Here is a 54,255-nt window from a genome sequence, read left to right on the forward strand (position 1 = left end):
CCTCGACGAGCGGACGGTTCAGCCGTCGCTCGACAAGTACCTGAACGTCGTCCGCAACGACGGCGGCACCGTCGACAACGTCGACGTGTGGGGCAAGCGCCGCCTGGCGTACGAGATCAAGAAGAACGCCGAGGGCATCTACGCGATCATCAAGGTGACCGCTGCGCCGGCGACGATCGACGAGCTCGACCGCCAGCTGACCCTCAACGAGTCCGTGCTGCGGACGAAGGTCCTGCGCCCCACCGTCTGAGACGGGCATGTGCCTGTGGAACACGACTGTTCATTGTCGGAGCCACGGGACACGATGGGGGCCGTTGCCCGGGACTGACCCGGGCGGGCCACTCGAATCCACTCACAGGAGACCACCATGGCTGGCGACACCGTCATCACCGTTATCGGCAACCTGACCGACGACCCGGAGCTTCGCTTCACCCCGTCGGGCGCTGCGGTTGCCAACTTCACGGTGGCGTCGACCCCGCGCACCTTCGACCGGCAGACCAACGAGTGGAAGGACGGGGAGACCCTGTTCCTCCGCTGCTCGATCTGGCGGCAGGCCGCGGAGAACGTCGCGGAGTCCCTCCAGAAGGGCATGCGCGTCATCGCGCAGGGCCGTCTGGTGTCGCGGTCCTACGAGGACCGTGAGGGCCAGAAGCGCACGGTCAACGAGCTGCAGGTCGACGAGGTCGGCCCGTCGCTGACCTGGGCCACGGCCAAGGTCACCCGCGCCAACCGCTCCGGCGGTGGCGGCGGCGGTGGCTACGGCGGCGGCAACCAGGGCGGTGGCCAGGGCGGCTACGGCGGCGGTGGCAACCAGGGTGGCGGACGTCCCGCGGGCGGAGACCCGTGGGGCAGCCAGCCGTCCGGTGGATCCAACAACGGTGGCGGTGCGCCGGCCGGTGACCCCTGGGCCGCGCCCGGTGTCTCCGGTGGCGACGAGCCCCCGTTCTGAGCAACGGGCCCGGTGGTCGAGGAGGTCGCGCAGCGAGCGTCACGAACCCGGGCCATCAACACATCAACCATTCCGGCCGACGTTGACTGACGCGGCCGGGCTCTGAGGAGGAGCACCACAATGGCGAAGGCAGTCGTCCGCAAGCCGAAGAAGAAGGTTTGCCAGTTCTGCAAGGAGAAGGCCACCGGTGTCGACTACAAGGACACCGCCCTTCTGAAGAAGTTCATCTCCGACCGCGGCAAGATCCGCGCCCGTCGGGTGACCGGCAACTGCGTCCAGCACCAGCGTGACATCGCCATCGCGGTGAAGAACGCCCGCGAGGTCGCGCTGCTGCCCTACACCTCCAGCGGCCGCTGAGCTCGGTAGAGAAGGAGAGCTGAACTCATGAAGATCATCCTGACCCAGGAGGTCGAGAACCTCGGCGCTGCTGGCGACGTGGTCGAGGTCAAGGACGGCTACGGCCGCAACTACCTCATCCCGCGCGGCTTCGCGATCCGCTGGACCCGCGGTGCGCAGGCCCAGGCCGACTCGATCAAGGCCGCCCGCTCCGCGCGTGCGGTCCGCGACGAGGCGCACGCCGCCGAGATCAAGGCCAAGCTCGAGGGCGGTTCCGTCGACGTCAAGGTCAAGGCCGGCCAGGGCGGTCGCCTGTTCGGTGCGGTCACCACGGCCGACATCGCCGCCGCGCTCGGCGAGGCCGCCGGCGAGGCGATCGACAAGCGGACCATCGTCCTCGGCAACCCGATCAAGTCGCTGGGCAACCACGCGGTCTCGGTCAAGCTGCACGACGAGGTCTCCGTCGCGGTGACGCTCAACGTCATCCCGGCCTGACATCACGTCAGACGTACGTCGGCGTGGCCGGTCCCCCCGGGGGCCGGCCACGTGGCATTTTTGGGGCACTTCCCCCAACCCCAGGAGTTCCCTGATGCGCCTGCGTCGCCTCTGGCCCGCTGCCCTGCTCGCCCTCGCCCCGGTCCTCGCGGCCTGCGGTGACGACGAGCCCGACGCCGCCGACGAGCAGACCACGTCGGCCGCGCCGACGACGGATGCCCCCTCGCAGACGCCCACCGAGGAGTCGTCGGCCACCGAGGCACCGACGGAGACCACCAGCGCGCCGCCTGTCGCCGACCGCCCGCAGGCGTGCGCCCTGCTGACGTCCGGCGACGTGGCCAAGGCGATCGGGGTCGAGTTCAGCGAGGGCGTGCCCGGCCACGGCTCGGTGACGGAGAATGGCACGTCGTGGACGACCGACGAGTGCACCTTCACCGCCAAGGACCTCGTCAGCATCCGGATCGAGGTCAGCGGCCCGGCCGACGTGACCGCCGGGAAGTTCGGCTGCATCCAGCCCAGCGACGCCGACGGCAACGTCGAGCCGTCCGACGCCGCCGGCGCCTCGAAGGCGTGGTGGAAGACCAGCGCCACCCCGCCGCTGGTGGCGACGCTGCGGGCCTGCTCGGCCGAGGCCAACGTCGACGTGACGATGACCTACGAGGACGGCACCGACTACCCCGGTGACCCGTCGCAGCAGGCCCCCCAGCTGGCCGGCCTGGTGCTCAGCGGCCTCCAGGGCTGAGCCTCACGCCTCGGCGGGGGCCTCGGGCTCCGGGGCACCCGCCCACCGGCGGCCGGCGAAGACGAAGCAGAGCACCACGAGCGCGATCTGGACGGCCTGCGCGGCGACCTCGCCCGCCGTACCCACGCCGTCCCAGCCGGCGCCGAACGCCAGCGGCGGGGCCGCGAGCACGAACAGCAGGGTCATCCCGGCGATGCTGAAGCTGCTCGCGCCGCCGGTCGAGCGGGCCTTGAGCGCGGCCTGGCTGAGCTGGTGGCAGAGCACGGCGAAGAACGCGAAGCGGGGTACGTCGGCCGACCAGCCCAGCGACGGGTCCGTCTCCAGCCAGCGGGCGACCGCCGGGACGACCAGCGCGATCGAGAACCCGAGCGCAAGCACGCCGAGGAAGCGCAGCACCGGCAGCCGGCGCTCGTCGAGCACGGGCGCGAGGCCGTGGAGCCCGACCAGGACGAGCAGCCAGCCGAGCGGGTCGGGCAGCGGGTCGAAGGTGCCGGGCTCGGCGTCGGCAGGGCCCAGGGCGAGCAGCACCAGGCCCAGCCCGACGGCCTGCAGCGGCTTCACGCGCGCGCCCCGGTGACCAGCCAGGCGTCACCGCGCTCGCGGCGGACGAGGGTCACCAGCCGGCCGCCCATGAAGAGCAGGCCGAACACGACCCACACTCCGGTCAGCCCGGCACCCAGCGCACTCGTCAGCAGCACGAGCGGAGCGTAGCCGCCCAGCACCACCAGTCCGGCCCAGGCCAGGTAGCGGCCGTCGCCGGCGCCGATCAGGACGCCGTCGAGGACGAACACGACCCCGGCGACGGGCTGGACGAGCGCGGCGACCAGGAGCACCGGGACGAGTGCGTCGCGGACGGCGTGGTCCGGCGTGAACAGCGCGCCCAGCCACGGGCTCGTCGCCGCCAGGAGCAGCCCGGTGACGACCCCGCTCCACACGCCCCAGCGCACCATCCGCGTGGTGACCGCCCGGGTCGCCGCGACGTCGCCGGCGCCCAGGTGCCGGCCGGTGATGGCCTGCGCGGCGATGGCGATCGCGTCGAGGACGTAGGCGAGGAAGCCCCAGATCGTCAGCGCGAGCTGGTGGGTGGCGATGGGGACGGCGTCGGACCCGCTGCCGCCGGCGACCTCGCCGGCGGCGAGGACCACGGCCCATGTGGTGACCAGCAGCGAGGCACGCAGGGTGAGGGTGCGCACGAGGAGCGGTACGCCGGCCCGTCCGGCCGCGCGGATCCCGGCCGGATGCGGGCGCAGGCTGGCCCCCTCGCGGCGGGCGGCGCGCACGACCACGGCCACGAGCGCCACCGCCATACCGGTCTGCGCGAGCACCGAGCCCACCGCCGACCCGGCCAGCTCGAGTCGCGGGGCCGGCCCGGCGCCGTACACGAGGAGGACGTTGAGGCCGAGGTTGGCGACATTGCCGGCGACGGCGACGACGAGCGGGGTCCGGGTGTCCTGCAGCCCACGCAGCACGCCGGTGGTGGCGAGCACGAGGAGCAGGGGAGTGGTGCCGGCGGCGGCGATGCGGAGGTACGTCGTCGCGGCGGCCTCGACGTCCGAGGACGCGCCGAACAGGGTGACCAGCGGGTGGGCGAGCAGGCTGGTGACGAGGGTGACGGGGATGCCGATCGCGACCGCGAGCCAGAGGCCGTCGACGCCCTGGGCGAGGGCTTCGCGGCGGTGGCCGGCACCGAGCTGGCGGGCGACGCCGGCGGTGGTGCCGTAGGCGAGGAAGATGCACAGGCCGACCACGGTCGACAGCACCGTCCCGGCGAGGCCGAGCCCGGCGAGCTCGCGGGTGCCGAGGTGCCCGACGACGGCCGCGTCGCCGAGCAGGAACAGCGGCTCGGCGACGAGGGCGAGGAAGGCGGGGACCGCGAGCCGGGCGATCTCGCGGTCGAGCGAGCGCCCGCCGGCGGGAGTGGGGGACGCTGTCACCGGATCGGATAACACATCAGTGGCGCCTTGGGGGCAACTTGTGGAAATGCGCCCGCAAAAACGTGGGTGCGGCCCGTTGTGCGGCGGCCACCACGTGGCCCCCGGTTGGCCGCCAGGTGAACGAGACTGGCGGGTAGGAATTTTGAGTCCACAGGTGGGGACGAGTGTTTCCGCAGGTCAGAGCCGGTTTCCACAGCCCTCCCCCTCCCTGTTCCACAGTGTTGTCCCCAGACCGTGCACACCGTTTCCGCGTGTCGTCCACCTACCCCCGCCGGTTATCCCCAAGGCCTGTGGATAACTACGCCGCGTCGGCTTCACGCACGGCTCCTCGGCGTCTAGGTTCGACTCGCGCAGGGGATTGTGTCGGACCCTCTCGGCAGCCTCCGCCACCGTACGACGTCCTCCAGGCGGCGCGGTGCCGCCACCCGCGATCGAGCCAGGAGCCGGAGACCCGTGAGCCTCACCGACGACCAGCCGTCGTGGACCGCCGAGCCCCCGGAGCAGTGGGGTGACGGTCCGGCCGCCTACGCACCCGGCGAGGCGCCGGCCGGCGGGCGGATGCCACCGCAGGACCTGGCGGCCGAGCAGTCCGTGCTCGGCGCGATGCTCATCTCGAAGGACGCGATCGCCGACGTCGTCGAGGTCATCCGCGGCGTCGACTACTACCGGCCCGCCCACGAGGAGATCCACGAGGCGATCCTCGACCTCTTCGGGCGCGGCGAGCCCGCCGACATGGTCACCGTCGCCGGTGAGCTGCAGCGGCGTGGCCAGCTGCAGAAGATCGGCGGGGCGGCGTACCTCCACACCCTGGCCGCCAACGTGCCGATCGCGGCCAACGCCGGCTTCTACGCCGAGATCGTCTACGAGAAGGCCATCCTGCGCCGCCTGGTCGACGCCGGCACCAAGATCGTCCAGATCAGCTACGCGGGCGAGGGCGAGGTCGAGGGCATCGTCAACGAGGCCCAGTCCGAGATCTACAAGGTCACCGACCGCAACAAGTCGGAGGACTACGCCCCGCTGAGCGACATCATGGACTCGGTCCTCGACGAGATCGAGGCCATCGAGAACCGTGAGGCCGGCATCTACGGCGTGCCGACCGGGTTCGCCGACTTCGACGACCTCACCAACGGCTTCCACTCCGGCCAGATGATCGTCGTCGCCGCCCGTCCCGCGATGGGCAAGTCGACGCTGGCCCTCGACTTCTGCCGGGCCGCGGCGATCCACAACAACCTGACCGCCGCCTTCTTCAGCCTCGAGATGACGCGCGCCGAGATCGTCATGCGACTGCTCTCGGCCGAGGCGCGGATCCCGCTCAACCACATCCGCAACGGCAAGATGAGCACGGAGGAGTGGGACCGGCTCGCGCGCCACGTCGCGAAGGTCTCGGCGTCGCCGATGTTCATCGACGACTCGCCCAACATGACGATGACCGAGATCCGGGCCAAGGCCCGCCGCCTCAAGCAGAAGCACGACCTGCGCCTGATGGTCATCGACTACCTCCAGCTGATGAGCTCCGGCAAGAAGGTCGAGTCCCGCCAGCTCGAGGTCTCGGAGTTCTCCCGCCAGATCAAGCTCCTCGCCAAGGAGCTCGAGATCCCGGTCATCGCGCTGTCGCAGCTCAACCGTGGTCCCGAGCAGCGCGCCGACAAACGCCCCGCGGTCAGCGACCTGCGTGAGTCCGGCTCGATCGAGCAGGACGCCGACATGGTCGTCCTGCTCCACCGCGACGACGTCTACGAGAAGGAGTCGACCCGCCCCGGCGAGGCCGACCTGATCGTCGCCAAGCACCGCAACGGCGCGACCCGCGACATCGTCGTGGCCTTCCAGGGTCACTACAGCCGGTTCGTCGACATGGCGCACTGACCGCCCGCGCGGATCCGAGCCCGTCGTCGTTTCGCGCCCCCACCCGGGGGAACGAACGCTCCCATGCCTATGTCGACAGTGACCAGGGTCGCCGCCGGTGCGGCACTGGTGAGCCTGCTCGCGGCGTGCAGCTCCGCCGGCTCCGAGGAGCCTGACCCGGCGCCGAGCCCGACCCCGGAGACCGCCGGCTGGGAGGTGTACGACGGTCCGGCGGCGCCCGACCTCGTGGTGCGGGAGGTGCCACTCGCCGCCGGAGTCGGTCGGGACATCGACGACGTGGACCGGGTGGAGCGGATCGGCGGCGTCGCCGTGATCTGGGGCCGTGACGACCTCGACGACCTGATGAAGGCCGTGGACCTCGCCTCGGGGCGGGTGCTGTGGCAGCGCCGGCTGACGGACGTGGTCGGCTCACCCCTCGGCGACGTGCGCCTCGATGGTCCGTGGGACGTCGTACCCGGCTCCGGCGTGCTGGTGACCACCTCCTACCTGGACGGTTGCGCGCGCAACCTCCGGGCCTGCGGCATCGACGAGCGCCTCGAGGAGAAGGGGGAGGCGCTCCACGCGGTCGACGTGCGCACGGGTGAGGTGCGGTGGAGCGTGCCGCTGCTGCCCTCCGCGCCCGGGTCCAACCTGGGGCGCCTGCCCTTCGGCATCGACCGGATCGAGACCGCCGGTTCGGTGGTGGTGGTGAGCCTCGTCGACGACCGGGGCCAGGCGGCGCTGGTCCAGGGCCACGACGCCGCCACGGGCCGGCGGCTGTGGGAGAGGTCCGGCGCCTGGCTCGTCGCGGCGGCCGACGACGTGGTCCTGACCGGGGTGGTCGACGACCCCGACGACACCGAGACCGTCGGTGCGTTGCAGGGCCGGGACGCGCTGACCGGCAAGGTGCGCTGGACGAACCCCGGGCTGCCGGGTGACCTGCCCGACGCGGCGGGGACCGCCAACGGCGGCATGGGCTACGTCGGGACCACGGTGTTCAGCCTCGCGGACGGCCACGAGATCACGCGGTCGAACAGGTTCGCCCGGCTGGGGAGCGGTTCCGACGGGACGTACGCCGCGACGGACGGGCCGGCACTCGACGAGGACCAGTGCTGCGTCGACACCGTGGCGACCGTCGGCTCCGACGGGGTGTGGCGACGCAGCGAGCAGGCCGTCGGCCAGTCCGTCGAGTGGGCCGACGGCGACTACATCTGGCGCTCGCTGGACACCAGCGGGGAAGGGCTCGTCGCCGTCGACCGCACGGGCGCAGCCCGGTCGCGCGAGCTGCCCGTCGCGTACGGCGCGCAGTTCTCCGGCGGTCTGATCCTCAGCGAGTCAGGCGGTGCGATCCGGATGTGGACCTACCGCCCCCGCTGAGGCGACAAGCGGCTCACGCCGGACGAACGGCCTTCTCTACCAGCGCCGTCAGCTTCTTCTCCACCGCGGCGTTCATCGTCGCCACGGCGAAGACCGTGGGCCACAGGTCGCCGTCGTCGAGGTTGGCCCACTCCTGGAAGCCGACCTCGGCGTAGCGCATCTTGAACTTCCCCGCGCACTTGAGGAACACCACGACCTTCCCGTCGCCATTGGCGTACGCCGGCATCCCGTACCAGGTCTTCGGGGCCAGGTCGGGCGCGTGGGTGGTGACGATGGCGTGGAGCGCCTCGCCGATCGCCCGGTCGGCGTCGTCCATCGCGGCGATCTTGTCGAGGCAGTCCTGCAGGTCGGCCTGGACCTTCTTGCTGCCGGTCCCGCGGCTCGCGGCGGCCCGCCGCTCGGCCGCGGCCTCCTTCATCGCCGCCTTCTCCTCGTCGCTGAACGTGCTGTTCGCCATGGCTCTTTCCCTTCTGGATCGGTTCGTCCCGACGAGCGTAGGAGCGCTGGTGGTCAGGTTGCTTCTTCGTTCCTGACCGGTTGGAGGAGGTCCCGGACTCCGGTCCGGTTTCGGTCCGGAGCCGGCGGAGAGGATCGGAGCCATGGAGACCGATCTTCCGCGCTGGGTGGCGCTGTTGATCAGCGCGATGCTGGTGACGCCCTTCCTGGTCGCGCTCTTCGTCGTCGTACGCCATCACTGGCGCGCCCGCACATGGGCCCGCGCCGAGGCCACCGTGACCAAGCGTCGGTCCGAGATCTCGCGGCAGGGCGACGGGTCGACCTCCACCACGACGACGGTCACCTTCACCTTCGCGGACAAGACCGAGCGCGACCGGACCGGCACCGCGGTCAACCCCGCCGGCGAACCACGGCTCGGCGACGTGCTCGAGGTGATGTACGACCCCCAGGACCCCGACCGCAGCCGGGTCGTCGAGCTCGGCCGGCGGTACGTCGTCATGCTGGCCGTCTTCGCCCTGCTGTTCGTGCTCGGGGTGTGGTCCGTCTTCGTCCCGCTCGGCTGAGCCTGACGGGCCGAACCGGCACGTCGACGGTCCGGACCGGCAAGTCGGCGGTGCGAAGTGGCAAGTCGGCGGTGCAAAGTGGCAAGTCAGCGGGCGGCGGGGGCTCCGACGAGCTCGGCCAGCCGCGGACCCTGCACCGGCGGCAGCCAGCCCTCGCGCAGCAGCTGTGCCACCGGCTCCCGCAGCTGGTCGATGACCGCCGGGCCGGCGTGCATGCCGGCGCAGGGGCCGATGATCGGCATCCACTCGGGGTGGACCTCGCCGGCGGCGAAGATGACGTCGCTGGGCAGCGGCTCGTCGGCGGAGAGGGGCTCGCCGTGGAAGCGGCGCAGCAGGGAGCCGTCGGTCAGCACGTGGTCGGCCCACCACGGCCGGATGTGCTCCTCGGCCCACTGGTCGAGCAGCAACGACAGGTCCGTCGCGTCGTCGTCGACGTGGTCGAGGAAGACCTTCGCGTGGGGGATGTGGAGCGCCAGGCTGCGACCGTTGGCCGGGTTCAGGGTGCACACGCTGTCGCCGAGGAAGGCCAGGCCGCGCGCAGGCGGGAGCCCGAGCGCCGGGCCCTGCAGGCGGTAGGTGTTGGTCAGGTTGCCCCCGACGTGGACCGGCGTGATCGGCTCGTGGGCCTCGGCGTCGGCCCAGGGTGCCGTGTGCGGGATCGCCCGTACGGCGCGCAGGAACGCCTCGTCGTCGCGGAGCGCCGCGATCTCCCCGGCCTCGGATGGGCAGACGAGCAGCACGTGGTGGGTGCGGTTGTCGGCCGGCATCACCAGCGAGCCGTGGTCGGGCCCGTTCACGAAGGACGGGAACGGGGCGTCGTACGACGCGGCGCCGGGACGGGTCCGGAAGGTCCGGAAGACGTACGACGTCCCGGTGGTCCCGCCCTCGACGGGCCCGCGCAGCTCCTCGCCGAGGTGGCTCGCGCGCCCGGTCGCGACCACGACGACGTCCGCCCACACCGGGTCGTCGTCCACGACGGCTCCCCGCACGACGCCGTCCTCGACGAGCAGCGACTCGGCGTGACCGGTGCGCCACCGCAGCCTCGGCTCGGCCTGTGCGGTCTCGCGCAGCACCCGCTCGACGAGCGGCCGGCGGGCGAAGAGCGCCGTGACCATCCCCGGCATGCCGGGCACCTCGCCGATCCGGGCGCCCTCGGTCGTGAGGCGCTCGACGACGTCGGGCATCTCCTCGAGCATCGCGCGCACCATCTGCCCGCGCCAGGCGTGCGGGGAGTCCCCCTGCATGACGCCGCTACGACGCCAGGTGCCGTCGGCCGCGGGACCGGGGTCCCGGTCGACGACCGTGACGTCGTGGCCGCGGCGGGCCAGCCCGATCGCGGTGAACGTGCCGACGGGGCCTGCCCCGATGACGAGAGCCTTCATGGTGTCCTCCTGGGTCCGTTTCCCGGACCGTAGGAGCGCAGCGGGGGTCGTCGCGTCGGCAGAATTGTGCAGGTCGGTGTGCAGATCGAGCAGGGGCGTCAGGCGAGCCCGTGCTGGTGGGCCCAGGCCGTGGCGGCGGCCCGGTTGGTGACGTCGATCTTGGCGAAGATGTTGGCCAGGTGGCGGGCGACGGTCTTCTCCGACAGCACCAGCTGGTCGGCGATGCCCCGGTTGGTGGCGCCGGACGCGACCAGGCGCAGCACCTCGGCCTCACGGCCGGTGAGCCCGTGGCGCTCGGTCCGGGTGACCTTGTCGAGCCGGTCGAGCTCGGGCTGCGCCCCGAGCGAGGTGAAGGTGGCGCGTGCGGCATCCCGCTCCAGGCGGGCGGTCTCGTGGTCGCCCAGGGCGTCGCAGGCGTCGGCGATCGCGACCCGGCAGCGCGCAGCGTCCCAGGGCGACCCGGTCGCCCGGAAGCCCTCGAGGGCGGCGCGCAGGGCGCCGAGCGCCTCCTGCGGAGCACCGCGGTGCAGCGCGAGCCGGCCCCGGGCCGCGGAAGCGGCCGCGCGGAGGAAGGCGGCGTCGGGGGCCGATGCGGCCGCCTCGTCGAGCCGCGCCGAAGCCTCGCTCGCGCACGTCAGGTCGCCGGCAGCCAGGGCGACCTCCAGCAGGGCCGGCCACAGCCGGGTGCGCAGCTGGGGGGCACCGGGCTCCTCGAGCGCGCGCCGGAGGGACAGCAGGGCCGAGTCGGTCCGGCCCTGCGCGAGCCGCATCAGCGCGAGGCCCGGCTGGGGGTCCTTCCCGTGCGCGAGCGCCGCGCGGTAGGCGGACTCGGCGGCGTCGTACTCACCCCGGAGGCGGTGCAGCTCAGCCCGGACGTAGTGGGCCTCGCCGATGGTGTTCTGGTTGGGTCCGGGGTGCGCGATCAGGCCGTCAACCTCGGCGATCGCGCGGGCCCAGTCGCCCCGCAGCTGGTGGACCTCGGAGCGGTGGACGATGCACGCCCCCTGGAAGGGCACCAGGCCGGGCTGCGCCGCGCACCACTCGTCGAGCACCCGGGTCCACTCGACGCTGCGCTCGACGTCGAGGCAGGCCTTGCAGTTGGCCACGATCGCGCAGTAGACGATGCCGACGGCCTGCGGGGTGACCCCGGTGGCGGTCGCGCGCACCATCGTCGCGTCCAGCTCCGCCAGGCCGCGGGCGAGCTCGCCGCTCGCGAGCAGGGCCTGGCCGTGGGCGAGCCCGCTGAAGACCCGCAGGTCCGTGTCGTCGTGCTCCTCGGCGATCCCGGCCAGCCCGGTTGCGAGCTCGAGCGCCTCCGCGGCGTGGCCGGAGTGGAGGTGGGCCATGGTGGCGGTCAGCTGCTCGTAGCCGCGCCAGACCGATGCCTCGAAGCGGTCGCCCTGCACGCTGCGCATCAGCCCCCACCAGCCGCGCGCCTGGCCCTGGTCGCCCCGGAAGTTCGCGGTGAGGCCGAGCCAGAAGGCCACCCGGGACGCGCCGTGCAGGTCGCCCTCGGCGAGGTGCGCGCGGTGGGCGCGCTCGCGGACCGCGGCCGCCTCGGCCAGCTCGCCGGTGAGGAAGGCGGCCAGGCCCCACTGCTCGAGGTCGCGGGCCCCGGCCGGGTCGGCGGCGGCGTACGCGCGCCGGGCGTCCGGCCACGCCCGGGCGTCGTACGCCTGCCTTGCTGCCTCGAGGCTCACCTCGTCATGATGGCCCGATCGGCCGCCGATGAGTAGCGGTGTCAGTCCTTCTCGATGAGGGAGGCCAGTCCGTCCAGCGTGCGGGCCAGGCCGAATCGCCAGGCCCGGTCGGCCTCCCACGCGCTGCCTTGCGCCTCGCCGGCGGCGGCGCCGACCCGCACGGCCCGCGGGTAGGCCTGCGGGTCGAGGGCGCGCGCGAGCACCGGTTCGTTGGCGGCCCACCAGTCCGCGTCGCTCATCGCGCTGTCGGTGGTGGCCCGGGCCGCGTCGTGGGCCGCCCGGCAGTGCGCCTGCACGAAGCCGAGGAGGTAGGTCAGGGCGGCGTCGGTGGTGACGTCGTCGAGCCCGGTGCCGTCGTACGCGGCGAGCTCGTGCTCGTACTTCGCCATCAGTCCGGGCCCGAGCGGCGGCCGGCTGAGCGCGGCAACCTCGGTCAGCCAGGGGTGGGCGAGCAGCAGGTCGCGGTTGGCCTCGGCGACCTTCGTGAGCCGGGTGCGCCACGAGCGGCTGCGCCACGCGGGCCGCGGCATGGCGAGGTAGAGGGCGTCGACCATCAGGTCGAGCAGCTCCGCCTTGCCGGGGACGTAGGTGTAGACCGACATCGCGGACACCCCCACCCGTTCGGCGATCGCACGCATCGTCACGGCCGAGAGGCCCTGCTCGTCGGCAAGGGCGAGGGCGCTGGTGACGAGCTGGTCGACGGTGACCGACCGTCCGGGCCCCTTGCGCCGTGGTCCTGCCGACGCATCGCCCCACAGCAGCGCGAGGGTGCGGCTCGGCTCGCCTGCGCCGGTGCTGGTGCCGCTCATGGCGACCATCCTTGCACGCCAGCGTCTTACGATGTACGGTGTACAGCGTACGATGTACACCGTATAGGGAAAAGATCCCGCTTGACCATCACCTCCACCGCCCTCTCGCTCAATGTCGCCGACGTGGACGCGTCCGCCGCCTGGGCGCAGCGCCACCTCGGCTTCACCGTGGCGATGGCCGCCGACGGCTTCTGCTCGCTCGAGCACCCCGAGGCGGGCGTCAACCTGATCTACCTGCGCACCGGCCTGGCGAGCTTCAAGCCCGCATCGGTCGCCGGACCAGCCGACGGGGTCCTCGTCGTCTTCACGGTCGACGACATCGACCGCGACTACGCCCGCCTGCAGGACGACGGCGTCGAGGTCGTGACCCCGATCGAGACCGAGCCGTGGGGCGAGCGGTACTTCCAGATGGCCGACCCCAACGGGGTGGTCTACCAGCTCGTGCAGTGGGTCGCGCCGACCGATCCCCAGTACGCCGGCTGAGCCGTCCGGTCCCGGCCGGCGGCGAGGAGCGCCGCCCCGATGGCACCCGCGTCGTTGCCCAAGGCGGCGGCGGTGATCGGCGTACGGATGTCCACGTGGGGGAGGAACTTCCCAGCGCTGGCGCTCACGGCGCCCCCGACGACGATCAGGTCGGGCGAGAGGAGCGCCTCCAGGCGGCGGTAGTACGTCGTGAGCCGCTCCGCCCAGGCCCGGTAGCCCAGCTCCTCGCGGTGCAGGGCCGACGTCGCCGCCCGGTGCTCGGCGGGTCGCCCGTCGATCTCGAGGTGCCCGAGCTCGGTGTTCGGAAGGAGGGTGCCGCCGAGGAGGAGGGCGCTCCCGATGCCCGTCCCGAGGGTGGTGACCAGGACGACGCCGGCCTGGTCGCGCGCCGCGCCGAAGGCCGTCTCCGCGACCCCCGCGGCGTCGGCGTCGTTGACGACGTGCACGGAGCCGGGCACCAGGTCGGCCAGGGCTGACCGGGCGTCGAAGCCGACCCACACCGGGTCGATGTTGGCCGCCGTGCGCACCACCCCGTTGCGAACGACGCCGGGAAGGGTGACGCCGATCGGGGTGCCGGGGACCGGGGCGAGGGCGCGGGCGAGGCCGACCACCTCGGCGAGCACGCGCGACGGGTCCGCCGGCCGGGGCGTGCTCGTCATGGCCCGGGGGGCGAGGAGCGCACCGGTCGCGGGCGCGACGAGGGCGGCCTTGATCGTCGTACCACCGACGTCAACGCCCACGGCGCAGTCGGGAAGCTCAGCCATGACGCCGAGGGTATGAAGCGCCACCGAAGACCGCAAGAGGCTTGCTGAAAGTTGCAGATTTCTTGCGGCGCTGCTTGCGCAAGAGCTATCGTCGTTGGCATGTCCCTCCCCGTGACCCCGGCAGCGCCGGAGGACGAGCCCGCTGCCGCGTCCGACTGGTGGCGCCACGCCGTCATCTACCAGGTGTACCCGCGCAGCTTCGCCGACAGCGACGGCGACGGCATCGGCGACCTCGCCGGTGTCCGCTCCCGCCTGCCGTACCTGCGCGACCTCGGCGTCGACGCCGTCTGGCTCTCGCCGTTCTACGCCTCCCCGCAGGCGGACGCCGGCTACGACGTGTCGGACTACCGGCGCGTCGACCCGATGTTCGGCGAGCTTGCGGATGCGGCGGGGCTGATCGAGGACGCCCACGCGCTGGGACTCCGGGTGATCGTCGACCTGGTCCCGAACCACTGCTCCGACCAGCACGAGTGGTTCCAGCGCGCCCTGCTGGCTGGGCCCGGGTCGACCGCACGCAAGAGGTTCCACTTCCAGACCGGGAGGGGCGTCGCGGGCGAGCTGCCGCCCAACGACTGGGAGTCGGTGTTCGGCGGACCTGCGTGGACCCGGGTGCCGGACGGCGAGTGGTACCTCCACCTGTTCGCCCCGGAGCAGCCGGACCTCAACTGGGACCACCCCGCCGTGCACGACGAGTTCCGCTCCATCCTGCGCTTCTGGCTCGACCTCGGGGTCGACGGGTTCCGCATCGACGTCGCCCACGGCCTGGTCAAGGCACCCGGACTCCCCGACGTGGGCGGGGCGGACCAGCTCAAGCTGCTCGGCAACCTGGCGACGCCGTACTTCGACCAGGACGGGGTCCATGAGATCTACCGCGACTGGCGCCGGGTCCTTGATGAGTACGACGGCGAGCGGATCTTCGTCGCCGAGGCATGGACCCCGACCCTGCAGCGTGCGGCGCAGTACGTCCGGAGCGACGAGCTGCACCAGGCGTTCAACTTCTCCTACCTGTGCACGGACTGGCAGGTCGACGCCCTCCGCGAGATCGTCGACCTGACCCTGGCGGCCATGGGCGAGGTCGGCGCGCCGGCGACGTGGGTGCTGTCCAACCACGACGTGACCCGCCACGCCACCCGGTTCGCCAACCCGCCCGGCCTCGGCATCCAGATGGTGACGCCCGGCGACCGCGAGCTGGGCCTGCGGCGGGCACGGGCGGCCACCCTGCTGATGCTGGGCCTGCCCGGTTCGGCCTACGTCTACCAGGGCGAGGAGCTCGGCCTCCCCGACGTCACCGACCTGCCGGACGAGGTGCGGGCCGATCCCTCCTTCCACCGCGCCGACGGCCAGGACGGCTTCCGGGACGGCTGTCGGGTGCCGATCCCGTGGTCGGGCTCGGCCGCGCCGTACGGCTTCGGGCCCCGGGACGGCGGCCCGAGCTGGCTGCCCCAGCCGGACGCGTGGGCCGAGCTCAGCGTGGAGGCCCAGACCGGGGTCGAGGGCTCGACCCTCGAGCTGTACCGCGCGGCCCTCGCCGCCCGACGGGCCCACACGTCGCTGCAGGGCGGTGACCTGGCGTGGCTGGACGCCCCGGCCGGCGTCCTCGCCTTCCGCCGGACCGCCGGTGCGGCCACCCCTGTGGTGGTCACGGCCAACACGACAGGGGAGCATGTGCGCATGGCCGTCCCCGGTGCGCTCCTCCTCTCGTCCTCCCCGCTCGAGGTCGCCGACGGCGAGGCCGTGCTGGCGCCGGACACCACGGCTTGGTGGGCTGTCTGAGGGACGACGGGGGACCGAGGGGAATGGACCAGCCGCGACTGCTCGACATCGCCCACCACGCCGGGGTCAGCGAGGCCACGGTGTCGAGGGTGCTGAACGGCAAGGCGGGGGTGTCCGCGGCGACGCGGGAGACCGTGCTCGCCGCGCTCGACGAGCTCGGCTACGAGCGCTCCGGCCGGCCCCAGCGCTCCCGCGCCGGGCTGGTCGGTCTGATCATCCCGGAGCTGAGCAACCCGATCTTCCCCGCGATGGCGCAGGTCATCGAGCAGGTCCTGGCCCGGCACGCCTACATCCCCGTTCTCTGCACCCAGACACCCGGTGGCGCGACCGAGGACGAGCTCGTCGACGTCCTCGTCGAGCGCGACGTCACCGGGATCGTCTTCGTCTCCGGTGTGCACGCCGACATGTCGGCCGACCACACGCGCTACGCGCGCCTGACGGCGAGCGGCGTGCCGTTCGTGCTGATCGACGGCTACAGCGAGCGGATCTCCGCCCCGTTCGTGTCGGTGGACGACGGCGCGGCGATGCGGATGTCGGTCGAGCACCTCGTCGAGCTCGGCCACGAGCGGATCGGGCTCGCCCTCGGGCCACACCGTTTCGTCCCCGTCGTCCGCAAGGTCGCCGGTTTCACCGAGGTGATGGAGGCTCGCGGCCTGGGCGGGGCCGACCGCGTGCAGCACTCCCTCTTCACGCTCGAGGGCGGGCGGGCAGCAGCGGACGCCCTCCTCGACGATGGTTGTACGGCGATCGTCTGTGGCAGCGACATCATGGCCCTCGGCGCCATCCGCGCCGTGCGGGCGCGTGGCCTCGATGTGCCGCGCGACGTCTCCGTCGTCGGGTTCGACGACAGCCCGATGACCGCCTTCACCGACCCGCCGCTGACGACGATCCGCAAGCCGGTCGAGGCGATGAGCACGGCCGCGGTCGACGCGCTCGTCGACGAGATCCGGGGCAACACGGCGCACCGCACCGAGTTCTTGGTCCAGCCCGAGCTGGTGCTCCGGGGCTCGACCGGTCGTCCTAGCCCGCGCTGAGCAGGCCGTCCAGTGCCGGGTGCAGGTGCCGGCTGCCGAGCACCTGGGCAGCCGATCGGGCGCCAGCGGCCAGCGCCTCGGGCAGCTCCGCCCCCGCGAGGTGGGCGTCGAGGGTTCCCGCGAAGAAGGCGTCACCGGCCCCGTTCGTGTCCACGACTGGGGCGGGGACCGCGTCGACCCGATGGACGCGTCCCGACCGGTCGAGCGCGACCGCGCCCTCGGCGCCGAGGGTGCATACCGCGAAGGCGGCGCCGTGCCTCAGGCAGCGAGCCAGGAGGTCGAGAGGGTCTGGCGTCGCGTCGTCGTTCATGAAGACCGCGTCGGCCGCCTCCAGGAAGGGCTGGTGGAAGGCCGCCCGGCCGTCGTAGTCGTGGAGATCGGTCCAGATCGGGCGTCGGGCGGCGAGCGCGGTCGGCACCAGGCGTCGCGGCTCCGCCCCCAGGTCGAGTACGACGACCGCGGACCCGGCCATCAGCTCCTGGACCTCACGGTCCCGCTCCGCGTCGTCCGGCCCGGCCGGCGGGCGGGCCAGGTAGATGGACAGCCGCTCGCCCGCCGGCGTCATCAGGTTGAGGTGCTGCTCGGTGACGGCCGCCCGGTCCGCGCGCACCTGTACGCCAGCGAGGGTCAGGACCGACCGCACCAACTCGCCCTCGGCGCCGGCCGCGAGCTGCGTGGACAGCAGCACCTCGCGACCGGCGCCGGCGAGCGAGAGGGACTTGCCCGCCGACGTACCTCCGACGGTGTGCCACGCATCGGTCGCGACGACCGTGTGCGCCACCGGCTCGGGGAGCCGGTCGAGCAGCACGATCCGGTTCCACGAGGCGGGCCCCACGACGAGGACGCGATCGGTCACCTCAGGCCCGGGCGAGCGCCTCGCCCGTCTCCGGCGAGAAGGCGTGCAGCCGGTCGGGGAGGATCCGGAAGTGCACCCGGCTGCCCTTCTCGGGGACGCTGCGTGGGGCGACCTTCGCGACCAGCTGGGGGTCGCGCAGGGTGGCGCCCTCCAGCGTCCCGTAGAGAAAGGCCTCGGAGCCGAGCTCCTCGGCGACCAGGACCTCGACCGCGAAGGCGTCGGCAGCGTCGGACGAGGTGAGCTCGAGCGCCTCCGGCCGGAAGCCGAGGACGACCTCGTCGGAGGTGAGCGCGGACCGCGTCTCGCGGGACAGCGGCACCCGTGCCTCACCGACCACGGCGCTCTCGCCCTCCACCCGGAAGGTCCCCAGGTTCATGGCCGGCGAGCCGATGAAGCCGGCGACGAAGGCGTTGGCCGGCCGGTCGTACAGGTCCAGCGGCGCGGCAACCTGCTGCAGGACGCCGTCCTTCAGCACCGCGACCCGGTCGCCCATCGTCATCGCCTCGACCTGGTCGTGCGTGACGTAGACGGTCGTGATGCCGAGGCGGCGCTGGAGTGCCGCGATCTGGGTCCGCGTGGAGACGCGCAGTTTCGCGTCGAGGTTGGACAGCGGCTCGTCCATGAGGAAGACCTGCGGCTCCCGGACGATCGCGCGTCCCATCGCGACCCGCTGGCGCTGGCCGCCGGAGAGGGCCTTGGGCTTGCGGTCGAGATAGGGCTCGAGGTCGAGGACCCTTGCGGCGTCGGCGACACGGCTGGCGATCTCGGACTTCGCGACGCCGGCGATCTTGAGGGCGAAGCCCATGTTCTCGCCGACGGTGAGGTGGGGGTAGAGGGCGTAGCTCTGGAAGACCATGGCGATGTCGCGGTCCTTGGGCCGCAGGTGGGTGACATCGCGGTCGCCGATCCGGATCGATCCGGAGGTCACGTCCTCCAGACCGGCGAGCATGCGCAGGCTCGTGGACTTGCCGCAGCCCGAGGGGCCGACCAGCACGAGGAACTCGCCGGGCCGGACCTCGAGGTCCAGGCTGTCGACGGCGGGCGTTTCCGCGCCGGGGTAGACCCGGGTGGCGGAGTCGAAGACGACGGGGGTGGACATCAGGGGCTCCTAACCCTTGGTGCCACCGGCGGTGAGACCGGCGACGAGGTGTTTCTGAGCGAAGTAGAAGACGAGGGACGCCGGCAGCATGATCAGCACCGCGCCCGCGGTGAGCAGGTCCCACTGCGGGTTGAACTGCGGCACGAACTGCTGGAGCCCGGCGCCCAGGGTCAGCTTCTTGTCACTGAGGATGAACGCGATCGCGTAGGCGACCTCGCCCCACGCCGTCAGGAACGTGTAGAAGGCCGTCACCGCCAGACCGGGCCTGGCCAGTGGCAGGATCACGAACCAGAACGTCTTGAAAGGGCCGAGCCCGTCGATCGCGGCCGCCTCGTCCAGGTCGCGCGGGATCGTGTCGAAGTAGCCCCGCAGCATCCATGTGCAGAAGGGGACCGCGACGGTGCAGTAGGCGATGACCAGCGAGGCCTTGGTGTCGATCAGGTTCAGCGACGCCATGATCGTGTAGATCGGCACGATCAGGATGGCGACCGGGAACATCTGGGTGATCAGGAAGACCCACATCAGGCTCCGCTTGCCGGGGAAGTTGAACCGGCTCAGCGCATAGCCGGCGGTCGCCGACATCGCCATCCCGACGAGCATCGTGAACGCCGCGACGATGACCGAGTTGAGGAACCAGGTGGGGAAGTTCGTGTCGAAGAGCACCCGGTGGTAGTTGTCGAGCGTCGGGTGGTCGAACAGCGCCACCTCGCTCGACTGGATGGCGCTCTTCGGCTTGAGCGAGGCCAGGAGGACCCATACCACCGGGAAGAGGGCGATCGTGACGGCCATGAGCAGGGTGCCGTGCAGCGCGATCGACGCGCCGACGCTGCGCTCCTCGCGGCCACGGGGACGACGGGTCACCAGACTTCTCCTCTGCTCCGGAGGACTCGGCGGTACATGGCGGCGTACACGACGAGCAAGGACAGGATGAGCACGCCGTACGTCGCCGCGAGCGAGTAGTTGCGCAGGCCTTCGAAGGCCGCGCGGAAGGCGCCGGTCACGAGGATCTCGGTTTCCCCTGCGGGTTCGCCGCCGGTGACGAAGTAGATGATCGGGAACATGTTGAAGGTCCAGATGGTGCCGAGCAGGATCACCGTCGAACTCACCGGCCGCAGGCCCGGAAGGGTGACATTGCGGAACCGCTGCCACGGCGAGGCGCCGTCCATCTCAGCGGCCTCGTAGAGGTCGGAGGGGATCGCCTGCAGGCCGCCGAGGATGGCGACCATCATGAACGGGACGCCGAGCCACACGTTGGTGACGATCGCGGCGAACATCGCGGTCCACCGGTGGTTGAACCAGTCCACCGGGTCCATGCCGAGGTCGACCAGCACGGAGTTGATCAGGCCGAACCGCGGGTTGAACAGGAACTTCCATGCGAACGCGCTCACGAACGCCGGGACGGCCCAGGGCACGATGAGGAGCACGCGGTAGAGACTTCGCCCCCGGAATCTTCGGTTGAGCAGCACGGCCAGCCCCAGGCCGATCGTGTAGTGGAAGAACACGCAGGCCGTCGTCCAGACGATCGTGTTGGTGAAGAGCAGCCAGAACTTGCCGCGCTCGCCGGTGATCAGGTCGACGTAGTTGTCGAGGCCGACGAACTGGGCGCGGTCAGGGTTGTCGACGCAGTCCTCGCCGCCGCCGAGGGTCTTGGTGCAGATGACGTCGCGGTTGTTCGTCTCGTTGAGGTCGGTGAACGACTGGAAGATGCCTTGGAACAGGGGATAGAGGACGAGCACCCCGAGCACGAGGACGGTCGGCAGCACCATGGCCCACGCGTACCAGTGCCGGTCGAGGAGCCGCCGGACCCGGCCCCGGGCGGCGGGGGCGGGGCCCGGCTCGTGGCCGGGCCCCGCGGAGATCGCCGTGGTCACGGCAGGTCGTAGTCCGGGACGACGTCGGACTTGAACTTGTCGGCCGTCTGGTCCAGCACCTTCGAGACGTCCTCGTCCTTCACCAGGACCCGCGTGGCCATCTCGTCGAGCGGCGCGAAGAACAGGCCACCCTCCGGGATCCACGGCCGCGCGACGGAGACGTCGAGGGCGGCCTTCCAGGCGCTGACGCGCTCGTTGTCCTTCACGAGGTCGTAGGCGCCCTCGTTGGTCGGCAGGAGACCGAGCTCGTCGGCCAGGTAGGCCTCCGACTCCGCCGAGGTCATGAACTGGATGAACGCGGTGGCCGCGTCGGCCTTCGCCTCGTCCATGCCGGAGTAGACGACGTAGTTGTGGCCGCCGACCGGGGCGCCCGCACCCGCGGAGCCGCCGGGGACCGGGGCGATGCCCAGGTTGTCGAAGCCGCCGAACTTCGGGTCGTTGGAGATGTTGGCGACCTCCCACGGCCCGTTGATGATCATGCCGACCTTGCCCTCCTTGAAGAGGGTCATCATCGTCCCGTAGGAGTCGTTGGCGTCCGGCTTCGGCGCGGCGCCCGACGTCACCAGGTCCTGGGCTACCTTGATGCCGGCCTTGTTCTCGTCCGAGGCGACCTCGATGGTCTTCGACTCGGTGTCGACGAGGTCACCGCCCTCGCCGTACATGAACGGCAGCAGGAAGTAACCGGCGCTGTTGACGTAGATGCCGTCGACGCCTGCCTTGTCCTTCAACAGCGCGGCGTCCTCCTTCACCTCCTCCCAGGTGGTGGGGGCCTTCTCGATGCCGGCCTTGGCGAAGAGCTCCTTGTTGTACATCAGGCCGAGGGTGTCGGTGACCTGCGGGACGCCGTAGGTCTTGCCGTCGTACACGTTGGACGAGAGCGGGGTCTCGAGGAAGTCGCCATCCTCCAGCAGCGGCGTGCCGTCGAGCGCGTAGAGGTGACCGGCGGCCGCGAACTCCGGCACCCAGGCGACCTCCGCGCGCAGGATGTCGGGTGCGCCCTGGCCGGCCTCGGCGGCGGTCTTGAACTTGTTCTGCGCCTCGCCGAAGGGCACCGACTGGTAGTTGATCTTGACCTTCGGGTACTCCGCGTTGAACTTCTTGATCAGCTCCTTGAACGCAGGCGCCTCGTTCGTGGGGTCCGAGGTGTCCCACCAGGTGAGCTCGGCCGACAGCGAGGCCGGGTCGACCTCGTTCGGGGACTTCTTGTCGTCACTCTCGCTGTCTCCGCCGCCGCAGGCGGACAGGACGAGGGCGAGGGCAGCGATGCCGGCAACGGGCAGCGTGCGACGCATGGTGGCTCCTTGGGTGAGCACGGATCGGAAGTGAGCGCCGTCGTGTGACGGCAGTCACGGACGGTAGCAACGATTTGCAGGATCTGGAAGACCTTGCGGAGTTGTTGCAAGGGGTGTTGGATGACGCCATGGGGACACTGACGGACATCGCTGGCGAGGCCGGCGTCAGCGAGGCGACGGTCAGTAGGGTCCTCAACGACAAGCCCGGGGTCAGCGAGGGCGCCCGCCAGGCGGTCCTGGTCGCCCTCGACGTCCTCGGCTTCGAGCGGCCCGCGAAGCTGCGTCGGCGCAGCGGCGGGCTCGTCGGCCTCGTCGTGCCGGAGTTGGACAACCCGATCTTCCCGGCCTTCGCGCAGGTCATCGAGGACGCGCTCGCCCGGCGCCGCTACACGCCGGTGCTGTGCACCCAGTCGCCTGGCGGCATCTCCGAGGACGAGTACGTCGAGTCGCTGCTGGACCACGGCGTCGCCGGGATCATCTTCGTGTCGGGCAGGCATGCCGACACCTCGGCCGACCACGAGCGCTACCGGTCCCTCGTCGAGCGCGGCATGCCCGTGGCGTTCATCAACGGCTACGCCGAGGACGTCGACGCACCCTTCCTGTCGACCGACGACGCCGCCGCGATGGAGCTGGCCGTCGCCCATCTCGTGCAGCTGGGGCACCGCCGGATCGGCCTGGCCACCGGGCCCGCGCGCTTCGTGCCCTCCCGCCGAAAGCGCGCCGGCTTCGCTCGCGCGCTGCAGCGCCTGCTGGATCTCTCCGACGACGAGGCCGTGTCCTGGGTCGAGGAGGGGCTGTTCACGGTCGAGGGCGGAGCGGCCGCGGCACGCAGTCTCGTCGAACGTGGAGCCACCGGCATCGTGTGTGCCTCGGACCTGATGGCCATGGGCGCGGTCCGCGGCGTCCGCGACCTCGGCCTGGCGGTGCCCGACGACGTGTCCGTGGTGGGCTTCGACGACTCGATCCTGATCGGCTTCCTGGACCCGCCGCTCACGACGGTGCGCCAGCCGGTGCAGCCGATGTGCGCGGCCGCGGTGGCCGCCGTCGCCGACGCCATTGCCGGCGAGCCCATCCCGCCGAAGGAGTACATGTTCAAGCCCGAGCTGGTGGTCCGGCGGTCGACCGGGCCCGGCCCCGGCTCCGCAACATGAGCAGGTAGCGCGGACTACTGCGCCAGCCGCGGGTCCTGGGTCGGGTCGTCGTACGGCGCGGGGCACCGGCCGCCGACCGCCTCGCGGCGCAGCTCGAAGTGCCACGGCTCGTTGGCGTAGGTCCGGCACAGCCCGTACGACGCCCCGTGCTCCGCGAGCCAGTCGGTGGCCGCGTGCGGTCCGACGTCGACCGCGTTGCCGGAGACGTGGGGGGAGGTCTGCGGCGTGGCGACCCACCGGGCCGCGGCCTCCTCCGAGCCGTACTCCGCGACGGCGTCGTCCAGCAGGTCCTGCTGGTACGACGCAGAGCGCCACCCGCTGTTGACGACGATCGTGATGCCGTCCTCCGCGGCGTCGCGGGCCGCGTCCCGCAGCGCGGCCAGCAGCTCGTGCTCGAGGCGGACGACGCCGGGCTGGTCGTCGTCGAAGACGGTGGTCCCCTCGGGCAGCCGGCCGTCGGCGCTGCCGGAGGCGCCGAGCCCGCCGGGGAGCAGGGCCAGGGCCGAGGAGCCGGCGCTCGAGGTGGCCAGCGCCGGGCCCCACACCACGGCGGCGAAGCCCAGGACGGCGAGGACGAGGAAGCGGAGTCGGATCATGCACCGCAGTCAATGCACGCGCGCGTTGCCGGCCCGTATGGGAATTTCGATATGCCGGCGATATGCCCGGTTCGCCTAGGGTCGGGCTGTGCGCGTGCTGATCGTCGAGGACGAGGTGCTCATGGCCGAGGCCATCCGCGACGGCCTGCGCCTGGAGGCGATCGCCGCCGACATCGCCGGCGACGGGGACACCGCGCTGGAGCTGATCGACGTCAACGAGTACGACATCGCGGTCCTCGACCGGGACATCCCCGGGCCGTCCGGCGACGAGGTGGCGCAGCGGATCGTCGCGTCCTGCAGCGGCATGCCGATCCTGATGCTGACCGCCGCGGACCGGCTTGACGACAAGGCGTCCGGCTTCGAGCTCGGCGCCGACGACTACCTGACCAAGCCCTTCGAGCTGCGCGAGCTGGTGCTCCGGCTCCGGGCCCTCGACCGCCGCCGGGCCCACCACCGGCCGCCGGTGTGGGAGGTGGCGGGGTTGCGACTGGACCCGTTCCGGCGCGAGGTCTACCGCGACGGGCGCTATGTCGCGCTCACCCGCAAGCAGTTCGCCGTGCTCGAGGTGCTGGTCGCCGCCCAGGGCGGGGTCGTGAGCGCCGAGGAGCTTCTCGAGCGGGCGTGGGACGAGAACGCCGACCCGTTCACCAACGCCGTACGGATCACCGTGTCGGCGCTGCGCAAGCGGCTCGGGGAGCCGTGGCTGATCGCGACGGTGCCGGGTGTCGGCTACCGGATCGGGTCCGGTGCCGCCGCTGAGGAGGGGTCCCCGTGAGGGACGAGCGGATCGCCCGCGGCCGGGGCCTCAGCGTCCGGCTGCGGCTGACCCTGAGCTACGCCGGCTTCCTGATGGTGGCCGGCGTCCTGCTGCTCGCCGTGGTCTGGGTCTTCCTGCTGCGCTACGTCCCGGACGGGCCGTTCATCGAGCCGACCTTCTCGCCGAGCCGTACCGACCTGCAGCGGGCGTTCCTGCCCAAGGCCGCGATGGCGATGGGCGCGCTGCTGGTCGTCGGGCTCGTCGGCGGGTGGATGCTCGCCGGCTGGATGCTCGCCCCGCTGACCCGGATCACCGACGCCGCCCGGCTCGCCGCCGACGGCTCGCTGTCCCACCGGATCCGGTTGCGCGGGCGCCGCGACGAGCTCAGCGAGCTCGCCGACACCTTCGACGCGATGCTCGCCCGGATCGAGGCCCAGGTCGAGGAGCAGAAGCGCTTCGCCGCCAACGCCTCCCACGAGCTGCGCACCCCGCTGGCGATCACGCAGACCCTGCTGGAGGTCGCCCGCAACGACCGGTCGGGGGACCACGAGGTGCTCGTCGACAGGCTGCACAGCGTCAATGCGCGCGCCATCGACCTGACCGAGGCGCTGCTGCTGCTCAGCCGCGCCGACCAGCGCTCCTTCGTGCGGCGCGAGGTCGACCTGTCCCTGGCCGCCGAGGAGGTCGCCGAGACCCTGCTCCCCCTCGCCGAGAAGTACGACGTCACGCTCGAGACCACCGGGGATCTCGCCCCCGCCCTCGGCTCACCGGCGCTGCTCGTGCAGCTCGTGACCAACCTCGTGCACAACGCGATCGTCCACAACCTCCCCGCGCAGGGGACCGTCCGGGTCACGACCGGCCACCGGCAGGGGCGCGCCGTCCTCGTCGTCGAGAACACCGGGCCCGCCCTCAACCCGCAGTTGGTCGCGACCCTGGCCGAGCCCTTCCAGCGCGGCACCGAGCGGATCCGCAACGACCACGACGGTGTGGGTCTCGGCCTCGCGATCGTGAAGAGCATCGCCCGCGCGCACGACGGCCGGCTGCTGCTGGAGCCGCGCGAGGGCGGCGGCCTGCGGGTGACGGTGGTGCTGCCCGCGGGCCCATGACGGGAGACCGGGAGGGTCAGGGTCAGGCAGCAGCGACCTCGTGGGGCTCCGTGTTGCGGAAGCCGAGGGCGGCGAGCAGCGCGGCGAGCGCGAACGCTCCGGCCCCGAGCGCGAAGGCCGCGGTGTAGGCGCCCTCGGTGGGCAGCGACACCGGGCCGATCGGGGTCGCGACGGTCTCGGCGGATGCGGCGAGGATCGTGATCACGATGGCGCTGCCGATCGCGCCGCCGACGGTGCGCATGATGCTGTTGACCGAGTTGGCGATGCCCGTGTCGTGCGGGGCGACGTACCGGACCAGCAGGGCGGGCATGGCGGCATAGGCGACGGCGATCGCGGCGTTGCCGGCGACGAGCGCGACGATGAACTCGGCGCTGTGGTCGTGGAAGAGCGCGAGCGAGGCCATGCTGGCCACGCCGAGGACGGTGGCCGAGAGCAGGACCGGGCGGGCGCCGTACCTGCCGACGAGGTGGCCGGAGATCGGGCCGAGCGGGATGGCGAGCAGGGTGCCGGGGAGCATGAACTCGATGCTGGTGCGCAGCACGCTCGCGTCGAAGCCGTAGCCGGCGAGGGCCGCGGGCGCCTGGACGAAGTACGTCGCGCCGAGGAACACCGAGAACATGCCGTAGCCGACGAACAGCGAGGCCAGGTTGGTCGCCAGCACCGGACGGTGGCTGAGCAGGGAGAGCGCGATCAGCGGCTGCTCGGTGCGCGACTGCAGGACACCGAAGGCGAGGAGTACGACGACCGCGAGGCCGAACAGCGCGAGGGTGGTCGGAGCGGTCCAGCCCCACTCGTGGCCCTGGGAGACCGGCAGGAGAAGGGCGACCAGGCCGGCTCCGAGCACGAGCGCGCCGAGGTAGTCGACGCGGCCGCCGCGGCCCGCCCGCCGGGGCAGGGCGATCGCGGACAGCACGAGCATCAGGGCCGACGCGGCGACGGTCAGCCAGAAGATGCGGTGGTAGTCGCCGCCGTTGTTGGTGAGCACGCCGGTGGCGACCAGCGCGAACCCGGAGCCGAAGCCGAGGGCGGTCGCCGCGATCGACATGCCATGGTGCAGGCGCGCGAGCGGCAGCTCCTGGCGCAGCACCGAGATGGCGAGCGGGAACAGGCCGAAGGACGCCCCCTGCAGCACGCGCCCGGCGAGCAGGACGGCGATCGAGTCGCCGACCGCGGCGAGCACCGACCCGACCAGCGTCAGCGCCAGCACCACGAGGATGACGCGACGGTTGCCGAAGACGTCGCCGAGGCGGCCGAACAGCGGAGTGACGGCGGACGCCGTGAGCATCGTCGCCGTGGCGACCCAGCCGACCGTGGTCGCCGAGACGCTCAGCTGCTGGCCGATGAGCGGCAGCGCGGGCACGACGACCGTCTGGATGAGGGAGAGAAGGAAGACGTTGGCCGCCATGGCGGGCAGGACGAGCCGGGAGTACGTCGCGGGGCCGGAGGCCGAGGGCGCCTCGACGGACGTCGCGGGGTCGAGCGTGGAAGTCATGGGATCGAGAGTGACAGAGAATTGACACAGTGTCGAGAATGAATGACGTGTCGTCAATCACCTTCGACCCGGCGTCAGCGCCCGGTACGCTCGCACCATGGCAGCGCAGTCCACGACCACCGAGGTACGCCGGCGCGGGGGGCCCACCAAGGGCGACCAGCGTGAGGCGCAGATCCTCGAGGCGACGCGCACCCTGCTGGCCGAGCGCACGATCGACGAGCTGACGATCAACGCCATCGCCGAGGCAGCGGGCGTCTCGCGCACGGCCTTCTACTTCTACTTCCCGACCAAGCAGGCCGTGGTGGCCGCGCTCCTCGACGGGCTGTGGGACCAGTTCGGCAGCACGCACGGCTGGATGGACACCGACGGCATCGACCGCGAAGCGTTGCTGGAGCACCACCGTCTCGTTGCCGCGGTCTGGCGTGAGCACGCCGCGATCCTGACCTGCACGACCGGGGGGAACTCCGTCGACTTCGAGCCGCTGGTGGCCTGGGTCGACCGCGCGCACCAGCGCCTGATCGACGCCCTGGCGGGCAAGATCGCCCGCGACCAGGCGGCCGGGATCGCGCCGGCCGGCGTGGATCCCGTCGTCCTGGCCGAGGCCGTCTCGGCCCTGCGCGACGCACGCTTCCCCGAGATCGCGAAGCTCCGCGGGGCCGCGTTCGAGCGGGCGCTCGCCGACCTGACGTCGGTGGTGCTCAGGGTCGTCTACGGCCGGATCGGCTGAGCGGCCGCTCGACGCCCGCCCTTGACAGGCGAGCGGACCGCAGCGGTTGACTTCGTCGTACGCGACGAGGAGGCGGCATGGCGATCGACGAGTGGTGGGAGTCCGGCGAGCGGGTCGCCCTGTCCTTCGGCGGCGCGGAGCGCTCCGTCATGGTCCAGCGCCTCGGCGGCGGCGATCCGATGACGCTGGTGCACGGGTTCCCGAGCTCGTCGCACGACTGGGCGCTCGTCGTACCCGCGCTGGCGCAGGGGCATGCCCTGCTGCTCCCGGACCTCCTCGGCTTCGGTGCCTCCGACAAGCCGGCCGACCACACGTACTCGATCCACGAGCAGGCCGACCTCGTCGAGGCGCTGTGGGCCGCGGAGGGGATCACCCGCACCCGGCTGGTCGCGCACGACTACGGCGTCTCCGTGGCGCAGGAGCTGCTCGCCCGCCGCGCCGACGGCGTCCTCGGGGTCGACCTGGTCAGGGTCGACTTCCTCAACGGCGGCCTCTACCCCGACATCCACCGGCCCGAGCCCGTGCAGACCGCGCTGCTCGACCCGGTCCAGGGCCCCCAGATCAGCGCGATCATCAACGAGGAGCTGATCACCGGCGCGCTCGCCCCGACCTTCGCCACCGAGGCCGACCTCGCCGCCCACGCCGGGGACATCTGGCGCTCGCTCGAGAGGTACGACGGCCACCGCAACGCGCACCTGTTGATCCGCTACATCAGCGACCGCCAGCAGCACGCGGAGCGCTGGACCTCGGTGCTCGAGCGCACCGACGTACCGCTGCGCTTCGTGTGGGGGATGCTCGACCCGATCTCCGGCGCGCACATGGCCGAGCGGATCAGGGAACGGCTGCCCGACGCGCCACTCCTCGCGCTGGAGGATGTCGCGCACTGGCCGCCGCTGGAAGCGCCGGACCGGGTGGCCGCGGCGCTGCTGGCCTGAGCAGCGGTCGGGCTCAGGGCTCCTGGCCGAGGTGGTCGAGCAGGTCGTCGAGACCGTCGAAGGCGACCGGCTCGACACCCTCGATCTCGACGTCCATGTCCTCGAACGCGAGGGCGGCGTCGAGCTGGACCCGGATCACGCCGTCGGGGAACTGCAGCGGCGCGACGAAGGACAGCAGCACGGCGTCGACGAAGACCACCGTGGACGTCAGCGCCAGGTCGTCGCGCAGGGCCGTCGGCTGGGCGACCGGCTGGTCGCCGACGGCGTCCTCGACCTCCGCCACGACGTCGGTGAGCACCTGCGACCACTGCTCCGGCGTGATGGCGAGGAAGGCCGCGACCCGCTCGACCAGCTCGTCGACCGCCACGTCGTCGCGGTCCTCGACCTCCGGGTCGACGTTGACCATCACGTCGGTCCCGGCGGCCGTCAGGTGGGCCAGGCCGTAGACGAACGAGTCGTCCGCGGCCGGGTCGCGGAGCACGGGGGAGAGGGCGTCCGCCAGGAGCTGGATGTCCATGCTCCGAGGCTACCCATTCTGATCATGGCGCGGCCCGGCCGATCGTCGTACCTTGCGAAGTGGGCCCGGCCGGGGCCCACGGAGCCCACTCCCGTTCGGCCTCGACCGGTGTCCCGCACACCCATCGAGACAGCGAGATCGACCGAGGAGGCTCTTGATGTTCATCCAGATGATCCAGGCACCCTGCACCCGCCAGGACGACGCGCACGAGCTCATCGACGAGTGGCGCCGCGACCTGTCGCCGGGCGCGACGGGCTGGCTGGGCGGGACCTACGGCTTCACCGACGACGGCCAGCTGATGGCCGTGGTGCGGTTCGCGTCGCGCGAGGAGGCGATGGCCAACTCCGAGCGGCCCGAGCAGGGCGCCTGGGCGGAGCGCTTCGCGGCGGTCATGGACGGCCCGATGGAGTTCCACGACTGCGACGACGTGACTCTGCTGATGGGCGGCGGCTCCGACGAGGCCGGCTTCGTGCAGATCATCCGCGGCCGCGTGGACGACCCGTCGCGGCTGAAGGCGATGATGGCCGACAGCGAGACCCTCCACGAGATGCGGCCCGACATCCTCGGCGCCACGCTCGCGATCGAGGACGACGGCAGCTTCGTCGAGACCGTCGCGTTCACGACCGAGGAGGCGGCCCGGGCCGGCGAGCAGGTCGAGCCGCCCGCCGACGTACGTGCCGAGCTGGAGTACGCGATGCAGGGCGCGACCTTCCACGACCTGCACCACCCCTGGTTCCACAGCGCCTGAGGACGGCCGTGGACGACCCGGCCGTCAGCGCGACGGCCGGGTGTCGCACTCGATCTTCGGGTTGACCCCGAAGTAGTTCAGCGGCCCGGCGACGATCGTCAGTGCCGTGTCGCCGAAGGTCTTGCAGTTCACGTCGCGGTCGTCGCTGAAGTAGCCGCGCTGGAACGCCGCCAGCACGCCGAACAGCAGCCACACGACCACCACGACCCCGCCGATCCCGATGCTCCTCATCACGACCTCCTCATGGTCGGGCTCATGGTCGGGCCCTGGTCGAGAGGTACCCGACGGAGCCCGTCCCACCCGCGCCTTGACCTTGACGCAGCGTCAACCCTCGACGCTTCTCGGCATGGACCAGAACACACCCCGCGTCGAGCCCGTCGTCGCGGTCACCGACCTCCGCAGGTCGTACGACGGCCAGGTCGTCCTCGACGGCGTCGACCTCTCCGTCCCGGCCGGATCGGTCTACGCCCTGCTCGGCTCCAACGGCGCCGGCAAGACCACCACGATCCGCATCCTCGCCACCCTGCTCCGCGCCGACGGCGGCACCGCCGTCGTCGCGGGCCACGACGTCGCGACCGCGCCCGACCGGGTGCGGGAGTCGATCAGCCTGACCGGCCAGTTCGCCGCGGTCGACGAGATCCTCACCGGGCGCGAGAACCTCGTCCTCGTCGCCCGGCTGCGCCACCTGGCCGAGCCGGGCCGGACCGCCGACGAGCTGCTCGCGAGGTTCGCCCTCGCCGACGCCGGCGGCAAGCGCGTCGCGACGTACTCCGGCGGCATGCGCCGCCGGCTCGACATCGCGATGAGCCTGATCGGCGATCCGCCCGTCATCTTCCTCGACGAGCCGACCACCGGCCTCGACCCGCAGGCGCGGCTCGAGGTGTGGCGCACGGTGAGGGAGCTCGCCCACGGCGGCACCACGGTGCTGCTCACGACGCAGTACCTCGAGGAGGCCGAGCAGCTCGCCGACCGGATCGGGATCCTGCACGGGGGCCGGGTCATCGTCGAGGGGACCCTCGCCGAGCTGAAGGCGCTGATGCCCCCGGCCGAGGTGCAGTACGTCGAGAAGCAGCCCTCGCTCGAGGAGGTCTTCCTCGCCATCACCAGCACCGAGAGCACCGAGAGCACCGAGAGCACCGAGAGCACCGAGGGGAGCCCGCGATGACCCGCCACTTCGTCCGCGACACCACCACCCTGCTCGGCCGGTCGTTGCGCCACGTCCTGCGCAGCCCGGACACGATCATCACCACCGCCGTCACGCCGATCGCGATGCTGCTGCTGTTCGTCTACGTCTTCGGCGGCGCGATCGACACCGGCACGGGCACCGGCACCGGCGACTACGTCGACTACCTGCTGCCCGGCATCCTGCTGATCACCGTCGCGTCGGGCATCGCCTACACGGCGTACCGCCTCCACACCGACGTCTCCGGGGGCATCTTCGAGCGCTTCCAGTCGATGCCGATCGCGCGGTCCGCGGCGCTGTGGGGCCACGTGATCACCTCGGTCGTCGCCAACGCGGCCGCCCTGGTGCTGGTCGTGCTCGTCGCCCTGCTGATGGGCTTCCGCTCGGGTGCCGGCGCGCTGGCCTGGCTGGGGGTGGCCGGGATCCTCGTCCTGTTCACGCTGACGCTCACCTGGCTGGCCGTGATCCCGGGCCTCACCGCAAGGTCCGCGGACGCCGTCGGCGGCTTCTCCTACCCGCTGATCTTCCTGCCGTTCATCAGCTCGGCGTTCGTGCCGACGGCCGGGATGCCCGGCGCGGTGCGGTGGTTCGCCGAGCACCAGCCGGTGACCGCGATCGTCGACACGATCCGCAACCTGTACGCCGAGCAGCCGGTCGGCGACGACATCTGGGTCGCGCTCGGGTGGTGCGCCGGGCTGCTCGTCCTCGCCTACGTGTTCGCGATGCGCACCTACCACCGCCGGATCGCCTGAGGTGGTCGTGTCGGGGACGACCGGGAGGATGGGCTCATGCTGACGATCGGGGAGCTGGCGTCGTACGCCGGGGTGACGATCCGCACGGTGCGGCACTACCACACCAAGGGCCTGCTGCCGGAGCCCGAGCGGGACCACTCGGGCTACCGGCGCTACGACGCCCGCGCGGTGTCCGAGCTGATCCGGATCCGCACCCTGGCCGAGGCCGGCGTCCCCCTCGCCCGCGTCGAGGAGCTCCTCGACGCAGGCGCGGAGGAATTCGCCGCGGCGGTCGCCGACATCGACCGACGGCTGCGCGCGGAGATCCGCGAGCGCCAGCAGCACCGGCAGCGGATCGCCCAGCTGGCCGCCGGCGACAACCTCGCGCTGCCGCCGGAGGCTGCGGCGTACCTCGCCCGGCTGCGGGAGATCGGGCTGCCGGAGCGGCTGATCGAGGGCGAGCGCGACGCGTGGATCCTCGTCGCCGCGCAGATGCCCCAGCACATGGCGGCGTACATGGCGCTCAAGGAGGTCCAGCTCGACGACCCGGAGCAGAGCGGCTTCTACCGCGACCTCGCCGCGGCGATCGACTGGGACGCCGACGACCCGCGGATCCCGGCGCTCGCCGACCAGCTGGTCGCCCTGATCGAGGCGGACGTCGCGGCCCCGCCCGAGGGCTGGGAGGCGCCGGACCTCGACCTGCCCGACGACCTCGCCGACCTGCTCGACGCGGTCTTCGTCGACTCCGTGCCGATGGCGCGCCGGTTGCTGCGCGAGCTCGAGGAGCGGGGCTGGACGGGGTGGACGAAGCTGGAGCGGGGGTGACCGCTCAGTCGGACGGGCCGTCCCCTGGCTCCGCGATGGCCGCCTCGACCGCCGCGAGCGCGCCGCGCAGGTAGCGCTCGACGACGGCGCGCTCCTCGTCGCTGAACTCCCCGTCCAACCGTGCGAGACCCTCGAACATGGGCCGCAGGTGGCGTGACACCTCGGCGGTGGCGCTGTCCGTGATGTGGAGCTGGGTACGACGGCGGTCGTCCTCGTGGGGGACCCGCTCGAGGTGGCCGCGGCGGCTGAGCCGGTCGACGATGCCGGTCGCGGCCGCACTCGTCACGTCGAGGTGGCGGGCGAGCTCGGCCGGCCCGATCGGCCCGTGGCTGAGCCGCTCGAGGGTCGCGAGCTCGACGTCGCTGAGCTGCGCCCGCCGGGACACCTCGTGCCGGATGCGGGCACCGGCCTCGAGCAGGCTGCGGAGGGTCTCCAGGGTCGCGGTCGCGTGCCACGGCCGGTCACCGGGCCCGGGCTGCGTGCGAGCCATAGATATCTCACTTTCTTAACTATCAAGTATGTTAACGACTGCGTGACCGCGCGACCACCGGCCCGACGACGATGGAGTCTCCCATGTCCCCCTCCACCCGACGCCCGTCCCGCGTGCTGCCCACGGTGGCGCCGCGGACCGCCTGGTTCGTCGCCCTGGCCCCGCTGCTGCTGGCGCTCCTCGCCCTCGGGTTGCTCGGCGAGGGGGAGCGCGAGCAGCGCCCCACCGACTCGCTGCCGCGCGGCCTCGACAGCACGCTGGCGGCGGAGCTCGACGCGCAGGTGGGCGACGACGGGCAGGACGTCGCGATCGTCCTGTTCACCTCCGACGGCGACGAGCTGGCCGGCGCCGGGAGGTCGGTCCTGGACGGCGCGGTCCGGGCGGTGGGTGCGATCCCCCGGAGCCTGAGCGTCGCCGAGGACGGGAGCGCCGCGTTCGTCGTCGTACCCGTCACGGCGGCCTCGGCCACCGACACCGTCGACCGGGTCGACGAGCTGCGCGCCGTCCTGGCCGAGCAGGTGCCCGAGGGGGTGACGGCACAAGTGACCGGGCCCGCGGGCGTGCAGGCCGACCTGGCCAAGGTGTTCGACGGCGCCAACACCCGCCTGCTCCTCGCCACGGCGTCGGTGGTGGCGATCCTGCTCGTGCTGACCTACCGCAGCCCCGTGCTCTGGCTCGTCCCGCTGCTGGTCGTCGGCATCGCCGACCGGCTCGCGGCGGTGCTCGCGACGCAGGCGATGGCCGCGCTCGACGTCGCGTGGAACGAGTCCACCGTCGGCATCCTCTCGGTCCTCGTCTTCGGCGCCGGGACCAACTACGCGCTGCTGTTGATCTCCCGCTACCGCGACGAGCTCGGCAGCCACGCCTCGCGCCACGAGGCGATGTCCCTCGCCCTGCGGCGTACGGTCGAGCCGGTCCTCGCGAGCGCCACCACGGTGGTCCTCGGGCTGCTCACGCTGCTGCTCTCGCTGACGCCGAGCACGCGCGGCCTCGGCCTGGCCTGCGCGATCGGCATCATCGTGGCCGCGTCGTTCGTCCTGGTCGTGCTGCCGGCCCTGCTCGTGCTCTTCGGCCGGTGGGTCTTCTGGCCGCGGGTGCCGCGCGAGGGCGCCACGCCGCTCGCCGAGCGCACCTCGCTCTGGCGGCGCGTCGGCGGCGTCGTCCAGCGGCGCCCCGCCGTGCTCGTCGGTACGACGACCGCGGTCCTCGCGCTGCTCGCGATCGGTCTGCTCCGGGTCGAGACCGGGCTCGGCCGCGCGGACCAGTTCCTCGAGGAGCCGGAGGCGATCGCGGCGGGGGAGCGCCTGGCGGAGTCCTTCCCGGCCGGCACCTCGAGCCCGACGGAGGTCCTCACCCGCGCCGACGCGGACGACGTCCTGCGTGCGGTCGAGGACTCGGCCGCCGTCGTCTCCGCCCGCGTCGCCGGTGCGGGCGGCGGCGTGACCCGGATCGACGTGGTGCTCGACGCCGAGCCCGGCACGGCCGCAGCCCGCTCCGCGGTCGGCAGCCTCCGCGACGACCTCACCGGCTTCGACGACACCCACGTCGGCGGGGAGGAGGCGGTGTCGCTCGACGAGCGTGAGGGCGCGGGCCGCGACCGGTGGGTGGTGCTGCCCCTGATCCTGGGCGTCGTCCTGCTCGCCCTCGTCCTGCTGTTGCGCTCGGCCGTCGCGCCGCTGCTGCTCGTCGCGACGGTGCTGGCGACGTACGCCGCCAGCATGGGTGCCTCCTGGTGGCTGTTCACCGGCCCGCTCGGCTTCGACGCCCTCGACGTGCAGGTGCCGCTCTTCGCGTTCCTGTTCCTCGTCGCGCTCGGCGTCGACTACAACATCTTCCTCGTCACCCGCGCCCGCGAGGAGGCGCGCGAGCACGGGACCCGCGACGGCATGCTGCGCGCGCTCGCGGCGACCGGCGGCGTGATCACGAGTGCGGGGATCCTGCTGGGCGCGGTCTTCGCGGTGCTCGGCGTGCTGCCGCTCGTGGTGCTGGCCCAGCTCGGTGTCGTGGTCTGCCTCGGGGTCCTGCTCGACACGCTGGTCGTCCGGACCGTGCTGGTCCCAGCCCTGGCGATGCTGCTGGGGGCGCGGTTCTGGTGGCCGGCGCGGGTCTCGGCGTCGGCCGGGCGGGGCGTGCAGTGACACGCTGTCCACCCGACTGGGCGCCTCTCGACGGCAGCGACACGCCGGTCTCGGGGCCGGATCCTGCCGTCAACCGGCGGGTGGTCGGGTGGACGGCGTGTTACTACCGGACGCGCCCGCCGACCGGCCTCATGCCGGGACGGCCTCGTTGCTCGCGGTCGTGGCCCAGGCGGGGGACGCCGTCGAGAAGCGCAGCGCCTCGTCGACCACCGGACCGCCGCGGACCAGCTTCACGTCGTCGGCGTAGCTCATCGACATCGTCCACGGGTAGCGGTCGCCCTGGCGCGGCAGGTCGGCGATCGCCCGCTGCACGTAGCCGGCCTCGAAGTCCAGGAGCGGACGGGTCGCCATGCCCTCGGGCGCGACGGGCACGCAGACGTCGTACCCCTCGGCCTCCATGTGCTCCAGCAGGCGGCAGAAGTGCTCGCACAGCAGGCCGACCTTGAGGGTCCACGACGAGTTCGTGTAGCCGATCGCGAAGGCCAGGTTGGGGATGCCGCTGAGCATCATGCCCTTGTAGGCGACGTGGTCGGGGGCGTGCAGCGCGGTGCCGTCCACGGTGATCGCGATGCCGCCGAAGAGCTGCATGTTCAGCCCGGTGGCGGTGACGATCACGTCCGCCTCGAGTTCCTCACCGGACTCCAGCAGGATGCCGGTCTCGGTGAAGGTGCTGATCCGGTCGGTGACGACGCTCGCCCTCCCGTCGCGGATCGTGCGGAACAGGTCGCCGTCGGGCACGGCGCACAGCCGCTGGTCCCACGGGTCGTAGGGCGGGTTGAAGTGCGTGTCGACGTCGAAGCCCTCGGGCAGCGCTTTCGCGTTGACCGAGCGGATCAGCGTGCGGGCCGTCTTCGGGAAGGTCTGGCAGAACTGCCACACCAGCCGCTGCTTGAGGATGTTCTTCTGCCGGGCGACGGCGTAGCCGCGGGTCTCGCCGAGGACCTTGCGCAGGCCGTTGGCGAGCTTGTCCTCCGACGGCACCGGCATGATGTACGTCGGCGTCCGCTGCAGCATCGTGACGTGGCCCGCGCCGCCCTCGACCATCGCCGGCAGCAGGGTGACGGCCGTGGCGCCGGAGCCGATCACGACGACCCTCTTGCCCGCGTAGTCGAGGTCCTCGGGCCAGTGCTGGGGGTGCACGATCTCGCCGCGGAAGCGGTCGCGACCCTCGAAGGTCGGCGTGAAGCCGGCCTCGTAGTCGTAGTAGCCGGTCGCGCCGAAGACCCAGCCGGCCGTCAGGGTGAACCGCTCGCCGGTGTCACCGCGCTCGACCTGCACGGTCCAGCGGGCGTCGGCGGTCGACCAGGCCGCCTCGAGGACCCGGTGCTGGTAGCGGATGTGCGGCTCGACGCCGTACTCCTCGGAGGTCTCGCGCAGGTAGGCGAGGATCCGGTCCGCGCTCGCGATCGACTTCGGGTCGGTCCACGGCTTGAACTCGTAGCCGAAGGTGTGGAGGTCGGAGTCCGAGCGGATGCCGGGGTAGCGGAACAGGTCCCACGTGCCGCCGGACGCCGCACGCGCCTCGAGCACCGCGAAGGTCGTGCCCGGCCGCTCGGCCAGCAGGTAGCGGGCCGCGCCGATGCCGGAGATGCCGGCGCCGATGACGAGGACGTCGAGGTGTTCGGGGTGCGTGGTCATGTCTCCATGGTGCGGTCGGGAGACCACCCGATGGCAGGGCGGAGCACACCATTGCGGGGTGCGAGTGGTGCGGAGTGCACCTTTCGGGCGAGAACGGGGTGGCTGGCGGGGCGGCGGGTACCGCCGGAGGGTTCGCCCGGGGACGAGCCAGGTGGGGACTGATCTCGGGAAGGAACGACCCCCCATGAGCACACTCCTCCGCTCGGCGCTCGCCGGGCTGATGGCCTCGGCCGCCCTCACGGCGGCTCCGGCCACCCCGCTGCCCGCCGCCCAGGCCCAGAGCGCCACCGCGGCCCAGAGCGCCACCGCGATGTCCAGGACCTACGAGGCCGCCGTGCTGCGCCAGATCAACGCCCGGCGGACCGCCCGCGGCCTGCGGGCGTTGCGCATGTCGTCGTGCGTGGACCGCTTCGCCGAGTCGCGCTCGCGACGGATGGCGGTCAACGACGAGATGGTGCACTACCCCGGCCTGCGCCGCGTGTTCGGCAGCTGCGGCGGGTCGACGGTCGGCGAGGTGATCGCCCGCGGCCGCAGCTTCGCCCAGGCGTCGATCGTGGTCCGCGCCTGGATGCGCTCGCCCAGCCACCACGACGTGCTCCTCCTGCCGCGGTTCCGGTCGGCGGGGGTCGGCGCCTGGCGCGACGGCGACGGGACGGTCTTCGTCAGCGTGGTGTTCCGGGCGCCCTGACGCCGCGCGGCCCGAGCACGGTGAGCGCCACCACGAGAGCGGCGGTCATCATCGCGAGCGGCAGCCAGAACGCGTCCCGCATCGACCCGGTCGAGGCCAGCACCACGGTGACCGCCGCTGTCGTCACCGAGGTGGCGAGCTGGTTGAGCACGTTGATGATCGTGCTGCCCGACGGGATGTCGACGTCGTCGAGGTCGCGGGTCGCCTGGGTGATCGTCGGCAGCATCGTCGCGCCGGCGCCCGTCGTACCGAGGGCGAGGAAGGGCACCAGCGTCGTGTACGGCGCCTCGCCGGCCAGCTGCAGCGCGAACCCGCCGTAGCCGACGACCGCCAGCGTGATGCCGGTGGCGATGACCCGGACCGGCGGCACCCGGTCGATGAGCCGGCCGGCGACCTGGATCGAGATGCCGGCGAGGACCGCCTGCGGCACCATCAGCAGGCCGGTGGTGGTGGCCGACTCCCCGCGCGCGACCTGGAAGTACAGCGGGACCAGGACCAGCGTCGAGAAGTAGGCGCCCGCGAAGAGCACCATCAGCAGGGCCCCGCCACCGGTCGCGCGCAGCCCGAGCAGGCGCACCTTCAGCAGCGGGGCGGTGTGGCGCAGTGCGTGGCGGGCGAAGGCGGCGAGGAGCACGAGGCCCACGCCGATCGGGAGCAGGACGCGGGCCTCGACCAGTGAGCCCTCGGCCAGCGACGTCCCGAGCACGAGCAGCGCCATCGCGGGGGCCAGCAGGAGCAGGCCGGTGCGGTCCAGGCGCGCGGCCCGGTCGCCGGGCAGGACGGGCAGGTTGCGGCGGCCGAGCCACAGGGCGACCAGCCCGATCGGCAGGTTCACGAGGAAGATCCAGCGCCAGGACAAGCTGTCGAGCAGCCAGCCACCCAGCGGCGGGCCGAGCACCGGCCCGACGAGGATCGGCAGGCCCAGCAGCGACATCACCCGGCCCCGCTCCGCCGGCGGCGCCGAGCGCAGCGCGAGCGTCATCGCCGCCGGCATCACGAACCCGCCGCCGAGGCCCTGCAGGATCCGGAACCCGATCAGGCTGGGCGCGTCCCACGCCGTCGCCACCAGCGCCGAGCCGATCGTGAAGACGGCGATCGCGGTGAGGAAGACCGACCGGGCGCCGTACCGTGCGATGGCCCAGGCCGCCGCAGGGATGACGGTCGCGAGGGCGAGCGTGTAGCCGGTGCTGACCCACTGGATGACCGGCAGCGAGGCGCCGGTCTCCTCGGCCAGCCGGGCGAGCGCGACGGCGACGACGGTGACGTCGAGCGGGATCATCACGGTGCCGGCGATGACGGTCAGCGCGATGGTGGTGCCCGTGCGGGCAGGGGCCGGAGCGGCGGCGAGCGCGGTCATGGGAGCAACCCTCCAACCTCAACTTTGGTTGAGGTCAAGCGTCCGTCCGAGGGCCCCCCTATGCTCGCTCCATGACCTGGGTGGATCCCGCGCCACGCACGCGCGAGCTGATCCGGCAGGCCGCCGAGCGGGCCCTGCAGAACCCCGACGAGTGGGTCACCCCGGTCCACGAGGCCACCCTGTCCGCGCCGACGACCGCGGCGATCGCCGCCGACCCGGCGCTCGCGGACGCGCTGCGGCGAGCCAATTTCGACAACCTCCTCGCGTGGGCCACCGCCAACGTGCGTGCACCCGGTGACCGGGTGCCGCCGAACACCAGCGCCGTCCAGCTCGACGTGGCCCGCGACCTCGTCCGTCGGGGGCTCGACGACGTCAGCCTCGACGCCTACCGGACCGGGCAGAACGTCGCGTGGCGCGCCTGGATGCAGATCTGTTTCGAGCTCACCCGCGACGCCGACGAGCTGGAGGACCTGCTGCTCGTCTCCGCGACGTCGATCGCCGACTTCGTCGACGGCACCATCGGTGCCGTCGCCGAGCGGATGGCCGCCGAGCGCGACGAGCTGACCCGCGGCTCCCAGGCCGAGCGGCGCGACATGGTCGCCCTCATCCTCGAGGGCGCGCCGGTGCCGCGGCTGCGCGCCGAGGCGGTGCTGGCCCACCCGCTCGACGGCGACCACGTCGCCGCGGTGGTGTGGACGACCGACCGCGACTCCGACCTCGGCCGGCTCGAGCGCGTCGCCGAGGAGCTGATGCGGGCCTTCGGCGCCCGGCAGCGACTGACGGTCGTCGCGGCGGCCAGCACGCTGTGGGTGTGGCTGCCGGTGGCCACGGCGCCGGACCGCGCTGCGCTCGGGGCCGCCCTCCGTCGTACACCGGAGGTGCGGGTGGCGATCGGCAACCCGGCCCGCGGGGTCGAGGGCTTCCGGCGCAGCCACCACGACGCCGCGGAGGTACGACGCCTCGTGGCCCGGATGGGGACGGCCGACCAGCTCGTGGCGTTCGCCGACGTGCAGCTCGCCGCGCTGGTCACCCGGGACCAGGCGCGGGCCGAGGAGTTCGTCGCGCAGGTCCTCGGCGACCTCGCCGACGCGCCCGCCGAGCTGCAGGAGACCGTCCGGGCCTATCTCGCCGAGCTCGGCAACGCCTCCGCGGCGGCGGCACGCCTCTTCACGCACCGCAACACCGTGCTGCGCCGGTTGGTGCGGGCCGACGAGCTGCTGCCGCGCCCGCTCGCGAGCGACCCGGTGCGGATCGGCGTCGCGCTGGAGGTGCTGCGCTGGCGGACGGTCGAGGGCACCTAGGCCCTCGCCACCTCTGCCAGCCGGACCGCGGCGTGCCGCACGATCGCGGCCTCCTCGGGATCCCGGGCCGCCTCGTGCGGCACCAGCCCGCCGAGCAGCCCGGCCGGCTGGGTGAGCCAGGCCCACACCTTCCACGGGTCCATCCGGGCGGCCAGCAGCGGCTCGAGGACCGGCGCCAGCTCGTCGCGCAGCTCGCCGGCATCGGTCAGCTGGAAGGCCGGGACCAGCGTGCCGCCGTCATGGGCGACGACGAGCAGGGCGTGGCGCTCGGCCGCCTTGTGCACCGCGAAGCGGGCGGCGTTCTCCGACCCGCCGCGCACGTCGGCGAGCGAGGCGTAGGTGTGCCAGGGGCTGGCGAGCAGGGCCGCCCGCACCCGGGCCTGGCGGCGCAGCTGCACCAGGGCGAGGGGTACGGCGTGGGCGGGCTCGTCCCCGTCCTGGTGGAGCACCCGGTCGAGGTCGGCGACCTGGTCCGGCGTCAGCGCCGCACCCGTCCCGGGGTCGCGCCACACCACCGCGCCACCGAGGTCGCGCTCGAACGTCGGCAGTCCGGCCGCGGCGAGCTGGTCGGCGAGGCCGAGCTCCTCGAGCCAGGCGGCCAGTCGGGGCCCGGTGCTGCCCGCGTCGTACTCGTCCCGCATGGTGCAAGCCTCCCATCCCCACTGGGCGCGTCGTGGGTCCGCGCGTTAGCGTGGTCGCCATGACTCGGGAATCTCGACACCTGCACGCCTCGCGGGCCTACCCCGTGCGCCAGCTGGTCGCGTACCGGAGGCTCATCGTCAACCGGGAGCGGATCGACCCGGAGCGCGTCGTCGCCGATTACATCCGCGCGAACCCGCAGGTCGACCTGGAGGCGCGGGCCACCTTCGCCGAGTGGGACCGCGGCAGCCTGCCCGGCGACACGGCGCAACGGATCCAGGGCCTGCCCATCCGCTGACCCACCCGGTGCCACGATGACCGGGTGATCGGAGTCCGCAACGGCGACGTCTCCTTCTGGTGGCAGCAGGTCGGCCTGCCCGACCCGCGACCGGCGCTGCCCGGCGACGCCGACGCCGACGTGTGCATCGTCGGCGCCGGCTACACCGGCCTGTGGACGGCGTACTACCTGAAGCAGCTGCAACCGGACCTGCGCGTCGTCGTGCTGGAGTCGCGCTTCGCCGGCTTCGGCGCGTCCGGGCGCAACGGCGGCTGGCTGACCAACAGCGTGACCGGCGGTCGTGAGCAGTACGCCGCCAGCCACGGCCGCGCCGCGGCGGTCGCCCAGCAGCGTGGGATGAACGACGCCGTGCGGGAGGTGGTCGACGTGGCCGCTCGCGAGGGCATCGACGCCGGCATCCACCTCGGCGGCGAGCTGAACGTGGCCCGCACCCCGGCCCAGCTGGCGCGGCTGCGGGCCGCGGTCGCCGCCGAGCAGGAGTGGCCGGACACGGACGTGGCGCTGCTCGACGCCGCCGCCGTGCGAGAGCGGATCCGGGTGGCGGACGCGGTGGGCGGGATGTGGCACCCGCACTGTGCCCGCCTGCAGCCCGCACGCCTCGCCCACGGGCTGGCCCGGGCGGTCGAGCGCAGCGGCGCGGTGATCCACGAGGACACCCACGTCGAGGAGATCACCGCGGGCGCGGCCCGGACCGCGCACGGGACCGTGCGGGCGTCGTACGTCATCCGGGCGACGGAGGGCTTCACCGCCAACCTGCGCGGCGAGCACCGCACCTGGCTGCCGATGAACTCCTCCCTCGTCGTGACCGCGCCCCTGCCCCCGGCGGTCTGGGACGAGATCGGCTGGGACGGTCGCGAGACGCTCGGCGACCTCGCCCACGTCTACATGTACGCCCAGCGCACCGCCGACGACCGGATCGCCTTCGGCGGCCGCGGCGTGCCCTACCGCTTCGGCTCGCGGGTCGACACCGACGGCGCCACCCAGGCGCGCACCATCGCCGGCCTGACCGGGCTGCTCCGCCGGTTCTTCCCGGCCGCGGCGGACGTGCCGATCGAGCACGCGTGGGCGGGCGTGCTCGGCGTCCCGCGGGACTGGTCGGCGAGCGTCGGCCTCGACCCGGCGACCGGCCTCGGCTGGGCCGGCGGGTACGTCGGCACCGGCGTCACCGCGACCAACCTCGCCGGACGCACCCTCGCCGACCTGGTGCTCGGCCACGACACCGAACGCACCCGGCTGCCGTGGGTCGGCCACCGCGCCCGCCGCTGGGAGGTCGAGCCGCTGCGGTGGGTCGCGGTCCAGGCCCTGTACGCCGCCTACCGGGCCGCCGACCGGGCCGAGTCCCGCGGTCGCGCGAGCACCTCGCCGCTCGCGCGCGTCGCCGACCGGGTCTCCGGGCGGCACTGAGCGCTCGGCCCCGCGATGTGGGACCGGCGTCGTCCCCGCGATAGGCTCGGCGCCGAAAGGGAGTAGTCCCCAACAGCCGCGTCGACACACTGACCTCCGGGTCCGGTGCGGCAGGCCACCTCGAGCGATCGGGTGGCGGACGAGACTTTCGACCAGATTGCCGACCCGCAAGGGCGCCTGGTCGAGAGCGCGCGTCCATCCAGGGGGTCTCTCGCCAGGTGCCGAGAGGAACCACCGATGTACGCCTTCCTGCTCTCCACCGCCGTCATCTTCGTCGCCGAGCTCGGCGACAAGAGCCAGCTGATGGCGATGACCTTCGCCGCGCGCTACCGCGCCCGCGACGTGATCATCGGCATCACCGCCGCCACCGCCCTCGTCCACCTCGCCTCCGTCGGGATCGGCGCCGTCATCGGCGACGCCTTCGCGGACTACCAGGGCACGATCGCCGTCGTCGCCGGCGTCGCGTTCCTGCTCTTCGCGCTGTGGACCCTGCGCGGCGACGAGCTCACCGACGAGGAGGCCGACAAGGCCCGCAACGCGACCGGCGCCGCGATCCTGGCCGTCGGCGTCGCCTTCTTCCTCGCCGAGCTCGGCGACAAGACGATGCTCGCGACGATCACCCTGGCCACCCAGGAGGGCTGGTTCGGCACCTGGCTCGGCTCGACGCTCGGCATGGTCGCCGCCGACGCGCTCGCCATCGGCGTCGGCGCGATCCTCGGCCGCCGCCTGCCCGAGAAGGTCATCGCGTACGGCGCCGCCGCGCTCTTCGCGCTCTTCGGGATCCTGCTCATCGTGGACGGGGCCGGCTGGCTCTGAGCCGGAGGGTGGAGGATGGCGGTGCCATGACCTCCGACAAGACCCGGGCCGGCGACGTCATCCCGCTCCGTGAGGCGACCCGTGCGTGGTTCGCGATCTCGCTGCAGACCTTCGGCGGCCCGGCGGGCCAGATCGCCGTCATGCAGCACAAGCTGGTCGACGAGAAGCGCTGGATCGGTCAGCAGCGCTTCCTGCACGCCCTGAACTACTGCATGCTGCTGCCCGGCCCCGAGGCCCAGCAGCTGGCGATCTACGTCGGCTGGCTGCTCAACGGCACCCTGGGCGGGCTGGTCGCCGGCGTGCTCTTCGTGCTGCCGGGTGTCGTCGCGCTGCTCGCGCTCTCGGCCCTGTACGTCGGCGCCGGCTCCACGGCCTTCGTCACGGGCCTGTTCGCGGGGCTGGCCCCCGCGGTCATCGCGATCGTCGTCCAGGCCGTGCAGCGCGTCGGCAAGCGCGCCCTCCACCACCCGGTGCTGGTGGCGATGTCCGTCGCCTCCTTCGTCGCGCTCACGGTGTTCAAGGTGCCCTTCCCGTTGGTCGTCCTCGCGGCGGGCGTGATCGGCTGGTTGGTCGGGCAGCGGATCCCCGCGTTCGTGCAGAGCAGGGGCCACGGCGGCGAGGCCGACGGTCCGGAGCCACTCATCAGCGACGACGCGCTGCACCACGACGCCCCGTCGACGGTCCGCGGGCTGAAGGTCCTGGCCGTCGGCCTGGTCCTCTGGTTCACGCCGGTGGCCGTGGCCGCCGCGGTGTTCAGCAGGGACAGCGTCTTCGTCGACCAGGGCCTGTTCTTCTCCGGCGCCGCGGTCGTCACCTTCGGCGGCGCCTACGCCGTGCTGTCGTACGTCGCCCACCAGGCCGTCAACGTCTTCGGCTGGTTGAAGGCGGGGGAGATGGTGCGCGGGCTCGCGCTCGCGGAGACGACGCCGGGGCCGCTGATCATGGTGGTGCAGTTCGTGGCCTTCGTCGGCGCCTACCGCAGCCCGGGCTCGCTCGACCCGTGGGTCGCGGCGGTCATCGCCTCCCTGCTGGTCACCTGGGTGACCTTCGTGCCCTGCTTCCTCTTCATCTTCCTCGGCGCCCCCTACGTCGAGCGGCTGCGCAACAACCTCCACCTCACGGCCGCCCTGACCGGGATCACCGCCGCCGTGGTCGGGGTGATCGCGAACCTCGCGTTCTTCTTCGCGCTGCACAACCTGTTCGAGCGCTCGCGCACGCTCGCGTGGGGGCCGGTCGACCTCGACGTACCCGTGCTGTCGTCGTGGGACCCGATCGCGTTCGCGTTGACCGCGGTGGCGGTCGCGCTGGTCTTCGGCGCGAAGTGGTCGACCCTGCGCACCCTCGGCGTGTGCGCGGTCCTCGGCCTGGCCTCGACCCTCGTCACCTGAGCGGGGCGGCTTCCTCCCGTGGGAGGTTGTCCGGCCCGGCCCCCTCGGCGACGATGGCGGGCATGGCCGGCGTGCTGACCCGACTGCCCACCCGCACCGGGCCGGTGCCCTGGTACGCGCGGCCCGCGACGGGCGGCGGACTCGATCCCGTCGTACCCCCGCCGTCGGAGGCGGGACCGCTCCCGCCCGGCACCACCGGCGCGGCGGCACCGCAGCACGGCCACCCGAACCGGGTGCGGCAGAGCCTGCGGATCGCGGGCGACCTCGGCCGCGAGGTCTTCGCCGGCGCCGAGCTGGGCGACACCTTCTCCTTCGCCAGCCTGCTCGACCCGAGGCTGGTCGTGATGACGCAGCACCCCGACCACGTCCGGTCGCTCTTCACGGCGGACCCGGAGGTGGCGCCGTCGCTGGCGGGGGAGTCGCCGGTGCGACCGGTCGTCGGCCTGTCCGTGCTGACCGCGGTCGGGCAGCAGCACCGGCGGCGCCGCAAGCTGATGATGCCGTCCTTCCACGGCGAGGCGATCGCGCGCTACCGCGAGGAGATCCGCGACGCCACGGCCCGCCACCTCGACCGCTGGACGACCGGCCGGGCCTTCCCGCTCGCGGCGACGACGCAGGCGATCACCCTCGACGTGATCATGTCCGGTGTCTTCGGCATCGACCACCGCGCGGACCCGGCCGAGGCCCGGCTGCGCCACGTCGTACGCCGCACGCTCGAGCTGTCGACCTCGCCGGTGGCGCGCTTCGGCGAGCTGCTCAACCTGGACCGCGAGGAGTCGGTGGGGCCGCAGAAGTGGGTCGTCGCGCGCCTCGACCGGGCGATGTACGACGTCATCGCGCGGCGCCGGGCCACGCACGAGCCCGGTGCCCGCCACGACATCCTGTCGCTGCTGCTCGACGTCCGCGACGAGGACGGCGCCCCGCTGACCGACCGAGAGCTGCGCAACGAGCTGCTGACCCTCGTCCTGGCCGGCCACGAGACCACCGCCAACACGATCGCGTGGACCTTCGAGCGGCTGCTGCGCACGCCCGCGGCCCACGACCGGCTCCGCGACGTCGTGCGCTCGGGCGAGGACCCGGACGGCTACGTCGAGGCGACGATCACCGAGTCGATGCGGGCCCGGCCCGTGGTGCCGCTGATCGGGCGGCGGGTGCGGGTCCCGTGGCAGCTCGGCGACGTCGTGGCGCCGGCGGACAGCCGGGTGCTCATCGGCATCCTGCTGCTCCACCACCGCGCCGACCTCTACCCGGACCCGTTCCGCTTCGCGCCCGAGCGCTTCCTCGGCCGCAGGCCGGGCGCGCACGAGTGGGTGCCCTTCGGCGGAGGCACCCGTCGCTGCCTCGGCGCCGCGCTGGCGATGGAGGAGCTGCGGATCGTCGTGCCCGAGATCGCGCGGCGGGCGGACCTCGTCGTCGACGACCCCGCCCCGGAGCGGCCGGTCAGCCGCAACGTCACGATGATCCCGGCCCGCGGCGGCCGGGTGCGGGCGACCTCGCTGCGGGCCTGAGACGGCACGGAGCCCCCGCCGTTGCTGGCGGGGGCTCCGTCCCGTTCGGTCAGTACGAGGTCTGCGACTGCACGTTCAGCTCGTCGGTGCGAACACCCCGGGCCGGCGCGACGCGGGGGTCGTTGACCCGGAACACGTCGAAGCCCTGCTGGATGTCGCTGGAGTAGATGTGGCCGTTGTACCAGTACGCCGACCACGACCCGCCGAGGATCAGGCGCTCCTCCGACAGCGGCCCGCGGTCGTAGTACGCGATCTCCTTCGGCTTCGCCGAGTTGGTGAAGTCCCAGACCGAGATGCCGCCCTGGTACCACGCCTGCACCATGATGTCGCGGCCCTTGACCGGGATCAGCGAGCCGTTGTGGGCGACGCAGTTCTCGGTGTTGGCCTGGGTCCGCGGGATCTTGAAGTAGGAGCGCAGCACGAGCTTGCCGTCGACGATGTCGTAGATCCCGTCGGCCCCCTTCACGTCGCCGACGGTCGGGTTGCAGGTCGGGCCGCCGCCTCCGCCGAGCTCGTCGGTGAAGACCACCTTCGTGCCGGCGTTGTTGAAGGTCGCCGAGTGCCAGAACGCGAAGTTCTCGGTGTCGCGGACCTGCTCGGTCACGACCGGGTTCTCGCGGTCGGAGATGTCGACGAGGACGCCGTCACCCATGCAGGCACCGGCCATGAGGTCCTTGCTCGGGTACGCCGTGAGGTCGTGGCAGCCCGACGTCTCGCGCGAGTAGCCGCCCGGCGGGTTGCCGCCCTCGGGGAAGAGCACCGGCTCGGCGACGACCGCGGCGTCCTGCGGAGCAGCGACCGGGACCTTCACGACGCTGACCTGGTCGTGCGGCGGCTGGCAGTCCGGGAAGCTCGCGTTCGGCGAGTACGACGACACGTAGACGTAGACGTCCTTGCCGTCCTGGGACGGGGCGAGCGTGTGGGTGTGCGAGCCGCAGGCGGTCTCGACGGACGCGACGTACTGCGGAGTGGTCGGGTCGCTGATGTCGAAGACCCGGATGCCCTCCCACGACTCCTTGATCGTCGCGGACTGCGGCACGTTGTCGCAGGTGTCGTTGCTGCGGCTCGAGTCGACGCTGAGGACCAGCAGGTCGTCGTACACGGAGATGTCGTTCTGCGAGCCGGGGCACACGACCTGGGTGACGAGCACCGGCTTGTGCGGCTTGCGGATGTCGTAGACCGACAGGCCGTCGTAGTTGCCCTGGAAGGCGTAGTCGCCCTGGAAGGCGAGGTCGGTCTCGAAGGACGACTCGCCGGCGAACGGCCCGGACTTGGGCAGGTTCGCGAGCAGCTGGATGTTGGCGCTCTTGTCGACCTCGCCGGGGCGCAGGACCGCGGCGCTGTCGTCGAGCCTGGCCAGGTCCTGGCCCGGCAGGCAGGCCAGCTTGAAGTTGTCTCCGGCACGCTCGGCGGCACGTTGCTGGCCGGGCGGGCAGGCGGCCGCGTCCGGGCCGTCGTCGTGTGCGTCGGCCGGCAGGGTCACCGCCGTGAGGCCGAGGGCCAGCACGCCCAGCGCGGAGACGCCGAGCCTGCGCAGGCGCAGGGGGACAGGGATCGCCATGTTCACTCCCGAGAAGGTTGGTACGGCTCCGAGCTCCTGACTCTGGCTTATGGTGAGCACTCCCCACAACCCCTTTGAGGAGCTTCTCGGTGTCTCGCTCTCGGTCGCTGTCCCCTGCCGTCCTCGCCGTGGCGCTCGCGCTGGCCGCGCCGTCCTTGAGCGGCTGCCTCGAGCACGAGGACGACGCCCGCGCGGAGCCCGCCTCCGGGCCCGCGGTCATCCAGCCGGGCGGTCCGGGCGAGGACGCGCCGACGCTGGCGCCCGATGCGGAGGTGGACCACGGCGACGTGGCCCACGACGACATCGCGTTCGTGCAGATGATGATCCCGCACCACGGGCAGGCGCTGACGATGGCCGAGCTGGCCCCGACCCGCGCGCAGTCCCGCCAGGTCAAGGCCCTGGCCCGGCGCATCCTCGCCGCCCAGCGCCCCGAGATCCTGACCATGGCGGCCTGGCTGACCGAGCAGGGCGTGGCGGTCCCGTCGGCGAAGGACGACCCGGCCGCCTTCGACCACGGCGAGCACGGGCACGCCTCCATGCACGGCATGCTCACCGAGGAGCAGATGCACGCGCTCGAGGACGCCTCCGGCGCGGAGTTCGACCGGCTCTTCCTCGAGGGGATGATCCAGCACCACCAGGGCGCCATCGAGATGGCCGACGCCGTCGCGAAGCGCGGCAGCGACGTCCGGGTCACCGAGATGGCCGAGGAGATGGTGGTCGGCCAGGGCGCCGAGGTGGACCGGATGGAGGAGCTGCTCGCGCAGCTCTGAGCCGCCGGGCCCCGGTGCCCTCAGGCGGTCGCCGGGGTACGCCGCCCGATCAGCGCGTCGAGCGAGATCCGGCCGGCGCCGGTCGCCGCCAGCACGAGCGCGAGGAAGCCGATCACGCCCACCAGCTCCCAGCCGCCGGCGGCCGCCATCACCTCGGTGCCGCGGTGGACGAACCAGAAGGCGCCCGCCATCTGGCCGACGACGAGGAGGCCGGCCACCGGGGTGAGCAGGCCGGCGATGAGGAGCGCGCCGCCGCCGATCTCGGCGACGAGCGCGTACGCCGCTGCTGCCTCCGGGGCGGGGATGCCCATCGCGGCGAACCCGTCTGCCGTCGTACGGAAGCCCTGGTCGAGCTTGTCGAGGCCGTGGGTGAGCAGGACGACGCCAAGCCCGAGGCGGGCGACGAGCAGGGCGACGTCGCGCAGGGGAGCGGGGGTGGCGGGGGTGGTCAGGGTCTTCACGTGGGCCTCCGAGCAGGCGTGGGGAACAGGTCGTTGAAACTTCACGCAATGCTGCCGGGTGTTCCTGTGAGGGTCCTGAACGGACCGGGGTGGCGACCCTGAGAGCCGCCACCCCGAGGGTGGTCAGGCGGTGACGGAGGCCGGCTCCCAGGCGAACCCGTCGGGGTCGGTGACGGCAGAACCCCCACCGTTGAGCACGATCCGGTGCGATCCGCTGCCCGCCATGGGCACGCCCGCGTCCTTGGCGAGCGCCTTCCGGCCCAGCAGTCCGAGGGTCACCCGACCGCCGGCGGGCTCGAACTCGACGTACTTCCGGCCGAAGCTCTTGGCCACGCGGAACCCACGCTCGACGTAGTGGGCCTTGCTCGCCGGGACGTCGTCGGCACCGATGAGCAGCACGATGCCCTCGATCGCCCGGCTGGCCGGGCCCTTGTCCTTCTTCGAGGCGCTGACGACCTTCCAGATCGTGCCGTCGGGCGCGCGCAGCACGCCGCCGTAACCCCACAAGGACTTCGTGACCGGCTTGACCACCTCGGCCCCGGCCGCGATCGCGGTGGCGGCGATCGCGTCGACGTCGGCCGGCTGGGCCATGGTCAGGGAGATGTGGAACCCCCGGAAGCCCTCGGTCGGGGCGTCGGAGGTGCGGAACCGCAGCGGCAGGTCGGGGCCGAAGGCGGCGGCGTGGAAGTCACGGGCGGCGGCCGGGTCGGCGGCCTCGATGGTGAGGGACTCGATGTTCATGTCCCCGACGCTAGGTGCGGCCGGGGGTGGGGTGCTTCTCGATTCCTGACGGCTTGGTCGTCCGGGGGCCGTCGGGGTCGGGTGGGGTTTGCGTCATACGAGTCGAGCGCTGGGGCGACCGGTTCGTATGACGTCCGAGGGCCGCCGGGGGCGTCGTGGGGTTTGTGTCATACGAGTCGAGCGCTGGGGCGACCGGTTCGTATGACGTCCCGACGCGCGCGGGGGGAGGAGGGGGGGCTACGGCCGCAGCAGGATCTTCCCCGACCGCCCCGGCTCGAAGTTCGCCGCGGCCGCGGTGCGCACCTCGTCGAACGAGTAGACGGTGTCGACCGGCAGGGTCAGCGAGCCCTCGGAGATCCGCTGGATCAGCTCGCCGAAGAGGGCGCGGCGCTGCTCGGCCGGCATGGTCCGGCTGACCGTCGAGCCCCAGAACCCCCGCACCGTAGCCTGCTTGAAGATCACGTCGCCGGAGCTGATCTCCATCGTGGGCGACTGCATCGCGCCGAAGACGACGAGCACGCTGTTCTCGGCCAGCAGCGACATCACCTCACCGCTGGCCTTGCCGCCGACGGAGTCGACGCCGACCTTGATCGGGGCGTCGCCGGCGATCGCGCGGACCTGGTCGGCCCAGTCGTCGGTGTCGGTCGCGACGATGCGGTCGATGTCGTGGGCGGCGAGCTCCGCGACGCCGGCGGTACGACGCACGAGGCCGATCACGTTGACGCCGCGGGCCTTGCCCAGCTGGGCGACCATCCGGCCGACCGCGCCGTTGGCGGCGTTCTGCACGATCCAGTCGCCGGGCTGCAGGTCGAGCGATTCGAGCAGGCTGATCGCGCTGAACGGCATGGACACCAGCTGGGCCGCGACCTCGTCGGGGACCCCGTCCGGGACGGGGATCAGGCCGCCGGCGCGGGCGACGAACTCCTCCGCCCACGCGCCGAAGGTGCCACCGCTGGCGACCCGCTGGCCCACCGCGAGGTGCTCGACGCCCTCGCCGAGCGCCTCGACGACGCCGACCGCCTCGGTGCCGGCGCGGGCCGGCAGCTCGGGCTTGAAGCCGTAGGAACCGCGGATGGTCCACAGGTCGTGGTTGTGGATCGCGGCGAGCAGGGTCCGGACCCGCACCTCGCCCGGTCCCGGCTGGGGGACCTCCACGTCCTCGACGGTGAGGACCTCAGCCGGGTCTCCGAACTCGTGGTGCATCACGGCGCGCATGGGTCCAGCATGGCGCGCGGGCGCAAGGGTGATCTGACCGGGTGCGGTCGGGGACGTCATGCGAAGTGGTCGCCCGGGCGACCGGAACGTATGACGCAAACCCCAACGGCGGCTGGGTCCGCCGGGTGCGGTCGGGGACGTCATGCGAAGTGGTCGCTGGGGCGACCGGAACGTATGACGCAAACCCCGACAGCGGTGGTTCCGCCGGTCAGGGTCGGGGACGTCATACGAAGTGGTCGCTGGGGCGACCGGAACGTATGACGCAAACCCCAACGCCCGGCTCAGGCCTCCCGGCTCAGGACTCCCGGCTCAGCCGGGCCTCGCTGTCGAGCGCGGTCAGCTTGTGCGGGTTGCGGACGACGTACAGGTTGCTGATCAGGCCGTTCTCGAAGCCGAAGCTGACCGCGGTCAGCTCGCCCTTCGCCCGGATCAGCGCGGCGGGCGCGCCGTTGAGCCAGACCAGGTCGAGCACGCCGTCGGGCGCGAAGACGGTGAAGTTCGCGAGCAGGCGGGCCACGGGCTCCGAGCCGGACAGCGGCTTGCGGATCGCCTGCGCGATGCCGCCGCCGTCGGCACGCAGCAGGATGTCGGGCGCCATCGCGTCCATCAGGGCCTGCAGGTCCCCCGTCTGTACGGCGGCCAGGAACCGCTCCACGACCGCCTGCTGCTCGACGCGGTCGACGTCGTGCCGGGGCCTGCGGGAGGCGACGTGGTTGCGGGCCCGGAGCGCGATCTGGCGCACCGCGGCCGACGTCTTGCCGACGGCGGTGGCGATCTCGTCGTACGGCATGTCGAAGACCTCGCGCAGGACGAACACGGCGCGCTCGGTCGGGCCGAGGGTCTCGAGCACCGTCAGCATCGCCATCGACACGCTCTCCGCGAGCTCGATGTCCTCGGCGACGTCGGGCGCGGTCAGCAGCGGCTCGGGGAGCCACTCGCCGACATAGTCCTCGCGCCGGCGGGAGAGCGCCCGGAGCCGGTTGAGGGCCTGGCGGGTGACGATGCGGACCAGGTAGGCGCGGGGCTCCTGGATCTCCGCGTGGTCCACCGCCGCCCACCGCAACCAGGTCTCCTGCACCACGTCCTCGGCGTCGGCGGCGGAGCCGAGCATCTCGTAGGCGACGGTGAAGAGCAGGTTGCGGTGGGTGACGAAGGGATCGGTGTCCCGAGAGGTCATGCCGGCGAGCCTACGGCGGCGCGGTCGGCGGGGCGCTCGGCGAGCGGCTTCATCCCGCACGCCGACGCGAAGCCCTCGGACTCGATGCCGAGCGCGACATTGGAGCGCGTCGTCAGGTTGGCGAACCCGATCACGCTGGTCAGCTCGAGCAGGCCGGCCGGGCCCAGCGCGGCCAGCAGCGGCGCGACCATCTCGTCGGTGACCTCGGGCGGGGTCATGCTCGCCGCCTCGGCGTACTCCATCACCTGGCGCTCGAGCGGCGAGAAGACGGTGGCGGCCCGCCAGTTCGGGACCTGGCGCGCCTTCTCCTCGTCGAGGCCCTTGTCGCGGGACATGAAGTAGTTGAAGTCGAGGCACCACGAGCAGCCGATGAGCGAGGCGACCGTCATGTGGGCGTAGGTCTTGAGCGTCTCGTCGCACTCGTCCCACTTCTGCAGCTTCTGGCCGTAGGCCATGCTCGCCTTGAGGGCCGGCAGGTGGTGCCACATGACGCCGAGCGACTCGGGCACGCGGCCGAACATCTTGCCGGCGAACTTCTTGACGAGGGCGCCGTAGAGGCCGGTGATCGGGGCGGCGGGGATGCGGGTGGTGGTCATCGTGTCTCCCTGGCTGGTTCCTGAGGTGGTCATGCCATGGAGACACCGGCCGTGCCACGGGTGTGACACGGCCGGCGCAGCTTTTCTCAGGCCGGGGCGAGCACGATGTCGAAGCGGACCCGTGACCACGTCCCGTCGACCTCGCGGCCGCCGGATGCCGCCGTGCCGGCCGGCTGCCGGTCGAAGCGCTTGACCAGCGAGTCCTTCACGCCGAACACGGAGTCCCGGTCGAGCAGCTCGTCGCCCTCCACGAAGATGTGCGTGACCAGCGTCCGGAGCCCGGGCGCGGTCACCATGAAGTGCAGGTGGGACGCGCGCATCGGCGAGCGGCCGGTGGCCGCGAGCATGCGGCCCACCGGACCGTCGTGCGGGATCGGGTACGGCGTCGGCGTGATCGCCCAGAAGGAGTAGCTCCCGTCCGGGCCGCTCAGCAGGTGGGCGCGGGCGGCGGTGCGGTCGTCGTCGTACTGGACGTCGTAGAAGCCGTCGTCGTCGGCCTCCCAGACCTCGATCCGCGCGCCCGCGACCGGCCGGCCGTCGGTGTCGGTGACCGTGCCCTCCACCCAGCAGGGCTCCCCGGCCGCGCCCTGCGCGATGTCGCCGCCGGCCTCGACCCGCGGCGAGCCGTCGACGAAGAACGGCCCGAACACGGTGGCCTCGGTCGCGTCGCCGTACGCCTCGTTGTTGATCGCGATCGTCTGCATGGACGCGCCGAGCACGTCGGAGAGCAGGATGAACTCCTGGCGCCGGTCGTCGGTGATGTGACCCGCGGCGGTGAGGAAGTCGATCCCGGCCTGCCACTCCGCCTCGGTCGGGCGGACCTCGCGCAGGAAGGCGTGCAGGTGCCGGGTGAGCGCCTGCATGACGTCCTTGAGCCGAGGGTCGGGGGTGTCGTCGAAGGAGCGGACGACGCGGTCGACGAGGTCCTGCTCGCGGGCCTGCTGCTCGGTGGTCTGCTGCTCGGTGGCCTGCTGCTCGGTGGACTGGGGCGTGCTCATGAGGGATCCGCTCCTTCCCACACCGCGCGGAGCAGGGCGGTGAGGTTCTCGGTGGTGACGGGCGTCGGGTTCGAGGGTGGTACGACGGGCAGCACCGCCGCCACCGCGTCCGGGATGTCCTCCTCGCGGAAGCCGTGGTCGCGCAACGCGCGCGGTGCGTCGAGCTCGGCGCGCAGCCGTTGCAGCCCGGCCAGCCCGGTGGGCGAGCCGAAGGCCGCCGCGAGCCGCTCGTCGGCGGCCGGGGCCTGCGGTGCGTTGAGCGCCAGCACGTGGGGCAGCACGGTGGCGTGGGTCTCCGCGTGCGGCAGGTCGTAGCGCCCGCCGAGCACGTGGCAGATCTTGTGGTGCAGGCCGGAGCCGGCGGAGGCGAAGGCCACGGCGGCGAGGTAGGCGCCCTGGATGGTCAGCTCGCGGGCCCTCAGGTCGTCCGGGTCCGCGGCGACCGCCGGGAGGCCGGCGGCCAGCGCGTGGGCGCCCTCGCCGGCCAGGGCAGCATTGACCGGGTCGGCCCGGGGCGCCCACAGCGAGTCCACGCAGTGCGCCAGG

The 54,255-nt window shown here is 72.5% G+C and carries 57 protein-coding genes (2 of these 57 running past the window's edge); 29 read left to right on the forward strand and 28 right to left on the reverse strand.

Translation table 11 applies throughout. The features are described from left to right. From rpsF to AC2YHB_RS11800, 5 genes are all read left to right on the forward strand, one after another. Window positions 1–250 carry the 3' portion of a 30S ribosomal protein S6 gene (rpsF, locus tag AC2YHB_RS11780; RefSeq protein ID WP_036543915.1) on the forward strand. 38 nt of this gene lie to the left of the window's left edge, so 250 of the gene's 288 nt are visible here — the last part of the coding sequence; its start codon lies beyond the left edge, outside the window; its stop codon occupies window positions 248–250. A 117-nt stretch (window positions 251–367) separates the two neighbouring features. Beyond that, complete coding sequence (locus tag AC2YHB_RS11785) at window positions 368–949, forward strand: single-stranded DNA-binding protein (RefSeq protein ID WP_036543917.1); 582 nt, start codon at window positions 368–370, stop codon at window positions 947–949. A 120-nt stretch (window positions 950–1,069) separates the two neighbouring features. Beyond that, window positions 1,070–1,306, forward strand: coding sequence for a 30S ribosomal protein S18 (gene rpsR, locus AC2YHB_RS11790; RefSeq protein ID WP_036543922.1), 237 nt, complete (start codon window positions 1,070–1,072; stop codon window positions 1,304–1,306). A gap of 27 nt (window positions 1,307–1,333) precedes the next feature. Further along, a complete protein-coding gene (rplI, locus tag AC2YHB_RS11795; protein WP_036543924.1) occupies window positions 1,334–1,780 on the forward strand; it encodes a 50S ribosomal protein L9 in 447 nt (148 codons plus the stop codon). A gap of 94 nt (window positions 1,781–1,874) precedes the next feature. Further along, window positions 1,875–2,522 carry a hypothetical protein gene (locus AC2YHB_RS11800; protein ID WP_179648564.1) on the forward strand — a complete coding sequence of 216 codons (648 nt, stop codon included), beginning with the start codon at window positions 1,875–1,877 and terminating at the stop codon, window positions 2,520–2,522. Window positions 2,523–2,525: 3 nt separating this feature from the next. Here the strand turns inward: AC2YHB_RS11800 and AC2YHB_RS11805 are convergent, their stop codons facing one another. Both AC2YHB_RS11805 and AC2YHB_RS11810 read right to left on the reverse strand, forming a co-directional pair. Beyond that, the gene (locus tag AC2YHB_RS11805) at window positions 2,526–3,083 is read right to left on the reverse strand and encodes a hypothetical protein (protein ID WP_036543926.1); all 558 of its coding nucleotides are present in this window, start codon (window positions 3,081–3,083) and stop codon (window positions 2,526–2,528) included. Further along, window positions 3,080–4,456: an MATE family efflux transporter gene (locus AC2YHB_RS11810; RefSeq protein WP_179648563.1), complete on the reverse strand. Its 1,377-nt coding sequence runs from the start codon at window positions 4,454–4,456 to the stop codon at window positions 3,080–3,082. Before AC2YHB_RS11810 ends, AC2YHB_RS11805 begins: the two co-directional genes overlap by 4 nt. A 558-nt stretch (window positions 4,457–5,014) precedes the next feature. On the opposite strand from AC2YHB_RS11810, the gene dnaB reads away from it, so the two are divergent. Both dnaB and AC2YHB_RS11820 read left to right on the forward strand, forming a co-directional pair. Next, the gene (dnaB, locus tag AC2YHB_RS11815; RefSeq protein ID WP_179652129.1) at window positions 5,015–6,319 is read left to right on the forward strand and encodes a replicative DNA helicase; all 1,305 of its coding nucleotides are present in this window, start codon (window positions 5,015–5,017) and stop codon (window positions 6,317–6,319) included. A 63-nt stretch (window positions 6,320–6,382) separates the two neighbouring features. Further along, window positions 6,383–7,675: a PQQ-binding-like beta-propeller repeat protein gene (locus AC2YHB_RS11820; protein ID WP_179648562.1), complete on the forward strand. Its 1,293-nt coding sequence runs from the start codon at window positions 6,383–6,385 to the stop codon at window positions 7,673–7,675. 13 nt (window positions 7,676–7,688) lie between these two features. On the opposite strand, the gene AC2YHB_RS11825 is transcribed toward AC2YHB_RS11820, so the two are convergent. Continuing rightward, complete coding sequence (locus tag AC2YHB_RS11825) at window positions 7,689–8,132, reverse strand: iron chaperone (protein WP_179648561.1); 444 nt, start codon at window positions 8,130–8,132, stop codon at window positions 7,689–7,691. Between the two features lie 142 nt (window positions 8,133–8,274). On the opposite strand from AC2YHB_RS11825, the gene AC2YHB_RS11830 reads away from it, so the two are divergent. Then, window positions 8,275–8,694, forward strand: coding sequence for a DUF3592 domain-containing protein (locus tag AC2YHB_RS11830; RefSeq protein WP_179648560.1), 420 nt, complete (start codon window positions 8,275–8,277; stop codon window positions 8,692–8,694). 86 nt (window positions 8,695–8,780) lie between these two features. Here the strand turns inward: AC2YHB_RS11830 and AC2YHB_RS11835 are convergent, their stop codons facing one another. From AC2YHB_RS11835 to AC2YHB_RS11845, 3 genes are all read right to left on the reverse strand, one after another. After that, window positions 8,781–10,076, reverse strand: coding sequence for an FAD-dependent oxidoreductase (locus AC2YHB_RS11835; protein ID WP_179648559.1), 1,296 nt, complete (start codon window positions 10,074–10,076; stop codon window positions 8,781–8,783). Window positions 10,077–10,174: 98 nt separating this feature from the next. Next, complete coding sequence (locus AC2YHB_RS11840; protein WP_179648558.1) at window positions 10,175–11,776, reverse strand: LuxR family transcriptional regulator; 1,602 nt, start codon at window positions 11,774–11,776, stop codon at window positions 10,175–10,177. A gap of 41 nt (window positions 11,777–11,817) precedes the next feature. After that, a complete protein-coding gene (locus tag AC2YHB_RS11845; protein WP_179648557.1) occupies window positions 11,818–12,585 on the reverse strand; it encodes a TetR/AcrR family transcriptional regulator in 768 nt (255 codons plus the stop codon). 81 nt (window positions 12,586–12,666) lie between these two features. On the opposite strand from AC2YHB_RS11845, the gene AC2YHB_RS11850 reads away from it, so the two are divergent. Continuing rightward, complete coding sequence (locus AC2YHB_RS11850) at window positions 12,667–13,068, forward strand: VOC family protein (RefSeq protein ID WP_179648556.1); 402 nt, start codon at window positions 12,667–12,669, stop codon at window positions 13,066–13,068. Here AC2YHB_RS11850 and ppgK read toward each other — a convergent pair. Next, window positions 13,017–13,832 (reverse strand): polyphosphate--glucose phosphotransferase, encoded by an 816-nt coding sequence (gene ppgK, locus AC2YHB_RS11855; protein WP_179648555.1) that lies wholly within the window; start codon window positions 13,830–13,832, stop codon window positions 13,017–13,019. The genes AC2YHB_RS11850 and ppgK overlap by 52 nt on opposite strands. 99 nt (window positions 13,833–13,931) lie before the next feature. Here ppgK and AC2YHB_RS11860 point away from each other — a divergent pair, with 99 nt between their 5' ends. Further along, on the forward strand, window positions 13,932–15,605 hold the full coding sequence (locus AC2YHB_RS11860) for a glycoside hydrolase family 13 protein (RefSeq protein WP_487353991.1): 1,674 nt from the start codon (window positions 13,932–13,934) through the stop codon (window positions 15,603–15,605). Window positions 15,606–15,628: 23 nt separating this feature from the next. Further along, window positions 15,629–16,639 carry a LacI family DNA-binding transcriptional regulator gene (locus AC2YHB_RS11865; RefSeq protein ID WP_179648553.1) on the forward strand — a complete coding sequence of 337 codons (1,011 nt, stop codon included), beginning with the start codon at window positions 15,629–15,631 and terminating at the stop codon, window positions 16,637–16,639. Here AC2YHB_RS11865 and AC2YHB_RS11870 read toward each other — a convergent pair. The 5 genes from AC2YHB_RS11870 to AC2YHB_RS11890 are packed head-to-tail and all read right to left on the reverse strand — an operon-like array spanning window position 16,626 to window position 21,757. Further along, window positions 16,626–17,495 (reverse strand): carbohydrate kinase family protein, encoded by an 870-nt coding sequence (locus AC2YHB_RS11870; RefSeq protein ID WP_179648552.1) that lies wholly within the window; start codon window positions 17,493–17,495, stop codon window positions 16,626–16,628. The two genes, AC2YHB_RS11865 and AC2YHB_RS11870, sit on opposite strands and share 14 nt — an antisense overlap. A 1-nt stretch (window position 17,496) precedes the next feature. After that, window positions 17,497–18,594, reverse strand: coding sequence for an ABC transporter ATP-binding protein (locus AC2YHB_RS11875; RefSeq protein ID WP_179648551.1), 1,098 nt, complete (start codon window positions 18,592–18,594; stop codon window positions 17,497–17,499). 9 nt (window positions 18,595–18,603) lie between these two features. Beyond that, window positions 18,604–19,455 (reverse strand): sugar ABC transporter permease, encoded by an 852-nt coding sequence (locus AC2YHB_RS11880; protein WP_218864657.1) that lies wholly within the window; start codon window positions 19,453–19,455, stop codon window positions 18,604–18,606. Continuing rightward, window positions 19,452–20,465, reverse strand: a complete 1,014-nt coding sequence (locus AC2YHB_RS11885; RefSeq protein WP_218864656.1) for a carbohydrate ABC transporter permease — start codon at window positions 20,463–20,465, stop codon at window positions 19,452–19,454. Before AC2YHB_RS11885 ends, AC2YHB_RS11880 begins: the two co-directional genes overlap by 4 nt. Beyond that, a complete protein-coding gene (locus tag AC2YHB_RS11890; RefSeq protein WP_179648550.1) occupies window positions 20,462–21,757 on the reverse strand; it encodes an extracellular solute-binding protein in 1,296 nt (431 codons plus the stop codon). Before AC2YHB_RS11890 ends, AC2YHB_RS11885 begins: the two co-directional genes overlap by 4 nt. Window positions 21,758–21,885: 128 nt before the next feature. Here AC2YHB_RS11890 and AC2YHB_RS11895 point away from each other — a divergent pair, with 128 nt between their 5' ends. Further along, on the forward strand, window positions 21,886–22,908 hold the full coding sequence (locus AC2YHB_RS11895) for a LacI family DNA-binding transcriptional regulator (RefSeq protein ID WP_179648549.1): 1,023 nt from the start codon (window positions 21,886–21,888) through the stop codon (window positions 22,906–22,908). Window positions 22,909–22,922: 14 nt separating this feature from the next. Here the strand turns inward: AC2YHB_RS11895 and AC2YHB_RS11900 are convergent, their stop codons facing one another. Continuing rightward, entirely contained in the window at window positions 22,923–23,504 is a 582-nt protein-coding gene (locus AC2YHB_RS11900) for a M15 family metallopeptidase (RefSeq protein WP_179648548.1), read from the reverse strand. Window positions 23,505–23,592: 88 nt separating this feature from the next. Between AC2YHB_RS11900 and AC2YHB_RS11905 the strand changes: the two genes are divergently transcribed. Further along, on the forward strand, window positions 23,593–24,279 hold the full coding sequence (locus tag AC2YHB_RS11905) for a response regulator transcription factor (protein WP_487353992.1): 687 nt from the start codon (window positions 23,593–23,595) through the stop codon (window positions 24,277–24,279). Further along, window positions 24,276–25,367 carry a sensor histidine kinase gene (locus AC2YHB_RS11910; RefSeq protein WP_487353993.1) on the forward strand — a complete coding sequence of 364 codons (1,092 nt, stop codon included), beginning with the start codon at window positions 24,276–24,278 and terminating at the stop codon, window positions 25,365–25,367. Before AC2YHB_RS11905 ends, AC2YHB_RS11910 begins: the two co-directional genes overlap by 4 nt. Before the next feature lie 22 nt (window positions 25,368–25,389). Here AC2YHB_RS11910 and AC2YHB_RS11915 read toward each other — a convergent pair whose 3' ends face one another. Beyond that, a complete protein-coding gene (locus tag AC2YHB_RS11915; protein ID WP_207007603.1) occupies window positions 25,390–26,859 on the reverse strand; it encodes an MFS transporter in 1,470 nt (489 codons plus the stop codon). 97 nt (window positions 26,860–26,956) lie between these two features. Between AC2YHB_RS11915 and AC2YHB_RS11920 the strand changes: the two genes are divergently transcribed. Together AC2YHB_RS11920 and AC2YHB_RS11925 are read left to right on the forward strand one after the other, a co-directional pair. Next, a complete protein-coding gene (locus tag AC2YHB_RS11920; RefSeq protein ID WP_036543991.1) occupies window positions 26,957–27,586 on the forward strand; it encodes a TetR/AcrR family transcriptional regulator in 630 nt (209 codons plus the stop codon). Between the two features lie 77 nt (window positions 27,587–27,663). Next, entirely contained in the window at window positions 27,664–28,521 is an 858-nt protein-coding gene (locus tag AC2YHB_RS11925; RefSeq protein WP_487353994.1) for an alpha/beta fold hydrolase, read from the forward strand. A gap of 13 nt (window positions 28,522–28,534) precedes the next feature. Here AC2YHB_RS11925 and AC2YHB_RS11930 read toward each other — a convergent pair whose 3' ends face one another. After that, complete coding sequence (locus AC2YHB_RS11930) at window positions 28,535–29,038, reverse strand: hypothetical protein (RefSeq protein ID WP_487353995.1); 504 nt, start codon at window positions 29,036–29,038, stop codon at window positions 28,535–28,537. A gap of 157 nt (window positions 29,039–29,195) precedes the next feature. Here AC2YHB_RS11930 and AC2YHB_RS11935 point away from each other — a divergent pair, with 157 nt between their 5' ends. Further along, the gene (locus AC2YHB_RS11935) at window positions 29,196–29,786 is read left to right on the forward strand and encodes a hypothetical protein (RefSeq protein ID WP_036543999.1); all 591 of its coding nucleotides are present in this window, start codon (window positions 29,196–29,198) and stop codon (window positions 29,784–29,786) included. A gap of 24 nt (window positions 29,787–29,810) precedes the next feature. Here the strand turns inward: AC2YHB_RS11935 and AC2YHB_RS11940 are convergent, their stop codons facing one another. Next, a complete protein-coding gene (locus tag AC2YHB_RS11940; RefSeq protein WP_487353996.1) occupies window positions 29,811–30,017 on the reverse strand; it encodes a hypothetical protein in 207 nt (68 codons plus the stop codon). Window positions 30,018–30,132: 115 nt separating this feature from the next. Here AC2YHB_RS11940 and AC2YHB_RS11945 point away from each other — a divergent pair, with 115 nt between their 5' ends. The 3 genes from AC2YHB_RS11945 to AC2YHB_RS11955 are packed head-to-tail and all read left to right on the forward strand — an operon-like array spanning window position 30,133 to window position 32,525. Continuing rightward, window positions 30,133–30,951, forward strand: a complete 819-nt coding sequence (locus tag AC2YHB_RS11945; RefSeq protein ID WP_487353997.1) for an ABC transporter ATP-binding protein — start codon at window positions 30,133–30,135, stop codon at window positions 30,949–30,951. Beyond that, entirely contained in the window at window positions 30,948–31,721 is a 774-nt protein-coding gene (locus AC2YHB_RS11950; protein WP_487353998.1) for an ABC transporter permease, read from the forward strand. The genes AC2YHB_RS11945 and AC2YHB_RS11950 overlap by 4 nt, the downstream gene beginning before the upstream one ends. 36 nt (window positions 31,722–31,757) lie before the next feature. Then, window positions 31,758–32,525: a MerR family transcriptional regulator gene (locus tag AC2YHB_RS11955; protein WP_487353999.1), complete on the forward strand. Its 768-nt coding sequence runs from the start codon at window positions 31,758–31,760 to the stop codon at window positions 32,523–32,525. A gap of 4 nt (window positions 32,526–32,529) precedes the next feature. On the opposite strand, the gene AC2YHB_RS11960 is transcribed toward AC2YHB_RS11955, so the two are convergent. Next, on the reverse strand, window positions 32,530–33,015 hold the full coding sequence (locus tag AC2YHB_RS11960) for a MarR family winged helix-turn-helix transcriptional regulator (protein ID WP_207007595.1): 486 nt from the start codon (window positions 33,013–33,015) through the stop codon (window positions 32,530–32,532). Between the two features lie 83 nt (window positions 33,016–33,098). Here AC2YHB_RS11960 and AC2YHB_RS11965 point away from each other — a divergent pair, with 83 nt between their 5' ends. Continuing rightward, on the forward strand, window positions 33,099–35,153 hold the full coding sequence (locus AC2YHB_RS11965; protein ID WP_487354000.1) for an MMPL family transporter: 2,055 nt from the start codon (window positions 33,099–33,101) through the stop codon (window positions 35,151–35,153). Between the two features lie 129 nt (window positions 35,154–35,282). Here the strand turns inward: AC2YHB_RS11965 and AC2YHB_RS11970 are convergent, their stop codons facing one another. Beyond that, window positions 35,283–36,791: a flavin-containing monooxygenase gene (locus tag AC2YHB_RS11970; RefSeq protein WP_179648536.1), complete on the reverse strand. Its 1,509-nt coding sequence runs from the start codon at window positions 36,789–36,791 to the stop codon at window positions 35,283–35,285. 184 nt (window positions 36,792–36,975) lie between these two features. Between AC2YHB_RS11970 and AC2YHB_RS11975 the strand changes: the two genes are divergently transcribed. Then, window positions 36,976–37,479 carry a CAP domain-containing protein gene (locus AC2YHB_RS11975; RefSeq protein WP_179648535.1) on the forward strand — a complete coding sequence of 168 codons (504 nt, stop codon included), beginning with the start codon at window positions 36,976–36,978 and terminating at the stop codon, window positions 37,477–37,479. Here AC2YHB_RS11975 and AC2YHB_RS11980 read toward each other — a convergent pair. Further along, the gene (locus AC2YHB_RS11980; RefSeq protein ID WP_179648534.1) at window positions 37,454–38,836 is read right to left on the reverse strand and encodes a DHA2 family efflux MFS transporter permease subunit; all 1,383 of its coding nucleotides are present in this window, start codon (window positions 38,834–38,836) and stop codon (window positions 37,454–37,456) included. The two genes, AC2YHB_RS11975 and AC2YHB_RS11980, sit on opposite strands and share 26 nt — an antisense overlap. 71 nt (window positions 38,837–38,907) lie before the next feature. Here AC2YHB_RS11980 and AC2YHB_RS11985 point away from each other — a divergent pair, with 71 nt between their 5' ends. Next, window positions 38,908–40,137, forward strand: coding sequence for a PucR family transcriptional regulator (locus AC2YHB_RS11985; RefSeq protein ID WP_179648533.1), 1,230 nt, complete (start codon window positions 38,908–38,910; stop codon window positions 40,135–40,137). Here AC2YHB_RS11985 and AC2YHB_RS11990 read toward each other — a convergent pair. Further along, the gene (locus AC2YHB_RS11990; RefSeq protein WP_179648532.1) at window positions 40,134–40,778 is read right to left on the reverse strand and encodes a hypothetical protein; all 645 of its coding nucleotides are present in this window, start codon (window positions 40,776–40,778) and stop codon (window positions 40,134–40,136) included. The two genes, AC2YHB_RS11985 and AC2YHB_RS11990, sit on opposite strands and share 4 nt — an antisense overlap. Window positions 40,779–40,837: 59 nt before the next feature. Here AC2YHB_RS11990 and AC2YHB_RS11995 point away from each other — a divergent pair, with 59 nt between their 5' ends. The 5 genes from AC2YHB_RS11995 (at window position 40,838) to AC2YHB_RS12015 (ending at window position 46,190) form a co-directional block, all read left to right on the forward strand. Then, entirely contained in the window at window positions 40,838–41,074 is a 237-nt protein-coding gene (locus AC2YHB_RS11995) for a hypothetical protein (protein ID WP_179648531.1), read from the forward strand. Between the two features lie 24 nt (window positions 41,075–41,098). Continuing rightward, the gene (locus tag AC2YHB_RS12000; RefSeq protein WP_487354001.1) at window positions 41,099–42,478 is read left to right on the forward strand and encodes an NAD(P)/FAD-dependent oxidoreductase; all 1,380 of its coding nucleotides are present in this window, start codon (window positions 41,099–41,101) and stop codon (window positions 42,476–42,478) included. A 237-nt stretch (window positions 42,479–42,715) separates the two neighbouring features. Continuing rightward, on the forward strand, window positions 42,716–43,294 hold the full coding sequence (locus tag AC2YHB_RS12005; RefSeq protein ID WP_192684312.1) for a TMEM165/GDT1 family protein: 579 nt from the start codon (window positions 42,716–42,718) through the stop codon (window positions 43,292–43,294). 26 nt (window positions 43,295–43,320) lie between these two features. After that, window positions 43,321–44,682 (forward strand): chromate efflux transporter, encoded by a 1,362-nt coding sequence (gene chrA / locus AC2YHB_RS12010; RefSeq protein WP_487354002.1) that lies wholly within the window; start codon window positions 43,321–43,323, stop codon window positions 44,680–44,682. Window positions 44,683–44,744: 62 nt separating this feature from the next. Next, window positions 44,745–46,190, forward strand: a complete 1,446-nt coding sequence (locus AC2YHB_RS12015) for a cytochrome P450 (RefSeq protein WP_487354003.1) — start codon at window positions 44,745–44,747, stop codon at window positions 46,188–46,190. A gap of 49 nt (window positions 46,191–46,239) precedes the next feature. Here AC2YHB_RS12015 and AC2YHB_RS12020 read toward each other — a convergent pair whose 3' ends face one another. Continuing rightward, window positions 46,240–47,751 carry an LVIVD repeat-containing protein gene (locus AC2YHB_RS12020; RefSeq protein ID WP_487354004.1) on the reverse strand — a complete coding sequence of 504 codons (1,512 nt, stop codon included), beginning with the start codon at window positions 47,749–47,751 and terminating at the stop codon, window positions 46,240–46,242. An 89-nt stretch (window positions 47,752–47,840) separates the two neighbouring features. Between AC2YHB_RS12020 and AC2YHB_RS12025 the strand changes: the two genes are divergently transcribed. Next, window positions 47,841–48,521 (forward strand): DUF305 domain-containing protein, encoded by a 681-nt coding sequence (locus tag AC2YHB_RS12025; protein ID WP_487354005.1) that lies wholly within the window; start codon window positions 47,841–47,843, stop codon window positions 48,519–48,521. A 20-nt stretch (window positions 48,522–48,541) separates the two neighbouring features. Here the strand turns inward: AC2YHB_RS12025 and AC2YHB_RS12030 are convergent, their stop codons facing one another. From AC2YHB_RS12030 to AC2YHB_RS12060, 7 genes are all read right to left on the reverse strand, one after another. Further along, window positions 48,542–48,982: a DoxX family protein gene (locus AC2YHB_RS12030; RefSeq protein WP_487354006.1), complete on the reverse strand. Its 441-nt coding sequence runs from the start codon at window positions 48,980–48,982 to the stop codon at window positions 48,542–48,544. 123 nt (window positions 48,983–49,105) lie between these two features. Further along, complete coding sequence (locus AC2YHB_RS12035; protein ID WP_487354007.1) at window positions 49,106–49,723, reverse strand: VOC family protein; 618 nt, start codon at window positions 49,721–49,723, stop codon at window positions 49,106–49,108. A 237-nt stretch (window positions 49,724–49,960) separates the two neighbouring features. Next, a complete protein-coding gene (locus tag AC2YHB_RS12040) occupies window positions 49,961–50,938 on the reverse strand; it encodes a zinc-binding dehydrogenase (RefSeq protein WP_487354008.1) in 978 nt (325 codons plus the stop codon). A gap of 295 nt (window positions 50,939–51,233) precedes the next feature. Further along, entirely contained in the window at window positions 51,234–52,115 is an 882-nt protein-coding gene (locus AC2YHB_RS12045; RefSeq protein ID WP_207007577.1) for an RNA polymerase sigma-70 factor, read from the reverse strand. Further along, window positions 52,112–52,711: a carboxymuconolactone decarboxylase family protein gene (locus AC2YHB_RS12050; protein WP_207007575.1), complete on the reverse strand. Its 600-nt coding sequence runs from the start codon at window positions 52,709–52,711 to the stop codon at window positions 52,112–52,114. The genes AC2YHB_RS12045 and AC2YHB_RS12050 overlap by 4 nt, the downstream gene beginning before the upstream one ends. 86 nt (window positions 52,712–52,797) lie before the next feature. Next, a complete protein-coding gene (locus tag AC2YHB_RS12055) occupies window positions 52,798–53,709 on the reverse strand; it encodes an intradiol ring-cleavage dioxygenase (protein ID WP_487354009.1) in 912 nt (303 codons plus the stop codon). Beyond that, a protein-coding gene (locus AC2YHB_RS12060; RefSeq protein ID WP_487354010.1) for a maleylacetate reductase crosses the window boundary here: on the reverse strand, window positions 53,706–54,255 show its 3' portion. The gene runs 506 nt beyond the window's last position; 550 of the gene's 1,056 nt are visible here — the last part of the coding sequence; its start codon lies beyond the right edge, outside the window; the stop codon is at window positions 53,706–53,708. Before AC2YHB_RS12060 ends, AC2YHB_RS12055 begins: the two co-directional genes overlap by 4 nt.

It is taken from the genome of Nocardioides sp. SRI_004, from assembly GCF_057586415.1.

Bases quoted from the DNA above. Each gene is read 5' to 3' on its own strand.
- AC2YHB_RS11785 (WP_036543917.1), top strand. From the start codon at position 368: ATGGCTGGCGACACCGTCATCACCGTTATCGGCAACCTGACCGACGAC.
- rpsR (WP_036543922.1), top strand. From the start codon at position 1,070: ATGGCGAAGGCAGTCGTCCGCAAGCCGAAGAAGAAGGTTTGCCAGTTC.
- rplI (WP_036543924.1), top strand. From the start codon at position 1,334: ATGAAGATCATCCTGACCCAGGAGGTCGAGAACCTCGGCGCTGCTGGC.
- AC2YHB_RS11800 (WP_179648564.1), top strand. From the start codon at position 1,875: ATGCGCCTGCGTCGCCTCTGGCCCGCTGCCCTGCTCGCCCTCGCCCCG.
- dnaB (WP_179652129.1), top strand. From the start codon at position 5,015: ATGCCACCGCAGGACCTGGCGGCCGAGCAGTCCGTGCTCGGCGCGATG.
- AC2YHB_RS11820 (WP_179648562.1), top strand. From the start codon at position 6,383: ATGCCTATGTCGACAGTGACCAGGGTCGCCGCCGGTGCGGCACTGGTG.
- AC2YHB_RS11825 (WP_179648561.1), bottom strand. From the start codon at position 8,132: ATGGCGAACAGCACGTTCAGCGACGAGGAGAAGGCGGCGATGAAGGAG.
- AC2YHB_RS11830 (WP_179648560.1), top strand. From the start codon at position 8,275: ATGGAGACCGATCTTCCGCGCTGGGTGGCGCTGTTGATCAGCGCGATG.
- AC2YHB_RS11835 (WP_179648559.1), bottom strand. From the start codon at position 10,076: ATGAAGGCTCTCGTCATCGGGGCAGGCCCCGTCGGCACGTTCACCGCG.
- AC2YHB_RS11845 (WP_179648557.1), bottom strand. From the start codon at position 12,585: ATGAGCGGCACCAGCACCGGCGCAGGCGAGCCGAGCCGCACCCTCGCG.
- ppgK (WP_179648555.1), bottom strand. From the start codon at position 13,832: ATGGCTGAGCTTCCCGACTGCGCCGTGGGCGTTGACGTCGGTGGTACG.
- AC2YHB_RS11860 (WP_487353991.1), top strand. From the start codon at position 13,932: ATGTCCCTCCCCGTGACCCCGGCAGCGCCGGAGGACGAGCCCGCTGCC.
- AC2YHB_RS11865 (WP_179648553.1), top strand. From the start codon at position 15,629: ATGGACCAGCCGCGACTGCTCGACATCGCCCACCACGCCGGGGTCAGC.
- AC2YHB_RS11875 (WP_179648551.1), bottom strand. From the start codon at position 18,594: ATGTCCACCCCCGTCGTCTTCGACTCCGCCACCCGGGTCTACCCCGGC.
- AC2YHB_RS11890 (WP_179648550.1), bottom strand. From the start codon at position 21,757: ATGCGTCGCACGCTGCCCGTTGCCGGCATCGCTGCCCTCGCCCTCGTC.
- AC2YHB_RS11895 (WP_179648549.1), top strand. From the start codon at position 21,886: ATGGGGACACTGACGGACATCGCTGGCGAGGCCGGCGTCAGCGAGGCG.
- AC2YHB_RS11900 (WP_179648548.1), bottom strand. From the start codon at position 23,504: ATGATCCGACTCCGCTTCCTCGTCCTCGCCGTCCTGGGCTTCGCCGCC.
- AC2YHB_RS11915 (WP_207007603.1), bottom strand. From the start codon at position 26,859: ATGACTTCCACGCTCGACCCCGCGACGTCCGTCGAGGCGCCCTCGGCC.
- AC2YHB_RS11920 (WP_036543991.1), top strand. From the start codon at position 26,957: ATGGCAGCGCAGTCCACGACCACCGAGGTACGCCGGCGCGGGGGGCCC.
- AC2YHB_RS11925 (WP_487353994.1), top strand. From the start codon at position 27,664: ATGGCGATCGACGAGTGGTGGGAGTCCGGCGAGCGGGTCGCCCTGTCC.
- AC2YHB_RS11930 (WP_487353995.1), bottom strand. From the start codon at position 29,038: ATGGACATCCAGCTCCTGGCGGACGCCCTCTCCCCCGTGCTCCGCGAC.
- AC2YHB_RS11935 (WP_036543999.1), top strand. From the start codon at position 29,196: ATGTTCATCCAGATGATCCAGGCACCCTGCACCCGCCAGGACGACGCG.
- AC2YHB_RS11940 (WP_487353996.1), bottom strand. From the start codon at position 30,017: ATGAGGAGCATCGGGATCGGCGGGGTCGTGGTGGTCGTGTGGCTGCTG.
- AC2YHB_RS11945 (WP_487353997.1), top strand. From the start codon at position 30,133: ATGGACCAGAACACACCCCGCGTCGAGCCCGTCGTCGCGGTCACCGAC.
- AC2YHB_RS11950 (WP_487353998.1), top strand. From the start codon at position 30,948: ATGACCCGCCACTTCGTCCGCGACACCACCACCCTGCTCGGCCGGTCG.
- AC2YHB_RS11955 (WP_487353999.1), top strand. From the start codon at position 31,758: ATGCTGACGATCGGGGAGCTGGCGTCGTACGCCGGGGTGACGATCCGC.
- AC2YHB_RS11960 (WP_207007595.1), bottom strand. From the start codon at position 33,015: ATGGCTCGCACGCAGCCCGGGCCCGGTGACCGGCCGTGGCACGCGACC.
- AC2YHB_RS11965 (WP_487354000.1), top strand. From the start codon at position 33,099: ATGTCCCCCTCCACCCGACGCCCGTCCCGCGTGCTGCCCACGGTGGCG.
- AC2YHB_RS11970 (WP_179648536.1), bottom strand. From the start codon at position 36,791: ATGACCACGCACCCCGAACACCTCGACGTCCTCGTCATCGGCGCCGGC.
- AC2YHB_RS11975 (WP_179648535.1), top strand. From the start codon at position 36,976: ATGAGCACACTCCTCCGCTCGGCGCTCGCCGGGCTGATGGCCTCGGCC.
- AC2YHB_RS11980 (WP_179648534.1), bottom strand. From the start codon at position 38,836: ATGACCGCGCTCGCCGCCGCTCCGGCCCCTGCCCGCACGGGCACCACC.
- AC2YHB_RS11985 (WP_179648533.1), top strand. From the start codon at position 38,908: ATGACCTGGGTGGATCCCGCGCCACGCACGCGCGAGCTGATCCGGCAG.
- AC2YHB_RS11990 (WP_179648532.1), bottom strand. From the start codon at position 40,778: ATGCGGGACGAGTACGACGCGGGCAGCACCGGGCCCCGACTGGCCGCC.
- AC2YHB_RS11995 (WP_179648531.1), top strand. From the start codon at position 40,838: ATGACTCGGGAATCTCGACACCTGCACGCCTCGCGGGCCTACCCCGTG.
- AC2YHB_RS12005 (WP_192684312.1), top strand. From the start codon at position 42,716: ATGTACGCCTTCCTGCTCTCCACCGCCGTCATCTTCGTCGCCGAGCTC.
- chrA (WP_487354002.1), top strand. From the start codon at position 43,321: ATGACCTCCGACAAGACCCGGGCCGGCGACGTCATCCCGCTCCGTGAG.
- AC2YHB_RS12015 (WP_487354003.1), top strand. From the start codon at position 44,745: ATGGCCGGCGTGCTGACCCGACTGCCCACCCGCACCGGGCCGGTGCCC.
- AC2YHB_RS12020 (WP_487354004.1), bottom strand. From the start codon at position 47,751: ATGGCGATCCCTGTCCCCCTGCGCCTGCGCAGGCTCGGCGTCTCCGCG.
- AC2YHB_RS12035 (WP_487354007.1), bottom strand. From the start codon at position 49,723: ATGAACATCGAGTCCCTCACCATCGAGGCCGCCGACCCGGCCGCCGCC.
- AC2YHB_RS12040 (WP_487354008.1), bottom strand. From the start codon at position 50,938: ATGCGCGCCGTGATGCACCACGAGTTCGGAGACCCGGCTGAGGTCCTC.
- AC2YHB_RS12045 (WP_207007577.1), bottom strand. From the start codon at position 52,115: ATGACCTCTCGGGACACCGATCCCTTCGTCACCCACCGCAACCTGCTC.
- AC2YHB_RS12050 (WP_207007575.1), bottom strand. From the start codon at position 52,711: ATGACCACCACCCGCATCCCCGCCGCCCCGATCACCGGCCTCTACGGC.
- AC2YHB_RS12055 (WP_487354009.1), bottom strand. From the start codon at position 53,709: ATGAGCACGCCCCAGTCCACCGAGCAGCAGGCCACCGAGCAGCAGACC.